The 57,671-nt window shown below is 67.0% G+C and carries 46 protein-coding genes and 1 riboswitch (2 of these 47 cut by a window edge); of the genes, 11 read left to right on the forward strand and 35 right to left on the reverse strand.

All coding sequences use genetic code 11. The features are described from left to right. The 9 genes from serA to JDV75_RS00635 all read right to left on the reverse strand — a co-directional run. On the reverse strand, nt 1-1,241 hold the 5' portion of the coding sequence (gene serA / locus JDV75_RS00595; RefSeq protein ID WP_198737328.1) for a phosphoglycerate dehydrogenase. The gene continues 355 nt to the left of window position 1, outside the view; 1,241 of the gene's 1,596 nt are visible here — the first part of the coding sequence; its start codon is at nt 1,239-1,241; its stop codon lies beyond the left edge, outside the window. A gap of 220 nt (nt 1,242-1,461) precedes the next feature. Further along, complete coding sequence (locus JDV75_RS00600; RefSeq protein ID WP_198737329.1) at nt 1,462-3,225, reverse strand: MBL fold metallo-hydrolase; 1,764 nt, start codon at nt 3,223-3,225, stop codon at nt 1,462-1,464. Nucleotides 3,226-3,314: 89 nt separating this feature from the next. Then, nucleotides 3,315-5,240: a GmrSD restriction endonuclease domain-containing protein gene (locus JDV75_RS00605; protein ID WP_198737330.1), complete on the reverse strand. Its 1,926-nt coding sequence runs from the start codon at nt 5,238-5,240 to the stop codon at nt 3,315-3,317. Between the two features lie 109 nt (nt 5,241-5,349). Continuing rightward, nucleotides 5,350-6,393, reverse strand: a complete 1,044-nt coding sequence (locus JDV75_RS00610; protein WP_198737331.1) for a cation diffusion facilitator family transporter — start codon at nt 6,391-6,393, stop codon at nt 5,350-5,352. Nucleotides 6,394-6,836: 443 nt separating this feature from the next. Further along, nucleotides 6,837-7,670 (reverse strand): phosphosulfolactate synthase, encoded by an 834-nt coding sequence (locus tag JDV75_RS00615; protein WP_198735696.1) that lies wholly within the window; start codon nt 7,668-7,670, stop codon nt 6,837-6,839. 29 nt (nt 7,671-7,699) lie between these two features. Further along, nucleotides 7,700-9,055, reverse strand: a complete 1,356-nt coding sequence (locus JDV75_RS00620) for an MmgE/PrpD family protein (RefSeq protein WP_198737643.1) — start codon at nt 9,053-9,055, stop codon at nt 7,700-7,702. 644 nt (nt 9,056-9,699) lie between these two features. Then, nucleotides 9,700-10,713 (reverse strand): ketol-acid reductoisomerase, encoded by a 1,014-nt coding sequence (ilvC, locus tag JDV75_RS00625; protein ID WP_198737332.1) that lies wholly within the window; start codon nt 10,711-10,713, stop codon nt 9,700-9,702. Between the two features lie 203 nt (nt 10,714-10,916). Then, nucleotides 10,917-11,441: an acetolactate synthase small subunit gene (gene ilvN, locus JDV75_RS00630; RefSeq protein ID WP_198737333.1), complete on the reverse strand. Its 525-nt coding sequence runs from the start codon at nt 11,439-11,441 to the stop codon at nt 10,917-10,919. Then, complete coding sequence (locus tag JDV75_RS00635; protein ID WP_198737334.1) at nt 11,441-13,327, reverse strand: acetolactate synthase large subunit; 1,887 nt, start codon at nt 13,325-13,327, stop codon at nt 11,441-11,443. Before JDV75_RS00635 ends, ilvN begins: the two co-directional genes overlap by 1 nt. Before the next feature lie 467 nt (nt 13,328-13,794). Here JDV75_RS00635 and JDV75_RS00640 point away from each other — a divergent pair, with 467 nt between their 5' ends. From JDV75_RS00640 to ilvD, 3 genes are all read left to right on the forward strand, one after another. Further along, a complete protein-coding gene (locus tag JDV75_RS00640) occupies nt 13,795-15,375 on the forward strand; it encodes a mechanosensitive ion channel family protein (protein ID WP_198737335.1) in 1,581 nt (526 codons plus the stop codon). Between the two features lie 45 nt (nt 15,376-15,420). Beyond that, entirely contained in the window at nt 15,421-16,134 is a 714-nt protein-coding gene (locus JDV75_RS00645; protein WP_198737336.1) for a PH domain-containing protein, read from the forward strand. Between the two features lie 65 nt (nt 16,135-16,199). After that, nucleotides 16,200-18,041, forward strand: a complete 1,842-nt coding sequence (ilvD, locus tag JDV75_RS00650; RefSeq protein WP_198737337.1) for a dihydroxy-acid dehydratase — start codon at nt 16,200-16,202, stop codon at nt 18,039-18,041. Between the two features lie 494 nt (nt 18,042-18,535). Here the strand turns inward: ilvD and JDV75_RS00655 are convergent, their stop codons facing one another. The 3 genes from JDV75_RS00655 to JDV75_RS00665 form a co-directional block, all read right to left on the reverse strand. Next, on the reverse strand, nt 18,536-19,465 hold the full coding sequence (locus JDV75_RS00655) for a DoxX family protein (RefSeq protein ID WP_198737338.1): 930 nt from the start codon (nt 19,463-19,465) through the stop codon (nt 18,536-18,538). A gap of 121 nt (nt 19,466-19,586) precedes the next feature. Next, entirely contained in the window at nt 19,587-20,342 is a 756-nt protein-coding gene (locus tag JDV75_RS00660; protein WP_248097010.1) for an HNH endonuclease family protein, read from the reverse strand. Nucleotides 20,343-20,384: 42 nt separating this feature from the next. After that, the gene (locus tag JDV75_RS00665; RefSeq protein WP_198737339.1) at nt 20,385-21,260 is read right to left on the reverse strand and encodes a LysR family transcriptional regulator ArgP; all 876 of its coding nucleotides are present in this window, start codon (nt 21,258-21,260) and stop codon (nt 20,385-20,387) included. A gap of 70 nt (nt 21,261-21,330) precedes the next feature. Here JDV75_RS00665 and JDV75_RS00670 point away from each other — a divergent pair, with 70 nt between their 5' ends. Further along, nucleotides 21,331-22,053 carry a LysE/ArgO family amino acid transporter gene (locus JDV75_RS00670; RefSeq protein ID WP_198737340.1) on the forward strand — a complete coding sequence of 241 codons (723 nt, stop codon included), beginning with the start codon at nt 21,331-21,333 and terminating at the stop codon, nt 22,051-22,053. 99 nt (nt 22,054-22,152) lie between these two features. On the opposite strand, the gene mgrA is transcribed toward JDV75_RS00670, so the two are convergent. Next, nucleotides 22,153-23,256, reverse strand: a complete 1,104-nt coding sequence (mgrA, locus tag JDV75_RS00675; RefSeq protein ID WP_198737341.1) for an L-glyceraldehyde 3-phosphate reductase — start codon at nt 23,254-23,256, stop codon at nt 22,153-22,155. Nucleotides 23,257-23,653: 397 nt separating this feature from the next. Between mgrA and JDV75_RS00680 the strand changes: the two genes are divergently transcribed. Next, nucleotides 23,654-26,116 carry a polysaccharide lyase 8 family protein gene (locus tag JDV75_RS00680; protein WP_198737342.1) on the forward strand — a complete coding sequence of 821 codons (2,463 nt, stop codon included), beginning with the start codon at nt 23,654-23,656 and terminating at the stop codon, nt 26,114-26,116. Nucleotides 26,117-26,211: 95 nt separating this feature from the next. Here JDV75_RS00680 and JDV75_RS00685 read toward each other — a convergent pair whose 3' ends face one another. The 10 genes from JDV75_RS00685 to JDV75_RS00730 all read right to left on the reverse strand — a co-directional run bounded on the left by JDV75_RS00685 (nt 26,212) and on the right by JDV75_RS00730 (nt 37,977). Then, nucleotides 26,212-27,507: a YkvI family membrane protein gene (locus tag JDV75_RS00685; RefSeq protein WP_198737343.1), complete on the reverse strand. Its 1,296-nt coding sequence runs from the start codon at nt 27,505-27,507 to the stop codon at nt 26,212-26,214. A 430-nt stretch (nt 27,508-27,937) separates the two neighbouring features. After that, on the reverse strand, nt 27,938-29,443 hold the full coding sequence (gene gatB, locus JDV75_RS00690) for an Asp-tRNA(Asn)/Glu-tRNA(Gln) amidotransferase subunit GatB (protein WP_198737344.1): 1,506 nt from the start codon (nt 29,441-29,443) through the stop codon (nt 27,938-27,940). 95 nt (nt 29,444-29,538) lie between these two features. Continuing rightward, nucleotides 29,539-30,081: a VanZ family protein gene (locus JDV75_RS00695; protein ID WP_198737345.1), complete on the reverse strand. Its 543-nt coding sequence runs from the start codon at nt 30,079-30,081 to the stop codon at nt 29,539-29,541. Between the two features lie 104 nt (nt 30,082-30,185). Then, nucleotides 30,186-31,217, reverse strand: a complete 1,032-nt coding sequence (locus JDV75_RS00700) for a 6-phosphofructokinase (RefSeq protein WP_198737346.1) — start codon at nt 31,215-31,217, stop codon at nt 30,186-30,188. Nucleotides 31,218-31,227: 10 nt separating this feature from the next. Then, complete coding sequence (locus tag JDV75_RS00705; RefSeq protein WP_248097008.1) at nt 31,228-32,646, reverse strand: DHA2 family efflux MFS transporter permease subunit; 1,419 nt, start codon at nt 32,644-32,646, stop codon at nt 31,228-31,230. A gap of 15 nt (nt 32,647-32,661) precedes the next feature. After that, the gene (locus JDV75_RS00710; RefSeq protein ID WP_198737347.1) at nt 32,662-33,954 is read right to left on the reverse strand and encodes an MFS transporter; all 1,293 of its coding nucleotides are present in this window, start codon (nt 33,952-33,954) and stop codon (nt 32,662-32,664) included. Then, nucleotides 33,951-34,706 carry a MerR family transcriptional regulator gene (locus tag JDV75_RS00715; protein WP_198737348.1) on the reverse strand — a complete coding sequence of 252 codons (756 nt, stop codon included), beginning with the start codon at nt 34,704-34,706 and terminating at the stop codon, nt 33,951-33,953. Before JDV75_RS00715 ends, JDV75_RS00710 begins: the two co-directional genes overlap by 4 nt. 307 nt (nt 34,707-35,013) lie before the next feature. After that, on the reverse strand, nt 35,014-36,132 hold the full coding sequence (locus JDV75_RS00720; RefSeq protein WP_198737349.1) for an ABC transporter substrate-binding protein: 1,119 nt from the start codon (nt 36,130-36,132) through the stop codon (nt 35,014-35,016). Between the two features lie 40 nt (nt 36,133-36,172). Continuing rightward, nucleotides 36,173-36,940 (reverse strand): ABC transporter ATP-binding protein, encoded by a 768-nt coding sequence (locus JDV75_RS00725; protein WP_198737350.1) that lies wholly within the window; start codon nt 36,938-36,940, stop codon nt 36,173-36,175. Beyond that, nucleotides 36,940-37,977, reverse strand: a complete 1,038-nt coding sequence (locus tag JDV75_RS00730) for a FecCD family ABC transporter permease (RefSeq protein WP_336244263.1) — start codon at nt 37,975-37,977, stop codon at nt 36,940-36,942. The genes JDV75_RS00725 and JDV75_RS00730 overlap by 1 nt, the downstream gene beginning before the upstream one ends. A gap of 114 nt (nt 37,978-38,091) precedes the next feature. Then, a riboswitch (cobalamin riboswitch) is annotated at nt 38,092-38,313 on the reverse strand. Nucleotides 38,314-38,401: 88 nt separating this feature from the next. Here JDV75_RS00730 and JDV75_RS00735 point away from each other — a divergent pair. After that, a complete protein-coding gene (locus tag JDV75_RS00735) occupies nt 38,402-38,722 on the forward strand; it encodes a hypothetical protein (protein ID WP_198737352.1) in 321 nt (106 codons plus the stop codon). Nucleotides 38,723-38,813: 91 nt separating this feature from the next. Here the strand turns inward: JDV75_RS00735 and gatA are convergent, their stop codons facing one another. Both gatA and gatC read right to left on the reverse strand, forming a co-directional pair. Further along, the gene (gatA, locus tag JDV75_RS00740) at nt 38,814-40,307 is read right to left on the reverse strand and encodes an Asp-tRNA(Asn)/Glu-tRNA(Gln) amidotransferase subunit GatA (RefSeq protein WP_198737353.1); all 1,494 of its coding nucleotides are present in this window, start codon (nt 40,305-40,307) and stop codon (nt 38,814-38,816) included. Next, on the reverse strand, nt 40,308-40,607 hold the full coding sequence (gatC, locus tag JDV75_RS00745) for an Asp-tRNA(Asn)/Glu-tRNA(Gln) amidotransferase subunit GatC (RefSeq protein ID WP_198737354.1): 300 nt from the start codon (nt 40,605-40,607) through the stop codon (nt 40,308-40,310). Nucleotides 40,608-41,190: 583 nt separating this feature from the next. On the opposite strand from gatC, the gene JDV75_RS00750 reads away from it, so the two are divergent. Further along, nucleotides 41,191-41,850, forward strand: a complete 660-nt coding sequence (locus JDV75_RS00750) for an ACT domain-containing protein (RefSeq protein ID WP_198735669.1) — start codon at nt 41,191-41,193, stop codon at nt 41,848-41,850. A gap of 31 nt (nt 41,851-41,881) precedes the next feature. Here the strand turns inward: JDV75_RS00750 and ligA are convergent, their stop codons facing one another. Next, nucleotides 41,882-43,966, reverse strand: a complete 2,085-nt coding sequence (gene ligA / locus JDV75_RS00755) for an NAD-dependent DNA ligase LigA (protein ID WP_198737646.1) — start codon at nt 43,964-43,966, stop codon at nt 41,882-41,884. 100 nt (nt 43,967-44,066) lie between these two features. Here ligA and JDV75_RS00760 point away from each other — a divergent pair, with 100 nt between their 5' ends. Further along, complete coding sequence (locus tag JDV75_RS00760) at nt 44,067-44,738, forward strand: 3'-5' exonuclease (protein ID WP_198737355.1); 672 nt, start codon at nt 44,067-44,069, stop codon at nt 44,736-44,738. Here JDV75_RS00760 and JDV75_RS00765 read toward each other — a convergent pair whose 3' ends face one another. Further along, nucleotides 44,739-45,140: a hypothetical protein gene (locus JDV75_RS00765; protein ID WP_198737356.1), complete on the reverse strand. Its 402-nt coding sequence runs from the start codon at nt 45,138-45,140 to the stop codon at nt 44,739-44,741. A 389-nt stretch (nt 45,141-45,529) separates the two neighbouring features. Here JDV75_RS00765 and JDV75_RS00770 point away from each other — a divergent pair, with 389 nt between their 5' ends. Beyond that, nucleotides 45,530-45,793 carry a LuxR C-terminal-related transcriptional regulator gene (locus JDV75_RS00770; protein ID WP_232958042.1) on the forward strand — a complete coding sequence of 88 codons (264 nt, stop codon included), beginning with the start codon at nt 45,530-45,532 and terminating at the stop codon, nt 45,791-45,793. On the opposite strand, the gene JDV75_RS00775 is transcribed toward JDV75_RS00770, so the two are convergent. The 8 genes from JDV75_RS00775 to JDV75_RS00810 all read right to left on the reverse strand — a co-directional run bounded on the left by JDV75_RS00775 (nt 45,790) and on the right by JDV75_RS00810 (nt 54,490). Then, nucleotides 45,790-46,821 carry a uroporphyrinogen decarboxylase/cobalamine-independent methonine synthase family protein gene (locus tag JDV75_RS00775; RefSeq protein WP_198737357.1) on the reverse strand — a complete coding sequence of 344 codons (1,032 nt, stop codon included), beginning with the start codon at nt 46,819-46,821 and terminating at the stop codon, nt 45,790-45,792. The genes JDV75_RS00770 and JDV75_RS00775 overlap by 4 nt on opposite strands. Further along, nucleotides 46,818-47,921, reverse strand: a complete 1,104-nt coding sequence (mnmA, locus tag JDV75_RS00780) for a tRNA 2-thiouridine(34) synthase MnmA (RefSeq protein ID WP_198737358.1) — start codon at nt 47,919-47,921, stop codon at nt 46,818-46,820. Before mnmA ends, JDV75_RS00775 begins: the two co-directional genes overlap by 4 nt. Before the next feature lie 118 nt (nt 47,922-48,039). Then, a complete protein-coding gene (locus tag JDV75_RS00785) occupies nt 48,040-49,194 on the reverse strand; it encodes a hypothetical protein (RefSeq protein WP_198737359.1) in 1,155 nt (384 codons plus the stop codon). A gap of 131 nt (nt 49,195-49,325) precedes the next feature. Continuing rightward, nucleotides 49,326-50,462, reverse strand: a complete 1,137-nt coding sequence (locus tag JDV75_RS00790; RefSeq protein ID WP_336244264.1) for a cysteine desulfurase family protein — start codon at nt 50,460-50,462, stop codon at nt 49,326-49,328. Between the two features lie 4 nt (nt 50,463-50,466). Continuing rightward, nucleotides 50,467-51,426, reverse strand: a complete 960-nt coding sequence (locus JDV75_RS00795) for an electron transfer flavoprotein subunit alpha/FixB family protein (RefSeq protein ID WP_198737360.1) — start codon at nt 51,424-51,426, stop codon at nt 50,467-50,469. Between the two features lie 50 nt (nt 51,427-51,476). Continuing rightward, nucleotides 51,477-52,292: an electron transfer flavoprotein subunit beta/FixA family protein gene (locus JDV75_RS00800; RefSeq protein ID WP_198737361.1), complete on the reverse strand. Its 816-nt coding sequence runs from the start codon at nt 52,290-52,292 to the stop codon at nt 51,477-51,479. 152 nt (nt 52,293-52,444) lie between these two features. Beyond that, nucleotides 52,445-53,632 carry a class I SAM-dependent methyltransferase gene (locus JDV75_RS00805; protein ID WP_198737362.1) on the reverse strand — a complete coding sequence of 396 codons (1,188 nt, stop codon included), beginning with the start codon at nt 53,630-53,632 and terminating at the stop codon, nt 52,445-52,447. Then, nucleotides 53,633-54,490 (reverse strand): ABC transporter ATP-binding protein, encoded by an 858-nt coding sequence (locus JDV75_RS00810; RefSeq protein ID WP_198737363.1) that lies wholly within the window; start codon nt 54,488-54,490, stop codon nt 53,633-53,635. 217 nt (nt 54,491-54,707) lie between these two features. On the opposite strand from JDV75_RS00810, the gene JDV75_RS00815 reads away from it, so the two are divergent. Both JDV75_RS00815 and JDV75_RS00820 read left to right on the forward strand, forming a co-directional pair. Then, nucleotides 54,708-55,454 carry an iron transporter gene (locus tag JDV75_RS00815; RefSeq protein WP_198737364.1) on the forward strand — a complete coding sequence of 249 codons (747 nt, stop codon included), beginning with the start codon at nt 54,708-54,710 and terminating at the stop codon, nt 55,452-55,454. A gap of 201 nt (nt 55,455-55,655) precedes the next feature. Continuing rightward, nucleotides 55,656-57,671, forward strand: partial view of a maltotransferase domain-containing protein gene (locus tag JDV75_RS00820; RefSeq protein WP_198737365.1) — the 5' portion only. Its footprint extends 18 nt past the window's final position; the window shows 2,016 of its 2,034 coding nt (coding positions 1-2,016); the start codon lies at nt 55,656-55,658; its stop codon lies off the right edge, out of view.

Raw genomic sequence — 57,671 nt, forward strand, 5'->3', positions numbered from 1 at the left:
GCGGAGCGGTGGCTGACGGCCTCGCTCTCGGTGTTGACGGTGACCTCGACGCCACGCTCCTCGGCGATGCGGGGGGCGTTGACGAAGGTGACCTGCTCGTCGATCATCGAGGAGAACAGTCCACGCATGGCGGACAGGCCGAGGGCGTCGACCTTCTCGGTGGACAGCTCGCCGCGTGCGGTGACCTCGAGGGCGACTGGGGCGGTGTCGAGGAGTTCGCCGGCGACGAGGCCGAGCTTGCGGGAGAGGTCGAGCCAGAGGGCGACCTCTTCACCGACGCGTCCGCCGGAGACGTTCACGGCGTCGGGGACGAACTCGCCGGCGAGCGCCTTGAGCACGCTGTCGGCGACGTCGGTGCCGGCGCGGTCCTGGGCCTCGACGGTCGAGGCACCCAGGTGCGGGGTGACCACGACCTCCTTGAGACCGAACAGGGGCGAGTCGGTGCAGGGCTCGGAGGAGTAGACGTCGAAGCCGGCGCCGCGGATCTGGCCGGAGGTGATGGCGTCGGCGAGTGCCTGCTCGTCGACGAGACCGCCGCGGGCGGCGTTGATGATGATCTGCCCCTTCTTGGCCTTGGCGAGCAGCTCGGCGTCGAACATGCCGGCGGTCTCCTTGGTCTTGGGGAGGTGGATCGTCACGAAGTCACTGCGGCCCATGAGGTCCTCGAGCTCGACGAGCTCGACGCCGAGCTGCGCGGCGCGCGCGGGGTTGGCGTAGGGGTCGTAGGCGATGACGGTGGTCTCGAACGCGGCGAGGCGCTGGGCGAAGAGCTGGCCGATGTGGCCGAAGCCGACGATGCCGACGGTCTTGCCGAAGATCTCGACGCCCTTGAAGGATGAGCGCTTCCACTCGCCGTCGCGCAGGGTGGCGTCGGCGGCGGGGATCTGGCGGGCGGTGGATAGCAGCAGCGAGATGGCGTGCTCGCAGGCGGAGTGGATGTTGGAGGTCGGGGCGTTGGCCACCATGACGCCGCGCTCGGTGGCGGCGGCGATGTCGACGTTGTCCAGGCCGACGCCGGCGCGGCCGACGATGGTCAGGTTCTTCGCCGCTTCGAGGACCTCACGGTCGACGGTGGTCGCGGAACGGACGAGCAGGGCGTCGGCGTCGCCGACTGCGGCGAGGAGCTCGGGTCGGTTGGGTCCGTCGACCCAGCGCACCTCCACGCCGTCGCCGAGGGCGTCGACGGTGGACTGTGCGAGCTTGTCTGCGATGAGTACTACCGGGCGGCCATTCTGGCTCACGTTCTTACTCCTGGAGTGCTGGTTGCGTCCGCGTCCGGGCAGGCACGACCGCGTCGGCCCGGGGCGGGTCCACGCCGGCAAAATGTGGCGTGCGACTGCGCTTCAGTCTAGACCGTGCTGTCCGTGTGTCCACCGCGGGTACCCGCGGTGGAACGTTTGGTGACACACAACACAGTTTCGCTCACCGGACCTGCGGCTTCGGTGCCTGCGAATCGGGCGTTCACTGGTAGCTGACGAACCAGGGGCGGGGGGTGATCTTCATCGTCTGCTCCGGGGTGAACATCGGGGTGTCCTCGTCGATGAAGTTCTTCCAGGCGATGAAGTAGCGGGGATCCAGATCCTGCCGGAGTGCGTCGAATGTGGCGAACTTGTCGGACGCGGTTCCGTGTCCGTCGGCGTGCAGGACGAACGCGAGTTCCGGGTGCTCGAGGTCGATGGTCTCGCGGTCGCGGATCATCTGGAGCTGGAACTGGTGCAGCACGAACGCCTTCTGCGGGAGGTTGTTGTTCGCGGTGAGCTCGGCCAGCCAGTCGGCGACCTCGTTGACCTCGTCCGCCTGGACGTGGCCCACCTGCTGCAACGGCACCTCGTCGGGGCCGAGTTTCCATTCGGCGTCCAGCGCCAGTCCGACGTTCGGGAGTTTCAGCAGGTCGGTGTAGATCTTCGCCTGGTCGATTAGCCGGGCGCGGCCGGGCTGGAGGTCGAGTACGGCGTAGCCGCCGGCGTCGGTGATGGCGTCGATGTAGGGCCGCAGCTCCTCCGGATCGGCCTCATTGGAGTAGTCGCCGTCAGGTCCGGGTGAGCCGGAAGCGACGGTGGCGATGATCTCGAAGGCGGGGATGACGGGTTCCCCGGACAGCGGCGCGTACTGCGCAACGAGTTCACTGAGGTGGGCGACGGACTCCCCGGGGGTCCGCTCCCCCATGATTCCCAGTGCTCCGCCGGAGGGGTGCCCGTAGTAGGCGATCATGCGCCGGCCGGGGAACACGAGCTGGCCGCCGCCGGGTTGCTCGGTGGTGGCCGTGGTGGCGAGCTCCGTGGTGCGGGTGAAGTGTTCCGCGCTGCCGAACAGCTGGCCGAGTGCGATGACAGGATCGCCGTCCAGGCCGCGGATCAGCTCGAGGGAGTGTTCGCTCACGCGGGGGTCGGCGTGGTCGAGGATCTCGACGTCCGCCCCGGCGGCCCGGGCGGTGGCCACGGCGGCGATCCCGGTGCCGGGGGCCGCGAGGACGAGGGGCATCCGTTCCTTGTCCCTGCCGCGGGTGGGCAATCGGTCGAGATTCTCACCGGACCGGGCCGGGGAATCCGTTTCCGTACCGTCCGGTGTCTCCGTGTCCGTCGGGTTCTCCGCGCCGGTGGCTGACCCAGCCGGGTCCTCGGCGGGGGCCGCGCCGAGCAGGTCCCCGGGTTTGAGTGCGCTGATCTGCCGGAGGAGTCCGGAGGCCGTGTTCTCCGGGGTGACGGGGTTCGGGGTCTTTCCGGTGAGCGCCTCGAAGGCGGCGTGGCTCCCATCGTCGGTGTGGATGGCGACCGTCTCGGGCAGCTCGACCGCGACACCGCCGACGGTGAGAACCTCACCTGCGCCGAGTCTCTCGATCTCGGCGGCCAGTTCCGGGCCGTTGGTCCCGGTGGCGGTGAGCACGGGCAGCCCGGCGGCGAGGGCGATACTGGTGGCCCTCTGCTGTGCTGCGGGTTCCGGGGTGGCGATGACGGCGGCCGGCGCATCGGTGAAGAACAGTTCACTGACCTCGATGCCGGAGTGGTCTGTGTCGGCCAGGACGCGTGGTTCGGTACCGAAACGTTCGGCGACGGGCTCCCGGCCCGGCGCCGGGGATGACTGTGCGTTGCCCTGCTGACCGGGTTCCTGATCGCCGGATCCGTCAGCGGAGCAGGCGACGAGCGCGGTTCCGGTGAGGACCGCGCCACAGAGGAGCGCGATCACACGTCGGCGGTTCGTGGTCAGGATGCTGCGGTCGTGATGCATGGGACTCAACCGTCTCTCTCATCGGATCAGTGCGGATGTCCCAAAATACTAGGAAACGACCCGATGCTGCTATCGTGCGGCCCCGCGTCTCAGGATTCGGCTACCTGCGGATCCTCATCCCGGGAGGTGTCGCTTTCCCCGGATTCCCCGGGGTGCGCTGCATCTTCGCCGTCACCGTCACCGTCATCGGTGGCACCGGCGTTGCCGGTGGTGACGAACGCGTCCGGACCTTCCTCTCCGCCGCCGAGGTTCGTCTCGTCGACGTCGTGGATGGCGTCCTTGCCCATCGCCTCCTCGATCATCTTGAGCAACCGGGTGCGTCGGTCGGCGAAGAAGTCGTCGGAGCAGGCGTTGCGGAGGACCCGCGGGTCGAGGAGGTGGCTCGCGAGGACGGTGTCGAACTCGGCGTCTTCCATGAGCGACTTCGACTGCACGCGGGCGAGGTAACGGGCCGGCTCGGCGCCGTCCATGACCATCTCGGTCCGGCGGCTCAGGGGTGAGCGGTTGAGCACGCTGTCGGCGAGCATCTGGTTGACCCCGGTCCGGCGGCAGTACTGCGGCGGGAAGATCGGGTGGAAGCCCTCCTCGTCCTCCACGAGGTTCTTGGCGTCGAACCGGTCGCCGGTGCGCCAGTCCCTGGCGCCGCGGCCCATGAGCAGGGCGTGGGTGCCCTTCCAGACGCCGGATTCCGGGCCGACGCTGAGCAGTCGGGACTCGACGAAGCGGGCGTCGCTGATGGAGGCGGGCTCGGGTACCTCGGGTTCCCCGTCGAGTGCGGCCCGCACCCAGGGGGTCACCTGGTTGACGTCCCTGCCGGTGCGGACGTTCACTGAGGCGGATCCGTAGAGTTCGCCGAATACACCGGACCAGAACCACCGGTTGAGCCGGTCGACGGCCGTACTGCAGCGGAACACCTCGGGGGTCTCACCGAGCAGGGACAGGATCACCGCGAGCGGGGTTATCTGCGCCGCGTACGGGATCCGGGTGGTGTCGGTTATGCACCGTGCCTCGAGGAACTCGGCCGCTGCGACGAAGGCGTCGACGGTGCGTTGTGCGGCGGGTGCGTAGTCCGCGAGGGTGAGCTGGAGGATGTCCTCGCGGTGCCCGCTCGCATGCCCTTTCTCCGCTGTGGTCAGGAGCGTGACCGCGGTGAAGAAGGCGGTGCGGTCGATGCCGTCGAGGACGGGGTGCTTCCGCAGCGCCTCCTCGATCTCCCGCCACGAGTCCGAGAGCCGGAAGTCGGGGTCCTCGCTGGCGAAGACGGCGGTGAGCAGGTCGACCACGTCCATCTGGAGGCCCGCCGAGTTGGCCTGGGAGAAGATCGATCCGACGCCGCCCTGGGCGGTCTCCCGGTCGAGCCGGATGATCGGGACGGAGTACCGCACGAGTGGCTTCGCGACGGTGTTGTTGAACCGCTTGACGCGCTCCCTGGTGACGGGGTCGGCGCCCTCGATGAAGTCGAAGAGCATGTCGGTGCCCTCGTCCTCGAGCAGCGCGGAGACGGGCACGAGGCCGTGGGCGCGGGCGATCTCCCGGTCCGGGATCCCGCCCGCGATCTTCGGGCCGTAGTGGGACTTGATCTCACCGTCCGCGTCGATGGAGAGCACCGCCTCGTCGGGCATGATGTCCTCGGAGACTGCCTTGTCCACGTCGACGTAGAACCGGCGTTGGATGCGCATGTTGCGGAAGTCGACGGTGTCGACGAGTCCGTCGCCGCGGAGGCAGTGGTAGAGCGTGGTGAGGCGCTGCTGTCCGTCGAGGATCAGCATGCCCGGGTTCCGCCCTGTGTCCGGCGCCCCGGAGAGTGGACGGGGCCGGAAACGCATCGGTTCGTTCCGGGTGTCCAACGCCATGAGGCAGCCGATCGGATAACCGCGCAGCACCGTCACGATCAGGGAGCGGATACGGTCGACGTTCCAGCTGTAGTCCCGTTGGAAGTCAGGTAGTTGAACGTCTCCGCGGTCTATGCGGGCGAACAGATCGGTGAGGTCGTAGCTCGGTGTGGTGAAACCCATGCCGCCGACTCTATCGGGCTTTGTCGACATGTGCGCTACCGGCGTGTGAAACCCCGGTGACGGAACCATGTCCGTCCCGGGGTCGGGGCGTGGAGCGGGGAACAGGGCGTCAGTCGTGGACGTGAGCCTCGTGATCGGCGTGGTGCGCAGATTCTATCTGGATCGTGGCGTGGGTGACGCCGAACTTCTCCAGGCTGTGGTTCGCGACGTCGAGGACGTCGCAGCCGGACTCGACCCGGTCCGGGTCGACGACGAGGTGGCAGGTGGCGATGAGCTCGCTGCCATCCATCGACCACACGTGGAGATCGTGGGCGGTCTCCACACCGGGGATCTCTTCCAGTGCAGCGCGGATCTCGTCGAGGTCGACGTGCCCGGGGACGCGTTCCATCAGCACCCGGGTGGCGTCGAGCAGCAGGCGCATGGACCGAGGCAGGATGATGGCGGCGATGATGACCGAGGCGATGGTGTCGGCGAGGATGAAACCGGTCGCCCGGACAATGAGGCCCGCGACGATCACGGCGACGGACCCGAGCATGTCGGACAGGACGTGGAGGTAGGCGCCGCGCATGTTCATGCTGTCGTGCTGGCGTCGGACGAGCAGGAGCGCGGAGCCTCCGTTGGCGACGAAGCCGATGACCGCGACGATGAGCATCATCGTCGTGTCGATGTGCCCGTGCCCACCGAGCCGCTTGATCGCCTCGACCACGATCCAGATGGAGATCGCCCCGACGGAGAGCGCATTGACGGCCGCCGCGATGACCTCGATACGGCGGTATCCGAAGGTGGCGGAGGCGGTGGCCGCCCGTCTGCCGATGATGATCGCCACCAGGGCGATGACCAGACCCGCCGAATCGGAGAGCATGTGGGCGGCGTCGGCGAGCAGCGCCAGGGAGCCGGACAGCAGACCGAAGATGACCTCCGCGAGGAAGATCGTCGTGGTCAGGACGATGACGCCGATCAGCGCCTTGAGGGATTTCGGTGCGTGGGCGTGCGCGTGCCCGCCATGACCGTGATCATGTCCGTGTCCGTGGTCGTGCCCGGCGTGATCCTCCCCCTGACCGTGGGCGTGGCCGTGGTCATGTACCCCGTGATCGTGCTCTGCGTGATCGTGTCCGTGATCGTGTTGTTCCCCGGTTTTCGTGGTCTCGCTCATGTGCTGAACACTAGTCCAGAACATCGCTTATTGAAACCTTATTGAAAACGTGTTGGCCTTAAGCTGCGGAGATATTCCTTATTTCCCAAGCTTTTTGGAGTGCGGAGAACCGTAAAACCATCCTCCACATGGGCAAAGAACTAAGTGTCGCCTTACCTGAAATGAATGCCGGTACCGTTATGCCCGCACGGAACAATACCCCCGGAAACACCCCCGATCAACGACCGTCTCCCGCGCAGCACCCCGGAAGAAACCTGATCGTCGACCCGCCCGTACAAGGCGGTCCGTCCCAGGACGAACGGTGGTTGCACCGTGGGGTGCGGTCACCTGTACCGGAGCACCCCGGGGCGGTGCCGGGCACCGACGGAAAACCCCCGCCGTTGCCGTGGAGCTACGCCACGGCGACGGCGGGGTCGTTGACCGCGCTACAGGAAATACACGGATCAGTGGGGGTTGATCACGCGCCCCCAGGTGGACTTGTTGCCCCAGATGTTCTGACGCAGACCCTCGAGCTGCAGAACCTGGGAATGGTCGACGAACAGGTTGCACTCGTTGCCGTAGTTCTTGACGTACCACTCGAACACGGGACCGTCGGCGGCCTCGAACATGACGTTCTCGAGGCCGAGACCGTTGATGATGGAGGCGGCGGCGCCGGTGTTCCACTCCCGGACGTTCTCGGTGATGCCCTCAGACTCAATCATGATGATCGACGCCCCGGCGTCGAGAGCGCGCTTACCGCGGTCGATGAGGTCCCCGATGTCCTTGGCCCCCTCCGCGGCGAGCTCGGCCTCGGAGGAGTCGCCGCCGGAGCCGATCTGGATACCCAGCTCGGGCTTGGCCTTCAGTCCGGCCTTGACGACCTTCTCCACCAGTCGCTCGAGACCTGAGGTCGGGAGCATGATGAAGCCCGTCGAGATCTCAATGACGTCGAAACCGACCTCCTTGGCCTCCTTGAGGTAGTGGTCGACGGCGTCGTCGCCGTAGCGCAGGACCGTCTCGATCCAGCCACCGGAGGAGACGTAGGCGTCATTCTCGTGGGCGATGTCGGAGAACTTCCGGACCTGCTCGGTGGGGCACAGCGCGAAGGAGCCGCCGGCCCACTTGATGCCGTCCACCCACTGGCCGGCCATGTCGAACACATCCTGGAGGTGGCGGGTGCCGAAGGTGTCGTAGTAGGGCGCGCGAACCTCGGTCATGCCGTAGGAGCGGGGCTTGGCGGGCCGCTTTGCGCGGGGAACGAAGTTGAAGGAGACGTCGAAGTCGATGGCGTTGGACATGGTGGTGCCTTTCTGTTGATGGTGCGGTATCAGGAGCGGGTCGTGGAGACCCGGGCCAGCAGGTCGGTCAGCTCGGAGATCTCGGCGACCTCATCGAGCCGGTGGACGGTCTCGCAGATCTCGGTGCGCAGGGCCTCGTCGGTGAAGGGCTCGGCGAGAGCGGTGAACTTCGCCACCGCGCCGTCCCAGTCGAGCGGCTGGGAGTGGAAGCCGTCGTAGGCGGATTCCACGGCGTGGTACTCGGTGCCGTCGTTCATGACGATGACGAGGTCGGCGGGCATCTCGTTCGGGAAGCGGTCAGAGAAATCGTCCGACGGCGTGATGGTGACCTTGCCCATGAGCGTCTGCACGTCGTCGGCGATGATGCGCTCCGCCTCGTACTGGGCGGGATTGAGCTCCCCGTCGAGGATCGTCACTGCGAGCATCCACGGCAGGGAGTGGTCGGCCTCCTCCTTAGTACGGATGGAGCGCTTGTCCCCCTCCTCGCCGCCGCCGATGATGGAGTAGGCGACGTCGAAGGTGGTCAGACGCACCTCCTTGATCTCGGCGGGATCGAAGTCGTGCTTTCCCTTGAGTTCCAGCGCCGCCTCGAGGGCGGACTGGGAGTGGATCTCGGCGTTGTACTTCTTGATGATGGTGCGGGTGACGGACTCAAGGTCCTCCTTCGACCAGTCGAGCTCGTAGTCGCCGGCGAGCGCCTTGAAGCCCTTGTTGCCCTCGAACACAGCCTCGGGACCGGTGATGCCCTTGCCTGCGAGAAGGGCGTAGAACATGCCCTCCTTGGAGGTGTGCGGGTAGGCCAGTCCCTTCCAGTGGGACAGGTTGCCGGTGCGAGTGACGCGTAGTGCCACGTTGGCGGTGGCGGTCATTGCGGCCGCGTTGGCGATGCCGTCGGCGTCCAGGCCGAGGGCGAGCGCGGCGGATGCGCCCGCAGCGAAGGCGCCCTGGGTGGTGTGGTCGAAGCCGAGGGCACGCACCGGTGCGACGTCGGAGAGCCGGGTGTGGATCTGGTAGGCGACGGCGAAGGCGGTGAGGAAGTCCCGCCCGGACGCGCCGGCGACCTCGGCCGCGGCGAGAACGGCACCCATGTTGTCAGAGGGGTGGTTGGTCTCCCCCTTGGCGAGGTAGGCGTCCATGAAATCGAGGTAGCGGGATGCCGCGGAGTTGTGGAAGGCGGCCAGGTCGGCGGCGGTCTTGCCGCCACCGATGAGGGTGGCCTGTCCATTGCCGCCGAGGTCATCGTTGAGCGAGCGGATCGCGACGAGAACGTCGGAGTCCAGCGCGCCGACGGCGACGCCGAGGGTGTCGAGAACGCGGATCTTCAGCTGCTCCAGCGCCTCCGGCGACATCTGCTCGAGCTTGGCGTTCGCGGCGAAGTCCGCCATCTGCTGAACTTCGGTGCGGTTCGTGGTCACGGGGTACGTACCTTTCTGGTGGGGCAGCCTCGGGCGGGCCGTCTTTGCGGTCCCGCACCCCACTCTGTCGGGAAGGCTACCCTTACAGTACGAGCGTTCTGTTTAGAGTCAACGGGCCCCCTTCGGGGTCGGCAGGCACCCGCCCCGGGGGACACACAGCAGCCCCGTCACGTGGCGCGCGGGGGTGCATTCACCGTCCACACTCCCCCGCCGCCCGGGCCGCGCCACCGACGCCCACCCCGCACACAGCGGAGAGCCTGCGTCCAGGCCGGACCATCGTCGCTGGACACACCTTCACAGCTTCCGCGTTCATCAACCGGACCGGACACCGTCCGCGGATCCGGGCCGGTTCGCCGGATCGGGGATGCAGCCGTGCGGAAGATGTCACTCCACGGACCCCCATCACCCCCGTCCGGCCCACTACACCACCACCAACGAGAGCGGAAATTCAATCCGGAAAATTACCCCCACAATCAACCCCGAACGGTTGTATCCGTGTCTGTCGGAGCCGGGTGGCGGGAGCACCACACGGCGAAAACGCCCGCCCCGCACCCGTTGATGACGGGGTGCGGGGCGGGCGTTTTCGCCGGCCCGTGGAGCCGGAATACCTGTGTCTAGGCGGTGGCGTCGAGCGGGTTCTTGACCCAGCTCATCAGGTCACGCAGCTTGACACCGGTCTTCTCGATCGGGTGCTCGGCGATCTTCGCGCGCATGCCCTCGAGCTCCTTGTTGCCGCCCTCGACATTGGCAAGGAGGCGCTTGACGAAGCTGCCGTCCTGGATGTCCGAGAGGACCTCCTTCATGCGCTCCTTGGTCCCTGCATCGATGATGCGGGGTCCAGCCACGTACCCACCGAACTCGGCGGTGTCGGAGATGGAGTAGTTCATGTTGGCGAGGCCGCCCTCCCAGATGAGGTCGACGATGAGCTTCATCTCGTGGAGCACCTCGAAGTAGGCCATCTCGGGGGCGTAACCGGCCTCGGTCAGAACCTCGAAGCCCTGCATCATCAGGGACTCGAGACCACCGCAGAGCACGACCTGCTCACCGAAGAGATCCGTCTCGGTCTCCTCGCGGAAGGTGGTCGGGATGACACCGGCGCGGGCACCTCCGATGGCCGCGGCGTAGGACAGCGCGAGGTCGTGACCTTCGCCCCGGGGGTCCTGGTCGACGGCGATGAGGCAGGGAACGCCCTTGCCGTCGACGAACTGACGGCGCACCAGGTGGCCGGGGCCCTTCGGGGCGACCATGGCGACGGTGATGCCGTCGGCCGGCTCGATGAGGTCGAAGTGGATGTTCAGTCCGTGACCGAAGAAGAGGGCGTTGCCGTCGACGAGGTTGGGCTCGATGTCGTCGGTGAAGATCTGGGCCTGGGAGGTGTCGGGGGCGAGCAGCATGATCACATCGGCCCACTCGGAGGCTTCGGCGTTCGACTTGACCTCGAAGCCGGCCTCACGGGCCTTCACCGCGGACTTGGAGCCGTCGCGGAGGCCGATGCAGACCTCGACACCCGAGTCCCGCAGACACTGCGCGTGGGCGTGTCCCTGGGAACCGTAACCGATGATCGCGACCTTGCGGTTCTGGATGATCGACAGGTCAGCGTCGTCGTCGTAGAGAACTTCAATTGCCATGGTGCTGTGTGTTCCTTTTCCTCGAATTGAGATGTATCGGTCGAAAAACGCATCGGATGCGATGTGTTCCAGCTTAGATGTTCATTCCCCGTGTGCAGCGGCGGGTGTGCCGGATGGGGCGGTTGAGCGCGGAACCTCGTGGACTGTGGAGGTACCGCATGGGGGCATACGGACGGGATCGACGTACGGACACCCCGTCGGGGTCAGCGTCCGCTGGCGGGGGCCATGGTCCTGGGGCCACGGCAGAGGGCGATCTCACCGGACTGGATCATCTCACGGATGCCGAACGGGGCGAGGACGTCGAGAAGCGCCTCGAGCTTCCCCGGGGTTCCGGTCGCCTCGATGACCACGGCGTCGGGAGAAACGTCGATGACTCGCGCCCGGAAGATGTTCGCGGCGTCGACGATCTGCGGCCGATTGCCGGCATCCGCGGAGACCTTGACCATCATCAGCGCCCTGGCAACGGTGCTCTCCTCCGGGAGACGGACGACCTTGAGCACGGGGATGAGCTTGTTGAGCTGTTTGGTGATCTGCTCAATCGTGTGCTCATCGCCCAGTTCCCCGTCGATGACGATGGTGATGCGGTTGATGCCGTCGACGTCGGTGATCGCGGAGACGATGGATGCGATCGGGTAGCCACGACGGGTGAACAGTCCCGCGATCCGCGAGACGATTCCATCGACGTCCTCGACGAGGACTGACAGGATGTAGCGGTTCTTCGGGAACATCAGTTCTTCTCCTCGGTGTGCTTGGCGGCGTCATTCGCGTTGCCCTCGATGGCCTTCTCGACGTCAGCCAGGGCAGTCGCCGCCGAGTCCTCGTCGAACAGCGGGCGCAGATCCTTGGCGTACTGGATGTCGGAGTTGGAGTGGCCGGCGGCGACCATGGGCCAGACCTGTGCATCTTCCCCGACGATGAAGTCGATGACGACGGGACGGTCGTTGATCTCTCGGGCTCGCCGGATGGCCGGGATAACGTCCTCCTCACGGGTGACACGGATCGCTTCACAGCCGAGGGCTTCGGCGAGTTTGACGAAGTCGGGCACGTACTCGCCCTGCTTCCGCAGTCGGGTGTTGGAGTAGCGCCCCCCGTAAAACAGTGTCTGCCACTGACGGACCATACCCAGGTTCCCGTTGTTGATCAGCGCGACCTTGATGGGGAAGCCCTCGACGGCACAGGTGACGAGCTCCTGGTTGGTCATCTGGAAACAGCCGTCGCCGTCGATCGCCCAGACCTCCTTGTCCGGCATACCGGCCTTCGCACCCATCGCCGCGGGTACGGCGTAACCCATCGTCCCGAGACCACCCGAGTTGAGCCAGGTACGGGGGTTCTCGTAGTCGATGAACTGAGCCGACCACATCTGGTGCTGACCGACGCCGGCACAGTAGATGGCATCCGGCCCGACCTCCCTGGACAGTGTGTTGATGACGTACTGGGGAAAGATCGTGCCGTCATCGTTGCCCGTCCAGCCACGCGGGAACCTGTCACGGAGCCCGTTCAGGTAGGAGACCCAACGGTCGATTGCCGGAGGATCCAGTTCAAGCTTGCGGTACATGGTCAGCAGAGCGTCCAGGACCTCCCGGGCGTCCCCGACGATCGGGACGTCGGCGTGGCGGATCTTCGAGATCTCGGCCGGGTCGATGTCGGCGTGTATGACCTTGGCGTCCGGGGCGAAGCTGTCGAGGTCGCCGGTCACCCGGTCGTCGAAGCGCGCACCGATGGTGATGAGCAGATCAGAGCGTTGCATGGTGGCAACCGCCGAGACGCTGCCGTGCATCCCCGGCATACCCATGTGCTGCGGGTGACTGTCAGGGAACGAACCCAGTCCCATGAGTGTGGTGACGACCGGTATTCCGGTGTATTCGGCGAAGGCGAGCAATTCAGCGTGCGCATCGGCCTTGATGACACCACCACCGATGTAGAGACAGGGGCGCTCGGAGGCGGCGATCATCCGGACCGCTTCCTCGATGCGGCGGTGGTGCGGGGTGGTGACGGGCTTGTATCCGGCGAGGGACATCTCGGGCGGCCAGACGAAGTCACACATGGCGTTCTGGACGTCCTTGGGGACGTCGATGAGAACGGGCCCAGGCCGACCGGTGGAGGCGAGATGGAAGGCCGCAGCCACGGCTGCGGGGATCCGGTTCGGGTCCGTGACCATGTAGTTGTGCTTGGTCACCGGCATCGTGATACCGCGGATATCCGCTTCCTGGAAGGCGTCGGTACCCAGCAGGGTGTGGCCGACCTGACCTGTGATGGCGACGACCGGGACCGAATCGAGGTGCGCGTCAGCGAGAGGCGTGACGAGGTTCGTCGCCCCGGGGCCGGAGGTGGCGATGCACACACCGACTTGACCGGACGCCTGGGCGTATCCCTCCGCGGCGTGACCCGCGCCCTGTTCGTGCCGGACGAGGACATGCCGGACCTTCTCCGATGAGTAGAGCGGATCGTACAGCGGCAGGATCGCACCGCCCGGAATGCCGAATACGACATCCACCCCGAGTTCCTCGAGTGAGCGGACGATCGCCTGCGCTCCGGTCATACGCTCGGGGGCGGACGGTTCTGCGTCCTTCGCCAGCATGGCGGGACTGGGATGATGACGAGCTGCCACGTTCACGACGTCGGGCTCCTTTTGGGATGGTCTCGGTGAAATACGATCAGGCGGGTACTGGCTTCGCCCCCGACACAGGGAGTGCCGGCGGTTGTTTTCGGGGGCAACAGGGGCGAGAATGAACAAAACCCCCGTTCACTCACCGTCTGTGCGGTGGTGCCGAGGGCGTTTGACTTCACGACTTGTACGGCCGCTACGGCAAACGCCGGCTGCTTACGGGTACAAGTCGAATGTTGGTCATGTCACGAGATGTTACACAGGCCCCGGTAGGTTACGGCAACTTACGCCACCCCATCCCATACCCCCGTCCACGTGGTGGGACGGGCCCCATTCCGGCGGAACGTCATATCGCCAGTGATTCGGAGCACAAACCCATTCCTTTCCGGTCGATGCCGCACCATGGCCCAGGGGTGAGAAATCACCCACCACTCCGACGCTGAAGCCACCCCGTCTACCGCGTTAACCTGTCTCCCATGCCGACTCTCCCCATCTCCTACATCCTGTCCAGTTGGTGGCAGTGGATCATCGATCCCGGTATCGAACTCTCCATCATCATCGTCCTCGCGTTCCTCGTCCCCAGGTTCGGCCGCCTCGCGATCCGGCTCATCACCCGCCGGCTCGACCCGACTGAACAGGAGTCGAAGCAACGCCTAGCGATCGTCGGGACAGCCGTCTACCTTGTCCAGCTGATCGCCTACTTCTTCCTCTCGATCGCGGCCCTCAAGCAACTCGGCGTACCGCTGGCCGGAGCAGCGATCCCAGCTACCGTGATCTCCGCGGCCGTCGGTCTCGGCGCACAGTCGATCATCGCCGACTTCCTGGCCGGCTTCTTCATCATCTCCGAGAAACAGTTCGGCGTCGGCGACTGGGTCCGCTTCCAGGGTCCCGGAATAGACGTCGAAGGAGACGTCATCCAGATCACCATGCGGGCCACCCGCGTGCGTACCCTGGCCGGGGAAACCGTGAATATCCCGAACTCCACCGCGCGGGTCTGCATCAACCACTCCAACTACTGGGCACGGGCCGTCGTCGTCATGCCAATCCCGCTGCTCGGTTCCGATTCGATCGAGGAAGCGGTGAAGCGCTCCACCGACGCTACACTCCGCGCGCTGGAACAACCGGACATCGCCAAGGACGTCACGGGTGAGCTCGACGTCCATCCCTCCGTGGGCGTCGAGGAGCCGAATACCGTCGGCATGCCCTGGATGGTGAACATGCGGTTCATCGTGCAGGTCAACCCGGCCCGCCAATGGGCCGTCGAACGTGCGATCCGGACGAAGATCATCGAGGAGTTCTGGAAGGAGTACGGCTCCGCCACGACCATCTCCGGCGCGGTTCGGAACACCCTCGACGCGGATGCTCCGCTGCTCGAGCGCGCGCTGACCAGAAGCCCTCTCATCGACGTCGACTATGACGCTGAAAGCGGCGAGCGGACCGGTGCCGGGGACATCACGGACAGCGGAGAGGGCCACACCCCGGTCAAAGGCTCCGGTGCCACAGGCGCAGAGGCGGGGAAACTCGCCACGGAATCCATCTCCGAACCGCGGGAACACAGGGCCGATTCCGAGAGCGACCGTTCCCGGTCCGATGTCTCCACCAAGGATCCGTCAGACACCAACCTGGATGACCCGAACGAGGTGAATCCTTCCGCGTCTGGAGCCCACCTCACGATCGATTCGACAGGATGGCGCAAGGTCATCTCCTTCGGAGACAGGGTGCGTCCATCCACGACGGGGCTCTGTCTCGCGCTGGTGGCACTGCTCTTCTTCAAGGGCTTCACCCTGGACCCTGCGGATGTCGCAGCCGAAACCGAGGACATCCTCCCCACGCCACCGACGGAGGTGACCTCGATCAGTCAGACGGCGACGCCGTCGAGACAGAACAGCGCCACCACTTCACCGAACCGGCGGGATACCCCAGTTCCCCGCCAACCACAGGAATCGGGGACGACCCCCGCGCCACCGACGACGTCCACGCTCCCGCAGCCCACCGAGACACCGGATTCCACGGGAAGGACTGGAGACCGTGGAACCCGGACCACGGTCAACCCCTGACCCCGAGGTGACTGCGGTACCGGCCATTCAATAGAATCAGCAGGTATGTCCTCCACGAGCCCCGATGCTGATCCAGACTCCGGCGACACCGCCGACGGAGCCAACGGAACAACCCCGGTCACCGCCACGGTGTTCCGGCCTGACCGGACACATCTCCTAGGTGCCTGCCTGATGCTCCTGACCAGCCTGCTCACGGTGGGAGCCGCGCCAAAGCTTCTGTTCTGGGTACTGCTGCTGCCCTTCGTCTACGCCTACTGGGTGCTGAAATCACGCACCACCATTGACGCGGACGGCATCACCGCCGTCAACGCGTTCTCGACCAATCGGAGCATCAGCTGGGAGGACTTGTCCGGGATTCGTTTTGGATCGGGTAGCTCGCACGCCCGCTCACACGACGGGCGGGAGTTCGCTCTACCCGGTGTATCGTTCAACAGCGTGCCTGATCTCGCCGCCTCCTCCGGCGGCCGAATCCCCGACGTCATCGCCGCTGGACGGGCCGCCTCGGACGACAAGGTCGTGGTGATGCGCCGCGACGGTCGCCAGATCGTCAAGACCCGGGAGGAGGCGGCCCGCGAGATCCTCGCCGCACAGGAGGAGATCGAGCAGGCGGAGAAGAAACGTGCCGCAGCGAAAAGACGCAGCGGCATGGAACCCGGCGGCTGGTACCGAACAGATGCCGAGGGCAACCCCATCACCCGGGAACTGGGAGAACCCGATCCCGGCGCCCCCGCCAGAGACAACCGATCCGAAGATTCCTGAAACACAGCCACCATTCCCTTTCCACGGACACCCTGACCAGCCCTGACAAGCAGAAGACAGCCCCCATGATCCCCTTACGCTCAAGAGTCACCACAGTCGGACGTAACGCCTCCGGTGCCCGCGCCCTCTGGCGCGCCACCGGAATGAAAGACAACGACTTCGGGAAGCCGATCGTCGCCATCGCGAACTCGTACACCCAGTTCGTCCCCGGCCACGTACACCTGAAGAACGTCGGCGACATCGTCGCAGAGGCCATCACCGCCGCGGGCGGTGTCCCGAAGGAGTTCAACACGATCGCCGTCGATGACGGCATCGCGATGGGCCACGGCGGCATGCTCTACTCCCTTCCCAGTCGCGAGATCATCGCGGACGCCGTCGAATACATGGTGAATGCCCACACCGCCGACGCCCTTGTGTGCATCTCCAACTGCGACAAGATCACTCCGGGCATGCTCAACACCGCCCTACGGCTGAACATCCCCACCGTTTTCGTCTCCGGAGGACCGATGGAGGCAGGCAAAGCCGTCGTCGTCGACGGCATCGCCCACGCTCCGACGGACCTCGTCACCGCCATTTCCGCGTCTGCGAACGAGGGTGTCGATGCACCGGGTCTCTCCCGGATCGAGGCATCCGCCTGCCCGACCTGCGGTTCCTGCTCCGGCATGTTCACCGCGAACTCCATGAACTGCCTCACCGAGGCACTCGGGCTCTCCTTGCCCGGTAACGGCTCTACACTCGCCACACACAGGGCCCGCAGGCAGCTCTTCACCCGAGCCGGCGAAACGATCGTCGAATTATGTCGGCGTTACTACGGCAATGAGGACACCTCCGTTCTGCCCCGGTCCATCGCAACCAAACACGCTTTCAACAACGCGATGGCGCTCGACATGGCCATGGGCGGCTCCACGAACACCGTGCTGCACATTCTCGCCGCGGCTCAGGAAGGTGAGGTGGACTTCGATCTCGCCGACATAGACGATCTCTCCCGGAAGGTGGGGTGTCTTTCGAAGGTGTCGCCCAACTCCGACTACCACATGGAAGATGTGCACCGGGCCGGCGGCATCCCCGCCATACTGGGAGAACTCCACCGGGGTGGGCTGCTCCACGACGACGTCCACTCGGTACACTCGCCAGATCTCCAATCCTGGTTGGACGCCTGGGATATCCGCGGCGGAAAAGCTACCACCGAGGCGATCGAGCTGTTCCACGCCGCGCCGGGCGGTGTGCGGACGACCGAACCGTTCTCCACTGAAAACCGCTGGGATTCCCTCGACACCGACGCGGTCAACGGATGCATCCATGACGTCGAACACGCACACACTGCCGACGGCGGTCTCGCGGTCCTGCGAGGCAACCTCGCCCCGGACGGCGCGATCATCAAGGCGGCAGGCATCGACGAGGAGCTGTGGCACTTCTCCGGGCCAGCCCGGGTAGTGGAATCACAGGAGGAGGCGGTCTCCGTGATCCTCAAGAGGGAGATCCAGCCCGGTGAGATCCTCATCGTCCGGTACGAGGGTCCCTCGGGTGGGCCGGGTATGCAGGAGATGCTGCACCCGACGGCCTTCCTGAAGGGATCGGGTCTGGGAAAGAAATGTGCCTTGATCACCGACGGTCGCTTCTCCGGCGGGTCCTCGGGTATCTCGGTCGGACACGTCTCCCCAGAAGCTGCGCACGGAGGACTCATAGGTCTGATCCGGGACGGCGACACCGTGACCATCGACATTCATCAGCGTCAACTCTCCCTCGACGTCGATGACGCCGAGATCGAGCGCCGTCGCGAGGAGATGAACGCTTCCGAGAGACCGTGGCAACCCGTGAACCGTCAGCGCACGGTGAGCAAGGCTCTGCGGGCCTACGCGAAGATGGCCACCTCAGCGGACAAGGGAGCTGTCCGGCAGGTCGACTGACGTCTCAGCACCCCGATGCACGGAAAGGTGGTCCCTCCCCTACGGGGAGGGACCACCTTCAGGTCTTTTCCGGGTACCGCTATCACAGTGTCGGGCCATCACCTGTCCCGACCACAGCTCGGTCGCGGTGGGCCCGTGCACCGCATCCCCTCCAGCCACTCCTGATCTCTGCCGGTGGATTCCTCGGGTACGACCGCTCGGGTGTGAACCCGACGGTCGTACCCGAGAACGGCATGATGAAAATCACGAGCCTCAGGGACATCGGTTGCGGCAGCCTGGGAACCCCACACCGCACAGTAAACGAAGGTGCCGACCACAGCTCTACTCCGAGAGCGTTATCCTCCGCCCCGGAACGCGGGGACAACGATCACGGTGACGCTGACACTGCCCGGCAACCCGTAGATGAGGACGCTGGACAGGTCCCCACAGCTCGGGACGCCTCCGCAGCTGGGCACCGGCTTTCTTCTAGCAGGTGTCGGTTCCCCGTGTCCGGATCACCCGTTGAACGGGTTGTCACCTCCGGTGACCAGCCACCAGAGGCCGATCGCGCAACCGATGCCGATCAGGGCGAACACGATGGAGCTCCACAACGGGCGACGTGCCCAGCTGCGGCCGAAGTCCAGCGATACACGTCCCGGCCCGGTGAGCTGGAGCCCGACGGCGATGACCGTCATCAGTGCACCGAAGCGGATGCCATCGCTCCACTCGACCGGGTTGACCGAGGTGTCGGAGATGTTGATCTGGTGAAGTGCGAGGAATGCGGTGGACACGGTGGCGAGCGCCGCCGCGAGCGGGGTGACCAGACCGAGAACCAGGAGAACACCTGCGGCGAGCTCGACGCCGGGAACCGCGATGGCGAGGATGCCGGCGAGGTCATAGCCCGAGAACTGTTCCTCGAGCCCCGAGATCCCACCGCCGTTACCGAGTCGGAAGAACACGGACACCGAGTGGAGGATGAGCGCCGCACCGAAGACGATCCGGATGAGGAACAGTCCGAAATCCATCGTGCCGCGTTTGGCGTCCGGTTCCTCCTGCTCGACAGGTTCTTCGGGGTAGCCTGTTTCGACGGGGGCGACCTGGGACGGAGCCTGCTGCACCGGTGCCGCGGCACCCGTCATCACGGGCATGGTTGTCGTGGGCTGTGCCGTGGCGAAGTCCGCGTCGGCGTAACCTTGTTCGGGCTGTGTGGAGCGCGGCTCCGGGCTGTGACCTGCAGCGGGGAACACCGCGGTCGCGGAGTCCTCCGTTCCGGCACCGACGGACTGCGGGGCGGCACGACCGGCCCGGTCGTACACGGTGTCGCGGGGGACCTCGGCCGCGGGAGTGCGGTCCGCGTCCGCCTGGGGCGCATAGGTGGGTATATCGTTGTCGTCAAAGTCTCCGGGCACTGCCCGGTCGGGACGGGGATCATTGTTGTCGTTCATACCTTGAACAGTATGTGAGCCGCAGCAGTTTTGTCCGTACCGGCCCCGGGCGCGTCGACATTTTGACTCGGAATCGTTACGACATCCACCGGCCGGGCGGATCCGGTAACGGTTCTACGGTTCAGTGGCAGGCCGAAAGCTGGGCCGCGAGGGCATCGTGTTCCGCAGGTGTGACCCACAGGTGGTAGCGGTGTTTGACGGTGATCTGCCGCTTGACGTACTCGCAGCGGAAATCGGGGTTCGGGGGCAGCCAGGTCGCTGCGTCGGCTGCACCTTTCTCCTGGTTTATCGGTCCAGAAACCGCCAGGAGGTTGTCGGGGTCGTTCGCGAATGCACGGCGCAGCTCCGGATCCAAGTCCTGCGCCCCCTTCATCCAAGCGTCCGCCAACGCGACTATGTGATCGACCTGAACGGCGTTGCTGGTGGCGGCCCCACGGACGAAGTCGATCTGCGTACCCGTGTAGTAGTCATTCAGCAGTCCCGACTCGACGACGCAGTCCCGGGTCCCCGGCCGGAACTCCACCCGGATGAGGTCCCGGGCGAGAATGTCGTTGCGGGTGTCGCAGCCGTTGTGCCCGAGTCCGATCTCGACATCGTCGCTCCAGCGCTGGCCGAAAGCCTCCCGGGCATAACCCGTCAGCGGCGCGCGCTCACGCACCGGCAGTTCGGCCAGCATGTCGCGGTAGAGCTGAGGTCCCGGCCAGGTGTCACCCGCGGGTTCTCCGGCAACTTCTCCGGGGGCACCGTCCCCATCCACCGTACGATCCTCGACGACACCCAACAGGACGGACACCAGAATGACCGCGCACGTCACCAGGAATACGGTGACGACCGCGACCGGGGTCAGGCCACGCCAGCGGGTTCTCGTGGTTCTCACAAGCCGCTACCGTAGCACTGGGCGCTGCCGATGGGGAGGTCACTAAACCGGTTCAAGGCTCTCTTTCGCAGCGGCGACAACAGCGTCAGTGAGCTTCTGCAGGAGGGGGGACTCGAGTCGCCAGTGCTGCCAGTAGAGCGGCACGATGGACACACGCTCGTCCAGCAGTACGAGTTCGCCCGAGTCCAGGCACTTCGCAGACTGGATCTCCGGGACGAGCCCCCACCCGAGCCCGGATCTGACCGCCTCGACGAACCCCTCGGATGAGGGAATCTGGGAGATACGTCGGTGTCTTGGTGGATGATCCACACGGCCCGTCAAGTCAGAGTCCTGGATTTTGTCATTTGGCCCGTACCGCAGCGCCGGCATCGCAGCCCAGTCGAGTCGCCCGTTGACGGTGTAGGCGTCCCGGAGGCGCGGGCTGGCGACTGCGCGGTATCGCATTATCCCGAGGGTGCTGACAGTGCACCCGGAAACCGGGGCATGTTCACGGGTCACCGCTCCGAGGCAGTCGCCCCTCCGGAGCAGCTTCAGTGAGTGCGCCTCGTCTTCGACGCGTAGCTGGAGGGTCGCGGAGTCCCAGGCAGCGACGTCCGCGAACACGGGAGTGAACCAGGTCGCGAGGGAATCGGCGTTGATCGCGACGCTCAAGGGTACCCGTGCGATCCGACCGCGAAGCTGCGCGTCGGTCTCGGCCTGCAGCAGGGCCATGCGGCGGGCGGCCTGCGCCAGGACCTCCCCCGCTGCGGTCGCGGTGGTCGGGTTCGTGCGCCGGATCAACACCCGTCCCGCCTGGGACTCAAGTGCCTTGATCCGCTGACTGACCGCCGACGGAGTCAGCGAGAGCGCGTCCGCGGCCCCCTCGAACGACCCTTCGTCGAGGACGGCGAGGAGGGTGGCCAGGTGAATCGGGTTCATGAAGCGATTCTAACGTACATTCAAAAACTTTAACTTTTCTTAATCGTCGGGTGGTGACACCATCAGTTGCATGAACATCGCACTCCACGGATTCCTCATGGGCCTGTCCCTGATCATCGCCATCGGACCGCAGAACACGCTGCTGCTCCGCCAGGGCATCCGCCGCACCGCGGTCGGGGCGGTCGTCGCAACGTGCCTGTTCTCCGAGTACATCTTCATCATCGGATCCACCGCCGGGGTCGCCGTCATCATCGACAAGGCACCGGTGGTCCTCGACGTGATGAAGTACCTGGGTTTCGTCTACCTCCTGTGGTTCGCGTTCACCTCGTTCCGGGACGCCTTCCGCCCCGGTGGGGGAACTTTCACCCGGGACAGCCGGGACCCCGAGATACCCACGGGTCCGTGTCCCGGAACACCGGGCGCCGATGACCCCGTAGGAACCGGCGGCGGCACGGTCGCCGTGGCGGAGCGGACCGCCCACGCCACCCGGACGGCATCGCAGCGGGTGTGGGTCAGGCCGGTGCTCGCGGCGCTGGCGATGACCTGGCTCAATCCCGCCGCCTACGTCGACATCGTGGTGATGCTCGGCGGCATCGCGAACCAGTACGGCGAGATCGGGCGCTGGTATTTCGCGGCCGGCGCACTCGCCGCGTCCACCGTGTGGATGCCGAGCATAGGCTATGGGGCGAAGAAACTCTCCGGCCCCCTCTCCCGGCCCGACGTGGCCCGTATCGTCAACATGGCCATCGGAATCGTGATGGTGGCGATCGCCTTCCGGCTACTGCTCAACTGACGCTCATCCCACCCACCCGTGGAGACGGTTACCGAAAGGTCCCGTCCGGTTCATCACCGGGCGGGACCTTTCGGGTTGGTCGGGGCCGTAGACCGGAGCCTACTTCTCCCGGGTCTTGGACTTCGTCGCCTGCGCCCAGATGTTGATTCCCGCGTCGGAGGCGATCTCGTCGATCGCGGCGAGCTCCGCACCGGTGAACGTCAGATTCTCCGCGGCATCGATGTTCTGGTCGAGCTGTTCGACGGAGGAGGCGCCGACGAGCGCCGAGGTGACCGTCTGCTCCCCGTACGGTCCCTGCTCCCGCAGAACCCAGGACACCGCCATCTGCGCGAGGGTCTGCCCCCGCTCCTGCGCGATGTCGTTCAGGCTCCGCATCATCTCGATGTTCTCATCGCTGAGCATGTCGCTCGACAGTGACTTGTGCGCGGCGGCCCGGGAATCATCCGGGACACCGTCGAGGTAACGGTCGGTGAGCAGGCCCTGCGCCAACGGAGAGAAGGCAATGGTTCCGACCCCGTTGTCGGCGGCCGCCTCAAGCAGGGTGTCGCCGTCGTCACCAGGTTCCTCCACCCACCGGTTCACGATGGAGTAGCTGGGCTGGTTGATCAACAGCGGGCACCCCTCCTCCGCCAGCATCTCGGCGGCCTCGGTGAGGAGTTCGGGTCCGTAGCTGGACACCCCGACGTAGAGCGCCTTACCGCTGGAGACGATGTCACGCAGGGCGTACACCGTCTCCTCCAGCGGGGTCTCCGGGTCGGGACGGTGGTGGTAGAAGATGTCGACGTAGTCGAGACCCATACGGTCCAGGGATTGATCGAGGGAGGCCATCAGGTACTTACGGGAACCGCCGAAACCATATGGTCCGGGCCACATGTCCCAGCCGGCCTTCGACGAGATGATCATCTCGTCCCGCAGGCCACGGAAGTCCCGGGCGAGGATCCGACCGAAGTTGACCTCCGCTGAGCCGTTCGGCGGACCATAGTTGTTGGCCAGATCGAAGTGGGTGACACCGCGGTCGAAGGCACGGTGGATGATGGCACGCTGTGTCTCGAGCGGCTTGTCATCGCCGAAGTTGTGCCACATCCCGAGGGAGACCACCGGGAGTTTCAGCCCCGAGTGCCCGACGGTCCGGTAGTGCACGCCGTCGTGGTAGCGGTTCGCGGCGGGCTGATAGGTGGGTTGTACATCCGGATTGAAAGGCATGCTCCCAGTGTGCCCGCGGTGCGGCCGCTTGTCGACACACAGCCCCGGCGGGAAGCCAACCCACAGCCCTGCGGGTGTGCTTTTCACCACACAAGATTCCCTCGGATCAGGACAGAGAGGGTGAACACCGGCCATTCGCTGAGCGCAGCGGGGGTTCCACCGTCCACATAGACCATACGGGGAAAGAAACGGATCCCCACTCCGGCCGTAACTGTGACACACGATGCATCTAACACTGTTCACCGGACCGCCTCACAATCTATCCTGGCGGAAACAGGGGCCTCGGCCCCCGGTTTCGACCATCCGGTATCCCGGACCCCCGGGAATCGGTCCATGTATGTCGTGCCACGGGAGAACAGCACCGTGCCACGACACACGAAGCAAATAAGGAGCATCCATGAATCTGAGCCGAAGAACATTCCTGAAGGCGTCCGCCACGGCGGGAGTTATCGCCGCGATGGGGAGTGTCTTCCGGGAGGCCGCCGCAGCCGAGATCCCGGAGCCGCTCTTCGATGAACTTCGCCAACGCTGGATCGACATCATAACCTCCAGGAACCTCTTCGATGCCGATGATCCAACGTTCACGCCCCTCCTCGCCGCGCTGGACCGCTCCGTCGACCGGACGCTGGGCGATCTCGCAACCGGTCCAGAGGCCGCGACCACTGTATTCAAGAGCAAGAACCTGGCCGCCGAGAAGTCCCCGGACATCACCTCCACCGCCCGAAGCATCCTCGCCCTGGCCAACGGCTGGTCCATCCCCGGCTCGAAGTACTTCGGAAGCGATGAGGTCCTGACCTCCGCGATCGCCGCTTTCGACAGCTTCCTGACGCTGCGGTACAACCCCGGCCAGTTCGAGTACGGCAACTGGTGGGACTGGGAGTCCGGTGCAGCCCGCGCCGTCGGCGACATCATGTGTCTTCTGGGCGACAAGCTGCCCACGGACGTCCTCACCAAGGCCGCCGCGGGAATCAACCACTTCATCCCGGATCCGACCGAGCAGGAGGTCAACAAGGGAGACGCCCGCAAGACATCCACCGGTGCCAACCGACTTGATCTCTGCCGCGCCGTGGCGTGCTCCGCGATCGCGGTCCGGGACGAGGAACGGCTCCGCGGCGCGCTGGACGGCCTGTCCGCGACCTGGCAGTACGTGGAGACGGGCGATGGTTTCTACCGGGACGGCTCCTTCGTTCAGCACACCCACATCCCGTACACCGGCGCATACGGCAACGTCCTGATCTCCGGCCTGTCGCTCATGTTCGACCTGGTCGCCGGCACCTCCTTCGACATCAGCGAGGACGGCAAGAACCGCGTCTACTACCTCGTGGACCAGGCCTACATCCCGATTATCGTCGACGGCCAGGCCATCGACGGTGTCCGAGGTCGATCCGTCTCCCGGAAGGTCGAACCCGGGTCCTCGCACGGGATCTCCATCCTCACCTCGATCATCCGGCTCGCGGAACGGGCCCCGGCCGAATACGCGGATCGCTGGCGTGGCCTCTGCTCGGGTTGGCTCCACCGCAACACCTACAACGATTTCACCGACACGAGCAGCATGTCCCAGCTCGCCCTGGTGAACCGTGCGAAGAGCTTCCCCGCGGCCCCGGCTCTGGCCGAGCCCAAGATGTTCCCCTCCATGGACCGTCTGGTCCACCGCAGCGCGAACTGGACCGTCGCGGTGTCGATGTGCTCGAAGCGGATCTCCTGGTACGAATACGGAAACCAGGAGAACGAGCTCGGCTCACGGACCGGAAGCGGCATGCGCTACCTCATGCTCCCGGAGAACATGGGCCAGTACGAGGATGGCTTCTGGTGCACCGTCGACTACTCGGCGCCGACCGGAACAACGGTCGACCACCGGGAGCTCCGGCGCGGCGTCGGCGATTCCTGGGGCGTGGACACCCCGCAGAACGAGTGGACCGGTGGCCTGACCAGCGGGCCGCTCAGCCTCGCCGGCATGCACCTGATCGGTCCCGATCTCAACGGTCTGGAGGCCCGACGTCTGTGGTTCGGAACGCCGGATTCAGTCGTGGAGCTCGTGGGCGGTGTCACGGCACCGGACAGCCCGGCGCTGACGGTCGTCGAGCACCGGAACATGGGCGAGAACGGCAAACCGGTGCTCACCGTCGACGGAAACCGGGTCACCGGAGAAGCGACGGTCAAGGATCCGAAGTGGGCGCACCTGGACGGCGTCGCCGGCTACGTGTTCCTCACGCCGGGTACCGTGCGGGCGAGCATCGACGACCGCACCAACACCTGGCTGAACGTCAATCCGTTCCGGACCGGCTACCCGGGCGCCGCTGACCCGGTCACCCGCACCTGGGCCACCATCCAGTTCGACCACGTCGGCGACTCCGAGAAGGCGGGCGGCTGGATCCTGCTCCCCAGGGCCAGCGCCGAGGAGACCCGCCGAATCGCGGACGCACTGAACGGCTCCGCAGCGGCAGCCAAGATCGAGCAGAACGATGAGCAGGCCCAGGTCGTTCAGGTGGGCGACTCCACGGGCTTCGCGGTCTGGAAGCCCGGTACCTACGCCACCTGGGAGTTCGCGCAGCCCGCCGTCGTCCTGGCCGAGTACGCCGCCGACGAGCTGACCGTCACCGCGGCCGACCCGACCCAGGAAGCGGCACAGGTCACGATCAAGGTTCCGGGGGAATGGCCGGTGTCCACGGGTGAGGGTGTCACCGTGACGGCGACCCCCGAGGTGACCACTCTCGTCGTGGACACCTCGGGCCTCGAGGGCGCATCCCGCAGGGTTGTCCTCCGCAGGAAGGGAACACCGCCTTCCGGTGATTCGTCATCCGCAGGGAGCGTGAGCTCCTGGTTGGGAGGCACCGGCAGCAGCTCGTTCTTCTCGTCGTAGGGAACGAGGCCTGACGGCCACACACCAGAGGCCCCGCTTCTACGGGTGACACGTAGAAGCGGGGCCTCATCTCACGGCACTCCCGGGAGAACGGATCAGTTGACGCGCGAGGAACCGCGTCCGGAGGATTTACCGTCAGTGGAGAAATCGACCGATTCATCCTCATTGAGCTGACGCTCGACCTTCTCCCGGACGGTCGCGGCCATCTCCTCCTCATCGATGTTGGATGCCTTCAGTCGACGGGTCAACTCCCGCTGGTGGCCCGCGGTGAACTTCCGCGACGGATCCAGTTTCCGGGTGACCAGTTCGCGGATCCGCTGACGGCGCTTGACCTCGTTGACGATCATCCCGCGGTCCCGCACCCAGGCGTAGACGAGAACGAACATGAGCGCCACACCGACGTATCCCAGCAGCGGATAGAGGTAGGTGACCAGAGTACGGAAGCCGAGGAAGCTGAGGACGAAGCCGATCAGCACGACGATGACGAAGGTGGAGTTGAAGTTCTGCGGCTTGCCCACGGTCAGGCGCCGGGTCAGCGCGTAGAACATGCCGAGGGCGGAGTTGAAGATCATGCCGTAGATCGCGACCGACATGAGGGTGCCCATGATCGGGTGCATGAGCCCCACGAGCGTCAGCATCGGCATCGCATCATCCTTGAGCATGTCCACCTTGAGGAACAGCGAGGACGCGACGAGGCAGAGCATCAGGCCGAAGATGCCGCCACCGAGGAGACCACCGATGCCGGCGATCCGGGCGTTGAGGTAGTAGCCGCCGATGACGATCGACATGGAGACGACGACGATCAGGGAGAAACCGAGGTAGTTCAGGGCGCCGACCCAGACGTTCGGCAGGGTGGTGCGGATCGTCGAAGCCGATTCCTCCAGGTGGGACCAGTCATCGGGAGCGGTCGCGAAGGCGTAGATCGCGGCGATGACGATGAAGAGGATGATGCCCGGGGTGATGGCACCGATGATGTTGCTCACCTTGTCCACGTCGAGGCGACCGAGCACCAGTACGAGGACGAGCAGGATGATGGAACCGACCCAGACGGGCAAGCCGAACTGCTGGTCGAGGTTCGCGCCGGCACCGGCAAACATGACCATACCGAGGGAGAAGATGGTCAGCATCACCGAGCCGTCGAGGAATCTCGCGGCGACGGGGTGCGCCACCTGGTCGAAGACGGCGGTGTGCTCGGTGGCCTGGTAGTAGCTGCCGAGCTGGAGGATGACCAGTCCGACGATGCACATCATCAGCGCGACGAAAACGGCTCCCCAGAGACCGGCATGACCGAACACGACGAAGAACTGGAGCACCTCCTGCCCGGATGCGAATCCGGCGCCGACGCTCAGGCCGACGAAGGCCATCGCGATTGCCATTACTCGTTTCAACATGTTGGGGGTCTCCCTCTCCGGAGAATCGTCGAACATTGTTTTGCGGATCCACTCCCGTTGCCGGGGGATCACCACGGGAGATTCTAACGAGGTCGCGGCCGATAACCCGCATTGATCGGATCTGTGGCGCGGATTCTCTTCCGTGAAAGTCCATTCGGAGAACCAAACCAGCCAATGCGTTGTTGCTGCACAGAACCGGTCGGAAATGCCCGTACAGGCATGAGGAAAGGCGGCGAGCTCCCCGCTCAAACGATCAACCCTCTTCAGGGGAGGTGGGCGGCCCAGTATTCCCCGACCCGGACCGACAGGTGCCGCACCTTCGCTGTGGCCGGTACCGGGGGCGGGCCTGTCCGCCACGGACCCCGGGAACGCGAAACCGGTGGCGCGGAATCATCCCGCACCACCGGCGGTACACGCGCTCAGCGTGAGATCAGCGGCACTTCTCCGCGATCAGCTTGTTCACCAGGGCGGGGTCGGCCTTGCCGCGGGTCGCCTTCATGACCGCACCGACGATGGCACCGCCCGCCTTGGCGTTCCCACCCCGGATCTTCTCCACGATGTCCGGGTTGGCGGCGAGCGCCTCGTCGACGGCCTTCTCGATGGCCCCGTCATCGCGGACCACCTCGAGGCCACGGGCGGCGACGACCTCATCGACGTCGCCCTCACCGGCGAGGACGCCGTCGACGGCCTGGCGGGCGAGCTTGTTGGTCAGCTTCCCCTCCTTGACCAGGGCGGCGACGTGGGCGACCTGCGCAGGGGTGATGTCGAGCTGCTCGAGCTCGGCGCCCGACTCGTTGGCCTTCTGGGTGAGGTAGGACACCCACCAGGAGCGCGCCTCCGCGGGGGTCGCGCCCTCCTCGACGGTGGCGATGATGAGATCGAGCGCGCCGGCGTTGACGAGATCGCGCATCTCCGCGTCGGAGAGGTTCCATTCCTCGCGGATCCGGGCCTTGCGCACCCAGGGCAGCTCGGGCAGGGTCGCCCGGATCTCCTCGACCCACTCGCGCGGGGCGATCACCGGCGGGAGGTCCGGGTCGTTGAAGTAGCGGTACTCCTCGGCGGTCTCCTTGATGCGTCCGGCCGTCGTCGATCCGTCCGTCTCGTGGTAGTGCCGGGTCTCCTGGCGGATCGATCCGCCGTCGGTGATGACGCGTGCCTGGCGCTGCATCTCGTAGCGCACGGCCTGTTCGACGGACTTCAGGGAGTTGATGTTCTTGGTCTCGGTGCGGGTGCCGAACTCGGTCTGCCCGATGGGCCGGAGGGAGAGGTTAGAGTCGACGCGCATGGAGCCCTGGTCCATCCGGGCGTCCGACACACCGAGTGCCTTGACCAGATCGCGGAGGGCGCTGACGTAGGCCCGGGCGACCTCCGGGGCACGCTCACCGGCTCCCTCGATCGGCTTGGTCACGATCTCGATGAGCGGCACGCCGGCGCGGTTGCAGTCGACCAGGGAGGACGTGGCGCCCTGGATGCGGCCCTCAGCGCCACCGAGGTGGGTGAGCTTGCCGGTGTCCTCCTCCATGTGTGCCCGCTCGATCTCGACGCGCCACGTGGTTCCGTCGTCGAGGACGACGTCGAGGTATCCGTCGTACGCGATGGGCTCATCGTACTGGGAGATCTGGTAGTTCTTCGGCTGGTCCGGGTAGAAGTAGTTCTTCCGGGCGAAGCGAGAGGACTCCGCGATCGAGCAGTTCAGGGCGAGGCCGATCTTGATCGCCCACTCGACACCCCTGGCGTTGACGACGGGCAGTGCACCCGGCAGCCCGAGGCTGACGGGATCGACGTTCGAGTTCGGGGCGGAACCGAAGTTCGCGGAGGACGCCGAGAACATCTTGGTCTCGGTCGCCAGCTCGACGTGCACCTCGAGTCCCATCACCGGGTCGAAGCGCGTGAGTACCTCATCGAAATCCATCAGATCATTTACCGGAGCAGTCATGTCCGACAGTCTAACGGCTCACGGGCGGGGTCCGCGCGTCCACTCCCGACTTCGAGTCCGACCGACGGCACGGGAACATCCGGACCGCCGGCGACTCAGATCCGCCCGGGGGTCGGTCCGAGCGCGAGCAGGAAGAAGATGATCAGCACGAACACCACGGAGACACCGATGATCAGTCCGTCCCGGTGCGGACTGTACCGGTCGGCGAACCATGCACCGGTCGCAGCTCCGGCGGTGTTGAGCATGAGGTCGTCGACATCCGAGTACCCGACGGCGAAGATGAACTGGAGCGTCTCGATGAGGAGACTCAGACCGAGACCGGTCAGCGCGGTCCGTCTGATCCGGTCGGCCCGATCCCGGAGCAGGAGGCACACCAGTGCACCGAAAGGAAGAAACAGGGCGATGTTTCCGGCGATGTTGAGGGGCGGGCCGTACCAGACATGGGCGGTGAACAACTCACCGAAGGGGATCAGCCGGATGTCGCGGGTCCGGTGTGCCGCGGTGGACCAGAGACCCGCGATGACGAAGATGAACTTGAACAGGGTCAGTACCGTGATGACGGCGATGTTGAGCGCCAGTGCGACCACGATGTGGCGGCGTTCGACCGGCAGACTCTCTGTGGGGGTCACGGTAGGCATGGGGCCACAGTGTAGCCACCGCACCTGGACGGTCCCTGTGAATCAGCGGCGCCCCGGCGGGACGGTGTTCCCTCCGGGGCGGCGATGAGGATGTTGGCGGTGTCTCAGCCAAACAGCGCCTGAGCGGTGCGGTAGCGTCCCTCCGGAACCCGCTTCAGCGTTCCGACGGCCTCCTCGAGGTCGATGAGGTTGATATGCTCACCCTTGAGGGCGACGACCTTGCCGAAGTCGCCGGTGTGGCAGGCACGTGCGGCGTGCACACCGTAGCGGGTCGCCAGAACCCTGTCGTAGGCGGTCGGGGTTCCGCCGCGCTGGATGTGTCCGAGCACCGTGGTACGGACGTCGTGTCCGGCGCGGGCCTGGATCTCGTCGGCGATCTGCTGTCCCATGCCGGTGAAGATCTCGTGGCCGAACTGGTCCACTCCCCCGGACTTGAGCTCCATGGTGCCCTCCTTGGGCATGGCACCCTCGGCGACGACGACGATGCCGTACTTCTCGCCCATCTGGAAGCGACGCTCCATCGCCTTGCAGATCTCGGCGATGTCGAAGGGCTGCTCGGGGATCACGATGTAGTGGGCACCGCCGGCCATGCCGGCGTGAAGTGCGATCCATCCGACGTGGCGACCCATGACCTCGACGATCATGACACGGTTGTGGGACTCGGCGGTGGTGTGCAGCCGGTCGATCGCGTCCGTGGCCACGGACACGGCGGTGTCGAATCCGAAGGTGTAGTCGGTTCCGTTGACGTCATTGTCGATGGTCTTGGGGACACCGACGACCGGGATCCCGTTGTCGGAGAGCCACTTGGCGCCCTTCAGGGTGCCCTCGCCGCCGATCGGGATGAGGGCGTCGATCCCGGCGTCGGCGAGATTCGCCTTGATCTGGTCGAGCCCGTTCTTGAACCGGTCCGGGTGCAGTCGACCCGTACCGAGGATCGTCCCGCCCCGGAGAAGGATCCGGTCGATGGATTCATCATCGTAGAGCTGAACACGGCGGTCCTCCATGAGACCAACCCAACCGTCCTGGTAACCGACGACAGTTGAGCCGTAGTCAGAACTAGCGGTGCGGACGATACCGCGGATGACAGCGTTGAGGCCGGGGCAGTCGCCGCCGGAGGTCAGTGTCGCAATTCGCATGTGACCCATCCTAGTCTGCCGAGCGGACGGATGCCCGTTCGGAAGACGACCTGAAGAAGGAAACGGACACAAAACCAAGGAAAAGTACGCACGCGGTGATGATGACGGCGTTGCCCATGGCGTTGCCGATCGACGTTCGCACAGCTCCGATCTGCATCGCGGCACCGACGGCTGCGGCACCGATGACCGATCCGACCTGACGTGTGGTGTTGTACACACCCGACGCCGCCCCGAGCCGCTGCGGCGGCAGGTCGCGCATCGCGGTCGCGGAATTCGGCGACCAGATGAATCCGTGCCCGACACCCATGAGCAGAACCGGAACGAGAATCCACCAGACGGACACCCCGTCCCGCATCACTGCCGCCAGCATCCCGACCGCCGCGGTCATCGCACCGAAGCCGACCATCGACAGGATCCGGGGATGGACGCGATCGGCCATCCGGCCGACGAAGGGCGAGAGGAAACCGGAGATCACGGCCGTGGGCACCAGCATGAGCCCGGATTTCTCCGCGCTCATCCCGAGCCCGTCCTGGAGGTAGATCATCATGGGCAGGGCGATGGACGCGACGGCGAAGCCCATCGTCGCGATGGAGAACGCCCCGATGGAGAAGTTCCGGTTCCGGAAGATACCGAGCGGGATCAGGGGATCCGACCCCTTCTCCCCCGCCGTGTGCTGCCGGTGCAGGAACAGGGCGAGCGACACCAGGCCCCCGGCGAACACGAACCAGATCCACGTCGGCCAGTGCAGCTTCGGTCCCTGCTGCATCGCGTAGACCACGCCGAACACGGCGAGCAGGGAGAGCAGGACGCTGAGCCCGTCCACCCGGCGCGTGACCGTGGGCATGGACGGCACCCACTTCGCCACCATCACCAGGCTCAGCACACCGAAGGGAATGTTGATGAAGAAGATCCACTGCCAGCCGAGGGTGCCGGTGATCAGGCCCCCGAGCAGCGGTCCGGCGAGCGAGGCGAACCCGGCGACGGCACCCCAGATGCCCATCGCGGCGCCCCGGCGTTCCCGGGCGAAGATCCGGTTGATCACGCTCATCGTCTGCGGGGTGAGGATCGACGCGCCAAGCCCCTGGACGGCGCGCGCGGCGATCAGCCACTCGATGCTCGGCGCGAGTCCGCAGGCCAGTGAGGAGAGGGTGAAGATGACCATGCCGACGAGATAGACGTTGCGTTGCCCGTACCGGTCACCGAGACGCCCGGTGACCAGCAGCGGGACCGCGAACGTGATGAGGTAGATCGAGGTCACCCAGACGACGGCGTTGAGTGAGGCGCCGAGTTCGGTCTGGAACTGGGGCGTCGCCACGGCCACGACCGTCTGGTCGAGGAGGATCATGAAGAACCCGATGCACAGTGCGGCGAGGGCACGCCAGGCCTGTTTCTCGGGCAGGACGGGGGATGCGGGTCGGGTGTCGGTCACCGGCCCATCCTACGACTACAGCTGTTCCGCGTCCTCCGCTGTCGCTGCCCCCCGGTCGTTTCCGGTCCCGGGCCCCGGGTCGACCTCAGGCTGTGCCGGTGGCACGGTCCGGACTCCGCGGATCCCGGACCAGACGCCGAAGGGGAGGAAACTGAGACCGATGCCGAGGGCCGTGCGGTAGATGCCGAAGGCGGCTATCAGTGGTGCGGTCGCGGTGAGCCCGACCGGCTGACTGAGGCTTCCGGCCGCGGTGAACAGCGACAGCGTCCGCCCGCGCACCCGGTCGGGGACGGTCTCGGTGATCAGGACGAGGTGCAGTGGGCCGAAGAGCCCGGCTCCTATTCCGGCGAGCACCATACCGGTGAACACGAGCGGATCGTTTCCGAGTCCGCCCAGGAAGAGGAAAGCCAGGGTGAACAGGCCGACGGTGGTCGCCCAGAGCGTCCGTCGGCGCCGGGTGCCGAGCACGGTGGCAAGCCCGCCACCGACGACGAATCCGACGGCGTAGGTGGCGAGCACGGCCCCCATCACGGCCGGTGCGTCGACGGACTGGTAGTGGGCGGGCAGCAGGATCACCAGGTACGGGACGACGAGCATGGTGGACACCAGTTCCATGATGAGCAGAAGACGCACGATGGGGTGGGTGAGGAGGTCGCGCCACTGGCGAACGACGCTCATGTCGGGGACATCCGGGTCCGTGTCCCCCGCGTAGCCGCCGGTGTGCGCCACCCGCACGGTGGTGGTCAACGCTGCGGCGGCGAGCGAACAGCCCGCGGTGATCCACAGCACCGTGATCACCGGCTGCACCGCCATCAGTACGCCTCCGAGTGCGGGCCCGATCAGCGCGGCGACACCCACGAGTGTCTGCATGATCCCGGCGAGTCTGTCCCGGGACACCCCGGACGTGGCCGAGACGTCGCCGAGCAGGGACTGTCTGGCGGCCATTCCAGGCACGTCACCGACGACACCGAACACGGCGAGCCCGATGAACCAGGCGAGCGTCAGTTCCAGGGAGGCGTCGACGGCGATGAGAGCGACGATGGACAGTCCGCTGATCACGTCCGAGATCACGCTCATGGGTTTGCGCCCGAGGGTGTCGATCAGCTGACCCCCGATGAAGGACACGATCAGCCCGGCGACCGCGGTGACCGCGACGACGGTTCCCGCGGCGGCGGGGTCCCCGGTGCGTTCGAGGATCAGCCACGGCCAGGCGATCAGCGCGATGGAGTTGCCGAACTGCGAGAGCCCCGCGGAGGAGAGGTACAGCCACGCGGAGGCGCGGTGCCGCGCCGGGGTTCCGGTCGTCATCGTGCGACCTCCGTGCCCGTGAGCTGTCCGACCAGTTCGTTGAATCGGATGAGGGCCGGAGGGATGTCCTCCATGACGGAGTCGATCACCACCGATGCGGGGAATTCTCCCCTCCGGAGTTCCTCCTCGTCGAGCCGTCGGATGTAGTCGGCCACCCGGCGGGCGGTCTCCACCACGAGAGGATCGTCCGGCTCCACCGTCCACAGGTGGCTGACGTCGCGCAGCAGCACCCGGTACTCCGCGGACTCGAGGGCCTCGGTCGCCCACCGGACGCCGTCGTCGAACGTGTCCGGGAACACCGTCCGGTAGACCACCCACACCCGGCCGAGTGCACGGATGAACTCCTCGGCGACCCCGATCTCCCGCCACCGGCGGAACAGCGCCGCGTTCCCGTCGGACAGCCCGACGAGTTCCGGGGATTTCAGCCCGGCGAGATGTCTGCGCTGGCCGGAGATCACCTTCGCCTCCTCCGCGAGACGCTCGGCCACCCGTGACCGGACCCGGGTGAAGACCCCGGTGTCCACCTCGGAGACGCCGACGGGGAGCACCTCGAGGATGTCCGTCAACGTGAATCCCGCCTCGGCGAGGGACCTGACCCGGGCGAGCCGTACGGCGTCGGACGGGGCGTAAATCCGTCGCCCCGCACTGTCCCGGCCGGCGGGCGGCATGAGCCCGATGTCGTGGTAGTGCCGGATCGTCCGCACCGAGACCCCCGCGAAGGCAGCGAGTTCGCTGATTGTCAGCATCGTCATGGGCCCGAGCCTAGGCGCTGCCGTTGCGGCAGCCGCAAGTGTCCGTCGCCCCCTCCAAGCTGGCGGTCCCCGCAGGACCACCGTACGGACGGTGGACGGGCCCGGCCGGGCGGGAGTGATCCTGATGTCGCCCGATCAGGCCGTGAACGCCGGGACCGCACACCCCGCCGTCGGGAACACCGACGCGATCGACCGCGCGGTGGCCGGGTCCGGTGTGCGGATCAACCGCCCACCGCCGGCCGGTATCGTTCCCGGCCGCCCCGTGGACGACGCGACATACGAACCTTCCGTCCGCGGGACGGTGTCCCTAGCTGAAGTACTCCTGGCCCGGGACGGACGCCGGCAGCTTCAGCTCGGGGACGATGTCGGACGCGGGGACGAGCTCGAGGTGCTCCAGGCCCTTTCGGACGTGCTCGGCGGCGTCGATGTTCAGCGGGCCCGCGGTCCACATCGCGTAGGGCAGGTTGATGAACCTGTTCTCCTTGACGGCCGGCAGGTCGCGGGTCACCGGGTTGGTGCGCAGCAGCTCGATCTTCTCGTCGAGTTCCTGTCCCGGGTACTCGACGAAGACGAATGCGTCGGGTGCGGAATCAGCGAGCTTCTCCCAGCTGACCTGGACCCAGGTGTCCTCGACGTCGTGTGCCCCGTTCTCGGCGCCGGCGGCGTCGAGGATCGACTCCGGGGCGCCGAAACGCCCGGAGGTGAACACGGCGTCCGTGCCGGAGTCGAAGAGGAATACCACGGGGCGGCTCTCGGGCTGCGGGGCGTCCTCCAGTGCCTTCAGGCGTTCGTTCTGGTCCCGGATCACGGACTGGGCGGTGTCCGGGTCCCCGACGATTGTGCCGATGTTGGCGAGGTCGGTCTCCACGGAGGTCCACGGGTCCACGATCCCGCGGGCGTCGGTGCCCTCCTGGCGGCACGCCTCGGTGAGGATGTAGGTGCCGATGCCCCGGTCGGCGAGGGAGTCGGGGGTGATGTTCTTCTCGTCCGACAGGCCGTAGCTCCAGCCGGCGACGTAGATGTCCGGCTGTTCGGCGACGATCTGCTCGAGCGAGGGGTACTTCTCGGCGACGTCCTTCAGTCCGTCGACGACGTCGGCTCCGTACTTGGCGGCGAGGATGTCACGGTCGCGCTGCACGGAGCTGACCTCGGCGATCCTGTCCCGGCCGCCGGCGGACAGGACGGTGGCGATGATGTTGCCGTCGTTGACGAAGAGCTTTTCGGTGGCGTCATAGGTGACCTCGGTGCCGCAGTTCTCCACGGTCACCGGTCCCTCTGCCGCTCCGGTGCCGGCCGCCGCCGTGGCTTTCGCGTCGCCCGCTGTCGTACCGGTTGAGTCGGTCGTGCCGGAGTCTCCTCCGGAGCATCCGGCGAGCAGGGTTGAGGTGGCCAGTACGGCGATGAGCGCCCTGGTCGTGTTCTTCATGGTGTTCTCCTTGGTTGGATGGTGGGTGGTATTCGGACGGTCAGAGGGTGTCGACGATCAGGTGCGGGTTGCGCGCCTGATCCAGGTCCGCGATGAGGGCCCCGACGTCGAAGGCCGTCCGCATCCGCTCCGGGGTGAGCACCTGCCCGGACGGACCGGCGGCGAGGACGCCGTCCCCGTGCAGCAGGACGACGCTGTCGAAGTACACCATCGCGAGATCGAGGTCATGGACGGTGGCGATCACCGTCCGGCCCGTCGATCGCAGCACCCCGAGAAGGTGCAGTTGATGGTGGACGTCGAGGTGGTTGGTCGGCTCGTCGAGCAGGATCACCGGGGTCTCCTGGGCCAGGCCCCGGGCGAGAAGGACGCGTCGGCGCTGCCCTCCCGACAGCTGGTCGCACGGGCGGTCGATCTCGGTTTCCATTCCGACGAGCGCGAGGCTGTCGTGGACGATCTCGTTCTCGCAGCGGCCGCCGAACTCCCAGGGTCTCCGGTGCGGCAGCCTGCCGAGGGCCACCGTCTCGCCGACCGTGAGATCCCCGGGCGGGGTCTCCTCCTGTCCGACGAACGTGACCAGCTTCGCCCGTTTCCGGGGTGGAAGCCGGTGGACGTTCCGACCGTCGATCTGGACCTCGCCGGAGTGGGGGCGGGTGATTCCGGCCAGGCACCGCAGCAGCGTCGATTTCCCGACGCCGTTGACGCCGACGATGGCTGTCATGGTGCCCGGCTCTGCTGCCCAGGTGACGTTCCGCAGGATCGTCGTACGCCCGATGCCGCAGTCCAGCGCGTGGATCTTCATCTCCGACATCAGCTGTGCCCCTCGTAGCGGTACCTGTTGCGCCCCATGAGCAGCAGGAACAGTGGTGCTCCGAGAACTCCGGTGACGACGCCGAGCGGTATCTCCTGCGGTGCCGCCGCCACCCGGGACAGCACGTCGACCCAGAGGAGGAACACCGCCCCGGTCGCGGCGGCGATGGGCAGCAGCCGGATGTGCAGGGAACCGACCATGAGCCGGGCCAGATGCGGGATGACCAGACCGACGAAGCCGATTCCCCCGGAGACCGCGACCATCGCCCCGACCAGGAGCGCCTGGATGAAGAACAGCGCCTGACGGAGCAACCCGACCCGCACCCCGAGCGCGGCGGCGGTGTCGGGGCCCGCGGCGAGCGCGTCGAGCCGGGAGGACAGCGACATGAGGATCACGACCCCCATGACCACGACACCGAGGGGCAGGACCACTCGGTCCCACTGGGCGCCGGCGACGGAACCGAGCATCCAGAACATCACCGACTGTGCGGCCCTGGATTCCGGGGAGCGGAACACGAGGAAGCTCGCGATCGCGGAGAACGCCGACGACAGCACCACGCCGGACAGAATCAGCCGCAGGGGCGTGATGCCGCCCTGGATCACGGTGACGGCGTACACCGTGGCCGTCGCCCCGAGCGCCCCGACGAGTGCACCGCCGGAGAGCGCCCACACGCCGAAGGAGCTGAACATCCCGAGGGTGATCACCGCGGTGGCCCCGACGCTCGCGCCCGCGGACACACCAAGCAGGTAGGGATCGGCGAGGGGGTTGCGCACGAGAGTCTGCATGGCGACCCCCGAGACCGCGAGCCCGGCGCCGACGATCAGGGCGAGCAGCCCCCGGGGCGCGCGGAGCTGCCAGACGATGGCGTCGACGGCGGGATCGGGACCGACTCCGCCGCCGAGATGCGCGCGGACCACGGTCCACACCTCGTCACGGCTGTACTCGACGGACCCGAAGGTCAGGGAGATGACGAAGCTGGCCGCACCGACCGCGATGAGGATCAGGAACAGCAGGGGGGTTCTCACACGTCGGAACACTCGGCGCCCTCTCCGGGGCGCGTGGGACAGTTGTGACGGAAGGAAGTCACGCTGACGCTCCTCGCCCGGAATTACCCGGGCCATCTGGGTGCACCGGATCGCGCGGCACGGACCTCTGAACTAGCTGAGCCGGCAGGTATTCGGACTCGAGGATCACCGTCCCACGAAGCCGGCCTTCCCGGCGGCATCAACCGCCAGTGACCCCGACACCCCTGGGGGGCGGTCGGTCACACTCCGTGGACTTCTCTCTCACCGCTGCGCGCCAGTCCCGGATTCACACCGGGTTCCCTCTTCATTCGCGGGCACTGCTGCCCGACCGGCTCACTGGAAGAATCCCTGAAATCTTAACAGGGGGTGGCCGGTGACCGCAGCAGATTCACTCACATCTCCCCCGCGCGAGTGCGCACGTTCTAAGGTGGTGGGCATGGACATGACACTGAAGAAGGCCGAAGACGTCAACACAGCAGCCGTGGTCACCACCGGGCTCATCGGTGGGTGGATCACCGCCCGCGAGACCGGGATCCGACCCCTCGGTGGGGTGCTGCTCGGCGCCGCGGGCGTCTGGGCGGCCCGTAGCTGGGCCGCGAAGAAGGGGCCCGCCACGGCCACCGCCCTGACCGCCCTCTACGTCGGGGCGTTCGGCGCCTCACATCCCCTGGCGAAGAAGATGGGCTCCTGGCCCGCCGTCCTCACCGTCACCGGCGCAACAGCCGCCACCGCGTACCTGGCGAGCGACCGCGACTAGGCCCACCAACCGCTGGCACGCTGAGAGGGGCGGGTACCCGGATCCGGGTACCCGCCCCTCTCTCTTTTCGCGCGGACGGTCTGAGGGAGCCTCAGCCCCGACCGGCCTCGAACGCTGCGCCGACCCGGTAGAGGCGGTCATCGGCGAACGCCGGGGCCATGATCTGCAGACCGACGGGTAGCCCGGTGTCCGCGGCGAGACCCGAGGGCAGCGACATACCGCACACACCGGCGAGGTTCAGCGGCAGCGTGCACAGGTCGAAGTTGTACATCGCCATCGGGTCGGAGACCTTCTCCCCCAGCTTGAACGCCGTGGTCGGCGTCGTCGGGGAGATCATCACGTCGCACCGCTCGTAGGCGCGGGTGAAGTCCCGGGCGATGAGTGAGCGCACCCGCTGCGCCTGCAGGTAGTAGGCGTCGTAGTAGCCGACGGACAGGGCGTAGGTGCCGAGCAGGATCCGGCGCTTGACCTCGGGGCCGAACCCGGCGGCGCGGGACAGCGACATGACCTCCTCGGCGGAACGCTGGCCGTCATCCCCCTCGCGGAGGCCGTAACGCATGCCGTCGAAACGGGCGAGGTTGGAGGACACCTCGCACGGGAGAATCAGGTAGTAGGCTCCGAGTGCCTCGTCGAAGTGCGGGCAGTCAACCTCGACGATCTCCGCGCCCTGGCTCTTCAGCTGTTCGACGGCGGCGTGGAAGGAGTCGAGGACACCGGTCTGGAATCCCTCGCGGTCGAACTGCTTGACCAGACCGATCTTCACGCCACTCAGATCACCGGAGGCCCCGGCACGGGCGGCGCCGACGACATCGGCGACGGGACGGTTGACGCTCGTCGCGTCGAAGGGGTCGTGGCCGGCGATGACCTCGTGCAGCAGCGCGGTATCGAGGACGGTGCGGGCCGTCGGGCCGCCCTGGTCGAGGGAGGAGGCGCAGGCGACGAGCCCGTAGCGGGACACGGTGCCGTAGGTGGGCTTCACGCCGACGGTGTCGGTGAGCGCGGCCGGCTGTCGGATGGAACCGCCGGTGTCGGTGCCGATGGCGAGCGGAGCCTCACCGGAGGCCAGGGCTGCGGCGCTGCCGCCGCCGGAACCACCGGCGGTGCGCTCCAGATCCCAGGGGTTGCGGGTCGGGCCGTATGCCGAGTTCTCGGTGGACGAGCCCATGGCGAACTCGTCCATGTTGGTCTTGCCCAGGATCGGGATGCCCGCGGCACGGATCCGCCCCGTGACCGTGGCGTCGTAGGGGCTCATGTAGCCCTCGAGCATCTTAGAACCGCAGGTGGTGGGGGCGTCGGTCGTGGTGAAAACGTCCTTCAGCGCGAGCGGGACACCGGCCAGTGCGGACACCGGCTTCTCGCCCGCGTCCAGGGCACGGTCCACCTCGGCGGCGGCGGCCAACGCCGCCTCCTCACCGACGTGCAGGAAGGCGTGGATGTCCCCGTCGACGGCATTGATGCGGTCGAGGTGCGCGCGGGTGACCTCGACGGAGGTGACCTCACGGGAGCGGATCTTCCCGGCGAGCTCGGCGGCGGTCAGCCTGGTCAGTTCATCGCCCGAGGCGGTGTAGCGCAGATCGGTGGTCATCTAGTCTTCCTCCCCGAGGATGTGCGGAACCTGGAAACGCTGTTCTTCGACGGCGGGCGCCTGGTCGAGCGCCTGCTCGGCGGAGAGGGTCGGCAGTACGACGTCCTCGCGCATCGGGGTCTGGATGGCGTGGGGGTGGCTCATCGGCTCGACGTCCGAGGCGTCGACGCTCCGGACCGCGCTGACGTTGGCGATGATGTCGTCGATCTGGTCGACGAAGGCGTCGAGCTCTTCGTCTGTGAGGGCCAACCGGGACAGTTTGCCGAGGTGTGCCACCTCTTCACGGGAAATCTGGGACACGTCTGTGCTTCCTCTTTTCACGTCTTCGTCACGTCGGAGCGCACCCTCCCGTGATTCCGGCGGCATCGAGGGGCCGCGCGGGACAGGGACCGGTACGTCCGTTGCTTTGTGTGCCCACCACTCTAACGCACGGACCCGAGAGGTCCTCCGCCCAGCCTGCGGGAACCGGCCGGGACGGACGGGTGCCTGCCCGGATCTCCGCCACCGCCCCACCTGGATACCGGTTCCCGGATGGTCCGGACGGCGGCATCGACGGTTGGGTCATGCGGTTTCACGTACCCTGGCGGAGCATGGGAGCACGGACCCGGACCGGTGCCCACCGAAAGCAGTCGGGAATTCGTCGAACGCCCGGGACACCGTCGCGGTGACCGGGGGAAACGCTGGTGGACATGCGCTCGCGCCACTCACGTGCCAATTCCCCCGGGAACTTCGGTGGGGCCGTGGGCGTTGTCCCTTTGAACCGGTGCCCGCCCTCCGGGCCGCGCACCGCTCCGGCTGTGCCGGGTACCCTTCCAGCTGGGGCCCACCCCGGTCACACTCCACGGAAGAACGACGACAACCCGCGAAAGGTCACCTGCTGACGATGTCCTACCTCCTCCGCGTGCTCCTGCCCGACGTCCCGGGAAGCCTCGGCCAACTGGCGGAGGCGCTCGGCCTGGTGGAGGGGAACATCCAGTCCGTCGACGTCGTATCGACGTTCCCGGACGGCACCGCGATGGACGACATCGTCGTCTCCCTTCCCCCGACGCTGCTCCCGGATTCGCTGATCAGCGCAGCCGAACAGGTGGACGGCGTCCAGGTCGACTCCATCCGCCCGTTCTCCGGGACAGTCGACCGGCGCGGTCAGATCGAGATGCTCGCGCTGGTGGCCCGACACCGCCGGAACATCAACCGGGCCATGACCGAGCTGGTCACCGTTCTCCCCCGCACGATGACGTCCGGGTGGGGTGTCGTCGTCGACACGGAACCCCGACTCAACCGGATCGCCGCGTCGCAGGCGGCGCCGGAGGACGACGGCTCGAACCCCCAGACGACGATCGGGACAGCCCGCGTCCTCGACCCTGACCGGGACACCTGGATCCCGGATTCCTGGGCTCTGCTGGACTCGGCGCTCGCCGCCACCCCGATCCGTGGTACGAGCCTGGCACTCGTCGTCGGACGCCCCGGTGGACCCGACTTCCTCGCCAGCGAGGTCGAGCACCTGGGGCATCTAGGCGACATCATCGGCTCGATCCTCAAGTAATCCCCCGGGTGGACGCGCCGGTGGCGGCGGCTCAGTCGCCGGCCGCCACCGCCTCCACCCCGCCCGCGAGAAGCAGGTCGAAGCCCGCCTCGTCGAGGATCGTCAGACCAAGCTCCCGAGCCTTCGTCTCCTTGGATCCGGCGTTCTCCCCGACGACCACGAAATCGGTCTTCCTCGACACCGAACCGGAGGCTTTTCCGCCCCGGGAGATGATCGCCTCCTTCGCGCTGTCGCGGGTGTGGTTCTCGAGCGACCCAGTGACGACCACGGTCAACCCGGCCAGGGTCTGCTCGGGGAGATCCTCGACGGAATCCTCCATGGTTACCCCGGCTTCCGCCCAGGCGTCGACGATCGCGCGGTGCCAGTCGACCTCGAACCAGTCGAGGAAGCTCCGGGCGATGACCTCGCCAACTCCCTCGGTCTCGGCGAGCTCGGTGACATCCGAGGAACGCATCGCCTCCAGGGACCGGAACCTGGACGCGAGTGCCCGCGCGGCGGTGGGACCTACGTGCCTGATGGACAGTGCGACGAGCACGCGCCACAGCTCGACCCGTTCCGCGGCCTGCCGCAGGTTCTTCAGCAGCTTCTGTCCCTGGGCGTTCACCTTCCCGGTCTTCGTCGTGTAGACCGACGATCGGGCCAGTGATTCCTCGGTGAGCGCGAAGAGCCCGGCCTCGTCGGTGAGGATCCCGCTGCGGATGAGGTCGATCGCCCCCTTCTCCCCGAGTGCCTCGATGTCGAAGGCGCCACGACCCGCGAGATAGGTCAGGCGTGCGGACAGTTGGCCGGGACAGCTGCGGGAGTTGGGGCAGCGCCAGTCGGCGTCCTCGGCGCGGGTCGGGGCGAGCCGGGTCCCGCACTCGGGGCAGAGTGTGGGGAACACGAACGTACGTTCCGTGCCGTCGCGTTTCTCCACGACCGGGCCCAGAACCTCGGGAATGACCTCCCCGGCCTTGCGGATGACGACTGTGTCGCCGATCAGCACGCCCTTGCGGCGCACCTCCGTCTGATTGTGCAGGGTCGCCATCGAGACGGTGGATCCGGCGACGAGGACGGGTTCCATCACCGCGAAGGGCGTGACCCGGCCGGTGCGGCCGACGCCGACCTGGATGTCCACCAGCCGGGTGGTGACCTCCTCGGGCGGATACTTGTAGGCGATGGCCCAGCGGGGTGCGCGCGATGTCGAGCCGAGGGCACGTTGGGCCGCGAGATCGTCGACCTTGATCACCACCCCGTCCATCTCGTGGGTCGCGTCATGGCGGTGTTCCGCCCAGTACCGGACCCGCTCGTGGACCTCGGCGACGGACCCGACGGCCCTCGTGTACGGCGAGACCGGCAGCCCCCAGTCCGCGAGCGCGAGGTACGCGTCATACTGCGACCGCGGGGTGAATCCCTCGACCGCGCCGATTCCGTGGCAGATCATCCGCAGGCGACGCTTGCGCACGTCCGCGGTGTTCTTCTGGCGCAGGGAACCCGCGGCCGCGTTCCGGGGGTTGGCGAAGGGTTTGCCGCCGTCGGCTATCCGACGGGCGTTGACCTCGGCGAAGTCCTCGACCGCGATGAATACCTCACCCCGGACCTCGAGCAGATCGGGGACCGGGTGGTCAGCGGTCGTGGTCAGCACGTGCGGGATGTCGTCGATGACCCGGGCGTTGGCGGTGATGTCCTCACCGATCCGCCCGTCGCCGCGGGTGGCGGCCCGTTCGAGGTGTCCGTTCCGGTAGACGAGGTCGATGGAGAGTCCGTCGATCTTGAGCTCGGTGAGGTACCTGGCGGCGGGTGTGCGGGTGAGCCAGTCGTCAAGTTCGCCGGTGTCGAAGACGTTGTCGAGACTCAGCATCCGCTCCGGGTGCTCGACGTTGGCGAAGCTCGAGGTCTCGGCGACCGGTGCCCCGACCTCCATGGTGGGGCTGTCCGGCACCGCGAGTTCCGGATGCTCGGACTCGAGTTGCTGCAGCTCCCGGAAGATCGCGTCGAAATCCGCGTCCGGGATGGACGGTTGGCCGTTGTAGTAGAGGTCCCGGTGGTGGCGGATCTTATCCGCGAGTTCGGACCACCGCCTGCGGAGTCCGGCGTCGTCACCACCCGCCGTGGATCCGGTCCCTTCTTCGGGAATGCTGTCGCTCTGAGTCACGGGTGCCAGTCTAACGGCCCGCGGGACGCGGCCTGTCGCCCCGTCGGACACGGATCGCCGGTGTGTTGTCTAGGGTTGTGGCATGACGAACTTCGATCCCTCCGCGATGCTCTCCTTCGACCTGGAGACCACATCGGCGAACCCCATCGAGGCCCGCATCGTCACCTCGGCGATGGTGCGCATCGAGGGCGGGAACGTCGACCCCGTCGAGCTGCTGGCTGATCCCGGGGTGGAGATTCCCGCGCAGGCCGCCGAGATCCACGGAATCACCACCGAGTACGCCCGCGAGCACGGTCGCCCGCACGACGAGGTCCTCGCGGAGACCGTGGAACGCATCCGCAGGGGTTGGTCGGAGGGGCTGACCCTGATCGTGTTCAACGCCGCCTACGACCTGACGGTACTGCGGAAACTCACCGGAGACTTCACGGTCACCGGAACGGTGTTCGACCCTTATGTGATCGACCGCGCGAAGGATCCCTACCGGAAGGGCCGCCGGACACTCGGATCCCTCTGCGAGCACTACAAGGTCCGCCTGGACAACGCGCACGAGGCCACGTCCGATGCGGTCGCCGCGGCTCGCGTGGCGTGGGTGCAGGCGCGCAAATGGCCCGAGCTGGTGTCCATGGACGCCGACGAGCTCATGGAGAACCAGGCGGTCTGGCACCACAACTCACAGACCAGCCTGAAGCGCTACTTCGAGGGCCGCGGTCGCGACGCCTCGGACATCAACACCTCGTGGCCGATGCGGGGCTGATCAGATCCGGGTCCCGATGTGGAGGGTGTCCCAGACACCTGCGACAAGCGCACCCGCACCGGCCGAACCGAGCGCGGGTGCGTCGACGACAGCGCCGCATTCCCGGGCACGGGCCACAGCGGCATCGGAGATCCTGCGGGCGTCCGCCTCGGGATACCGGAACATCCGCGCGTACATGTCGTAGGTTCCGTGCCGGAGCAGGTCGGTGGTCACCCAGCCGGTGAACATCGCGTCCGCCCGCATCTGACCGCAATCCGTTCCCCCGAGATGCGCGACGGCATCGTCGGCGGTCCGGTGCCCGTGTGCGGGCATCGGGTCTGCTGTGGCGGTACCCGCCGCGAGTGGGACTCCGGTCAGGATGGTGGCTGCTGCGATCGCTGCGACGCTGCGGAGAGTTCTCATGTTCTTCCTCTTCTGTTGCGGGGTCCGGGTACGGGTGGACGGTTCCTCCAGTCTAGGGCCAGGCTCATTCACCGGCCACGCGACCTTCGCGCGGCGGACGGGGGTGGGAGAGGGTGTTTTCATGATCCGGAACCAACCCCCGATTCCGATGGATCGAAGACGACACCATCTTCTCCCCCGGAAATACCATTGCGGAAACAAAACTATCCTGCCTGCCGATTTCCGGTTCCTACGGGACGCGACCGCCTCCCCGACGAAGCCACCGTGGTTCCTTCCCCTGGGAATTGATGGGTTGGAACCCCGCCGTCGGGGTGTCACGATCAGTGCCGGGCAGCATCACTGCTCCCGGCCCACACGTCGACCAGCTCGGTGAAAAAGAAGGATCCATCATGACCCAGATCTTGGATTCAACCCCCGATACCATGCGTTCCGCGCCCCGGCTGACCCGGAGGGAGGTCGAGGTGGCCCGAACCTGGTTCAGGTCCAGTTCCAAGGCCGTCGCAGCAGGGGTCCTGACCATCCGCGAGGACACCGTCCGCAGCCACGTCACCAATATCCGGAACAAGTACCATGCACTCGGGCGAGACGCCGGAACCAAGTCCGCCATGCGGGCGCGGATGCTCGAGGACGGTTTCCTGGAGGAGACCCACTAGAGGTCGCCGGCGTCCCGGACGAGCATCCCGGCTACGATCCGAGATGCGGCGAGAGCACGGACCGCGACGTCTCCGGGCACAGCGGCCAGGCCCGCCCGGGGATGGACGTCGACCATCGAGGTGAGCTGGTTCCGGTGCAGTCCCAGTTCATCCCAGAGACGGGCGATCCGTACCGCAATGTCCCGCGAGTGCTCGTTCAGATCCCCGGACGCCAGCACTGCTGCCGGGTAGACGGGTACGGCCCCCAGCCCCACACGGGTCCCCTCGGACACGGCGGTCCCGAGACCGTCGAGCTGCTCGGCGCCCGTGACGTGCCGCGGATCAAGGAGAACGGTGTCCGCACGGCAGGTACCCACGACATCCCAGATCGGTGGCGCCGTCGTGAGGTTGAGCAGGACCTCCGGCACGCCGGCGTCCCGCAGTTCTCCGTTGAGCGCGCGCAACCGTTCCGCGGCCTCCGGGACGGGAACGGCGCGAATCGTCTCGTAGTCGGATGTTCCGGACAGACCTCCCCGACACACGGTGGCGAGCAGGGGCTCGTCCACCTGTACCACGACAGCCGAGCCGAACCGACGTTGAACCTCGGCGACGTGGTCGAGCGTTCCGTGGATCAGGGCACCGGTGAGGTCTTTCAGGGCGCCCCGGTCGGTGATCGCCCGGTGCCCGTCGGGAAGTTCGATCGCGGCGGCGAGCGTCCAGGGTCCCGTCACCTGGATTTTCAACGTCCCGATTCCGGTCCCCCAGACATCCCCGCAGGTGTCGAGATCAGCCTCGATGAGGTCCCTCGAACGCCGCGTGAGCAGTTGCGGCCTGGCGCACAGGCGCCAGGCCCTCGGCCCCGGTTCCACCTGCAGCCCCTCAAAGAGCGCCGCGGTGCGTCCGACCGGATCGGACCCCACTCCCCGGCCCGGTAGTTCGGGAAACGCCGGGAGCTGCCCGGTCTCCCCCAGCACGATCTCGGCCGCGGCCGCCATGTCCGTACCGGGCATCGGGCCGAGACCGAATCCACGAGCACGGTCGCCGGTCATCCGGCCGACTCCGTCCCACAGATCGTGCCGGAGCCAATGACGATGTCCCCGCCCGGGTCCGGGAGGTAGAGCACGGCGGCCTGCCCACGGGCGACACCGGAGAGCGGGTCGCAGAGCGCGAGTTCCATCTTGTCGCCGTCGGTGTCGACACGGGCCCGGCACGGCACAACCCCGCCGTGGGCGCGGACCTGCACCTCACAGTCGAACTCACCGGCCATGCCGGGATGGAGGACCTTCAGCCGGTCCGCGTGGATCACCGACACCGCGAGTTTCTCCCGCGGCCCGACGGTGACCATCCCGGTGGCGGCGTCGATGTCGGTGACGTACCTGGGCCGTCCGTCGGCGGCCGGCTCCCCGAGCCGCAGGCCCTTGCGCTGGCCGATGGTGAACGCGTGGACGCCGTCGTGGTCACGGAGCTCGCGTCCCGTCTCGTCGACGACCATGCCGGGGCGCAGACCGATGTGGCGGCCGAGGAAAGCCTGGGTGTCGCCGTCGGGGATGAAGCAGATGTCGTAGGAGTCAGGTTTCTTCGCCACCGCGAAGCCCATCGCCGCGGCTTCGGCACGGATCTCGGGCTTGACGGTGTCCCCCACCGGGAACATGCAGCGGCTGATCTCGCCGGCACCGAGTACCCCGAGAACGTAGGACTGATCCTTGTTCGGGTCGACCGCGCGCCGCAGGTAGCCGTCTCCACCGTCACACGGCTGCGTGAGACGGGCGTAGTGCCCGGTAGCGACAGCGTCGAATCCGAGCGCCACACCCCGCTCCAGCAGTGCGGTGAACTTGATCTTCTCGTTGCACCGGAGGCAGGGGTTCGGGGTTTCCCCGTGGGCGTAGGAGTCGATGAAGTCGTCGATGACCTCGGCGCGGAACCGCTCGGAGAAGTCCCACACGTAGAAGGGGATGCCGAGCGCGTCACACACCCGCCGGGCGTCCGCGGAATCCTCCAACGAGCAGCAACCGCGGGCGGAATCGCGGACGGTCTGCGGGTCCAGGGAGAGCGCGAGGTGAACCCCGGTGACGTCGTGCCCGGCGGCCTTCGCCCGGGCTGCGGCGACGGCGGAATCAACGCCGCCGCTCATCGCCGCAAGTACTCGCATGGTCGCTGTCCTCCCGTGTCTCCCTGTTCCCGTTCACGGCCCGGCACCACGCTGACCGCGCGGTGAGCCGTGCCCCAGGGTAGCGGGCCGTGGGGGGATCATCCCAACCGGGTGAAACTCACCGCCCGCAGGACAGTTCCGTCTCTCCCGGAACCGTCGCGGCCAGCAACGTCATGTCTGCGGGGAGGGTGACCGGTCCGAGGTCCCGGGTGCACGTGGTGTCGTCGGGATCGAACGCGGTCGCGGAGAACGACCCCGTCGATGGGTCACCGTCCCAGGTGACGACGAACGGAGCGACATCACCGCCGCCCGTGACCGTCGCACCGGTGATGCCGACGGGGCCCGAATCGGCGCTGTGGAAACGGGGTTCCGGGGTGAAGGTATAGCTCTCTACGATCCCATCGGCGCTGATGCGGTGGATCGAGCCGTCGGCCGTGGTGCCCTCGGAGGTGTCTTTACCCCGTGCCTCGGACGCGGGCCGGAAGGTGCTGACCGTGGCACGGGTGGCCGCACCTTCTTCAACGGTCACCGCCGTACCGTCGCCGGACACCCAACTGGCCGTATCGCCGCAGCCTGCACGGCCCCACACCGGGGCGGGGCTGGCGGGGAGCACCTCCGAACGGATGTCCGCCGGACCTGAGGCCGTGATGCGGGAGACGGCCACATCCCTGCCGAGCTCCCCGCCGTCGAAGCTCGGTGCCGGGGAGGCGGCCTCCAGCCAGGAGACGTGCCCGTCGGCGCACTGTGTCAGGCCCACCGGCACGGAGTTCGAGATGGTGCTGAAGGTCGTCCCGTCCGTGGACACGGTGACGATGAGGTGCCGGTCCGGGTGCTGGCCGTCGCCGACGGCATAGGCGAAGGCGGCGGTGTCCCCGTCCGCAGAACCGACGGCATGTGTGACGAAGCCGGTGGAGTCGCCTTCGGCGTGGGCGATCTGCTTCAGATCGGCGGCGAAGACGGTGGCTCCGGATGAGTCGGCGACGGCGACGGCCCCGTCCGCCAGGCGGACGATCCCGGGACTGACCGATCCCGGGGCGGAGGTGAGGACGGTGACGGTGCCGTCGGTGGCGACGTCCATCGTCTCGGTCGAACCGTCATTTCCGGCGACGACGAACAACCGGGAATCTCCGGGGGACGGAGACACCGTCGTCGGTGTCTCAGCCGGCTGGGCGGTGTCGGTCGGCCCCGTGGAACACGCGGTGGCGAAACTCAGGGGCAAGACCACCGCGGTGAAAGAGCGGATGAGCGCATGCCGGTCGTTCAGGGCTGACAACGTTGTTCTCCGTTCATCGAGGACCGTGGAACGGGTCCATGCTACAGCTCCCCGGCGGTGGTGATCCCGCGACCGGGAGGAGCAGCGCCACCGTCGGGATACGCCCACTGCCCGGGCTGCGGTCCGACCACTCAGGCCATCCCCGCGAGCCTCGCCCGGGCGACCACGTCGGCGATGACCTCGAGAACCTTGTCGACGTCGGAGTCCGTGCTCGTGGGACCGAGTGTGAAACGCACGGCCCCGCGGGCGTCGTGCTCGCTGACACCCATCGCGAGCAGCACGTCGCTGGCACGGTTCACACCGGCGGAACAGGCGGAACCGGTGGAACAGGCGATGCCCGCGTTGTCGAGCAGCATGATGAGGCTGTCCCCCTCCGCACCGGGGAAAGACAGGTGCAGGTGCCCCGGAAGCCGTTCGACCTCCGCGCCGTGGACCAGGACATCGTCGACGCGGTCCAGAATCCCGGCCTGGAGCCGGTCGCGCAGTTCGGTGATACGGGTGGTGGCCCCGCTCAATTCGGAGACAGCCTCGGTGAGGGCCTCGGCCGTGGCGACGGCACCGGCCACATTGGCGGTTCCGGGTCGGATGCCTCGTTCCTGTCCACCGCCGAACAACACCGGTACCGGCGCGGGTGAGCGTCTGGCGATGAGCAGCCCGACCCCGCGCGGCCCGCCGAACTTGTGTGCCCCCGCGGCGAGTGTTGTCGCACCGAGGGCAGCGAAGTCCACGGGCAGGTGCCCGACGACCTGCGTCGCGTCCACGTGCACCGGGGTCCCGGCGGCGGCTGCGCGGGTGCAGATCTCGGCGACGGGTTGGATCGCACCGGTTTCGTTGTTGGCCCACATGCACGTGGCCAGCGACGCCCGTGTGTCCAGCCGCGAGTCGGGGACGACCACGCCATCGGGTCCCACGGGGAGCAGGTCGGGATCGGCGCCTTCCCCGGCCAGTGCCTTGACCGTCTCCGCGACGGCCGGGTGTTCGATCGGGGTGGAGATGATCCTTCCCCGACCCGCGGCACGCCAGAGCCCCTGGACGGCGATGTTGCAGCTCTCGGTACCTGAACCGGTGAAGATGACCTCTATCGGCTCACAGTCGAGGGCGTGGGCTATCCGTTCCCGGGCTTCCTCGAGGGCCGCCCGGGCGAGACGCCCGGACGCGTACTGGCCGCCGGGGTTGAGCAGTCGCGCGGTATCAGCCCACGCAGCCACGGCGCACGGGCGGATCGGGGCGGTGGCGGCGTGGTCGAGGTAGTGCAGCGATTCCGGCACGGAACTATCCCTGCCTGCGGCGCTTGATCTCCTCGGTGAGTGCCGGGGCGATGCTGAACAGGTCCCCCACGACGCCGAGATCGGCGATCTCGAACAGGGGCGCGTCCTCGTCGTTGTTGACGACGACGATGGTCTTGGAGGTCTGCATGCCGGCCTTGTGCTGGATGGCGCCGGAGATGCCGAGACCGATGTAGAGGTCAGGTGCGACGGACACACCGGTCTGGCCGATCTGGTACTGGCCGCCGTACCAGTCGTGGTCGATGGCGTCACGGGTGGCACCGACGGCTCCGCCGAACGCGTCGGCGAGTGGTTCGACGATGTCGGTGAACCCCTCGGCGGACCCGACACCGCGGCCACCGGCCACGACGATCTTCGCCTGTGCGAGGGCGGGTCGCTCGCCGCGTTCAGCGGGGGTGAATCCGGTGACACGGACGTCCTTCTCCCCTGCGCCGGGCAGTTCGAGAGTGACGAGTTCCCCGGCCCCGGGACGGGATTCCGCGTCGACGGCTCCGGCGCGCACGGCGTAGATGGGGCACTCGCCGCCGACGGCGGCGGTGACGGAGATCGTGTCACCGAAGATGGACTGCTGTGCGGTGCGGTCGGCGTTCACCCCGACGACGTCGCACAGGACCCCGGAACCCAGGCGTACGGCGAGGCGGGCGGCGATCTCGTCACCGGCGGGTGACGAGGGAACGAGGACGGGGGCGGGGTTCGAGGACGCGAGGATGGACAGGGCATCGACCGCGGGGAGGACGAGCCGCTCGCCGACGTCCGCGCCCTCGGCGGCGACGATCTGGTCGGCACCCGCCGCGGCCAGGGCCTCGGCCAGCGGAGCCGCGGTTCCCGGGGCTCCGACGACGACGGCGCTGACGGCCCCGAATGCGCGGGCGGCGGTGATCAGTTCTGCGGTGACTTCGTCGAGCGCGCCGTCGGTGTGCTCGACCAGTACGTATGCGTGGGACATTGCGGGTTCTACTCCTGGGGTTGCGTGGATCTGCGGGGCGGGACGTGCGACTAGATGAGGTTGCGGGACTCGAGGAAGTCGGCGATGGCGACGGCGGCCTGGCCGTTGTCGCGGATGATCTCACCCTGGCTGCGCTCGGGGCGTTCGGCGGCGGCCGTGACCGCGGTCGCGGCGTGGGCTCCCCCGACCTGTTCCGCGGTGACGGCGGTGTCCGCCAGGGACAGGCGCGTGATCTGGGCCTTCTTCGCGGCCATGATGCCCTTGAAGTTGGGGAACCGGGGACGGTCGGCCTGGTCGGTGACCGAGATGACCGCGGGGAGGGTGGCGGCGAGCTCGAACTCACCCCGCGGGGTCTCCCGGACACCCGTGACGGTCCCCTCCGCGGCGCTGACGGTGGCGCTGCGCAGGTGGGTCAGCGCGGGGATGGTGCGGTACTCGGAGAGGATCCCGGCCATCCCGCCCATCAGTCCGTCCGAGGAGCGGTTTCCGGTGACGATGAGCTTGAGGTCGTCGAGCCCCAGCGCGGACATCGCCGCATCGATACCGCAGGTGAGCGACCACGCGGTTCCGGGCAGATCCGAACCGGCGATTCCCTCATCCGACAGCAGCACGGCGTCATCGACGCCCATGGCGAGTGCCTTGCGCAGTGCCTCCTCCGCCCGACCGGTTCCCGCGGTGAGGGCGACGACCCGCCATCCCGCGTCGGCGTCCGTCTCACGGATCTTCAGCGCCTGTTCGACGGCGTACTCGTTGATCTCATCGATGACCTCGTCGACGTTGTCGCGGTCGAGGGTGAAGTCCTCGGCCAGCTTCTTCTGCGACCAGGTGTCGGGGACGTGCTTGACCAGTACCACGATCGTGGGCATGCGGTGTGGGCCTTCCTTGTTTTTCAGGTGTATCGGATTTCGTGGTCACCCGTGCATCGTCTCTCCGGTCAGAGCGGCGAGATCACGGGTCCCAGGCTGGCCGCCAGTCTAGCCGCCGTGGAGGCTCCCGTCGCCACCGGGCGAACAACCTGTCAGGTACGGTCAACGCCGTCGGTACGGGGTCCGCAGACCAGGGCGACACCGGCCGAACCGATCCGGGTCACCACGACCGCCATGGGTCGTTCACCGGCGGGTTTGAGGTTTCGGCGGAGTCGGTCCGGATCGATGTCCACGCCCCGCACGAGTATCTCCAGAGACCCGCACCCATGTTTCCGGAGAGCGGCCTTCAGTTTCTTCAGCGGTACCTGTTCGATGAATGGAAATCCGGTCCGGCCCTCCGGTATCAGGTCTCCGGTGAGGTGGGCGATCCGGTCGTCGAGCATCCACAGCCCCTCACGCAGCGCGTAGTGACGGACGAGTCCCGCCCGGACGACGGCACCGTCGGGGTCGATGATGTACCGGCCGGGTGGACCGGCGAGGCTCTCCCCGTCACCGTCCCCGGAGAGGTCGGTGATCCGATCGATGTGTGGGTGCTCTCCCGGTGACGTGGAGATGAGCACGGCTTCGCGGTGCTCCCCTTCCCCGAGGGCCGGAGAATACAGACATGCCTCCTTGACCCCACCGTCGACGCTGACGACGCTGACCGGCCCGTCCCATCCGCTGAAGTCCAACCCGGGTGCGCACTTCACCGCCACGGGGGTCCCTGCGTGCGCGGCGATCAGGTCGGGCAACGGTGGGAGCAGCTGATCGGGGCGGGTGATACGGCGACCTCCCGCCCGGCGTGCGGGGTCGGCCACGACGGCGTCGACGGCTCCCGGGCGCAGGGGCGGGGCGAGGGCGTCCGCGACCGCGACCGCCGAACCGGTGTTGACCCGGGCCATCCGGGCCCGGACGGGATCGAGGTCGGATCCGGTGACGGTGAGTCCCGCGTCGGCCAGCGGCCGTAGTTCGGTACCGATGGAGCAGGTCACGTCATGCACCCGCGCCCCGGCCCCCAGGTTTTTTGCGATCCTCCGAGCCCGGACGGCGGCGACGACCGGAGGGGTCGCCTGCTGGGCGGATTCACCGCACATGAGCCAGTCGGAGGGAAGCTTGCCGGTGGTCGAACGGCGCGCGGCGACGAGTTCGGTGACGGCGCGGGCGTGTTCGCCGAAGTGCCTGCGCAGCACCTCGGTGTCGGCGATGAGGCTGCTGCGGGTGAGCGCGAGTTCCGCGGTGGCGTCCGCTATCTCCGGGCGGTGGGACCGGAGGAAGTCGACCTCCTGGAGCGTGTACGACATCTACTTCCGGTGGCTCCCCCGCCCGGCGCGGGGTGCACGTCGGGCGAAGTACCGGCCGTCGATGCGGTCGAGCTGGATCGGCTGGTGGAACGCGCGTGTGAGGTTCCCGCTCGTGAGGACGTCGTCGATGAGGCCCTGTGCGACCACCGTCCCTTCGTCCAGGAGCATAGCGTGGGTGAAGCCGGCGGGGATCTCCTCGACGTGGTGGGTGATCATCACGATAGCCGGGGCGTCGGGATCGAGCGCGAGTTCACCCAGGTGCCCGACGAGGTCCTCGCGCCCGCCCAGATCCAGACCGGCCCCGGGTTCGTCGAGGAGCAGGAGCTCCGGGTTGGTCATGAGTGCCCGGGCGATGAGCACACGCTTGCGCTCCCCCTCCGAGAGGGTCCCCCACGTGCGCCCCTGCAGGTGGTACGCACCCACCTGCTCGAGGATGGTGCGCGCCTGCTCGAGGTCGCGCTCGTCGTACTCCTCGCGCCACCTGCCGAGGATCGCGTAGCCCGCGGAGACCACGAGGTCCCCGACCTCCTCGGCAGGAGGGATGCGGTTGCCGAGGGCCGCGGACGACACCCCGATCATGGCGCGGAGGTCGCGCATGTCGGTGCGCCCGATGCGCTCACCCATGATGAAGGCGACTCCCTCGGAGGGGTACTCCTCGGCCGCCGCCATCCGGAGGAGTGTCGTCTTCCCGGCGCCGTTCGGTCCGATGATCACCCACCGCTCGTCGAGTTCCACCTGCCAGGTGACGTGCCCGACGAGTGTGGCCCCGTCGCGGATGAAGGACACGTCGCGGAAGTCGATGAGCAGGTCCAGATCGGTTTCGGTCTCATTCACAGTCACCCCTCCATCATGGACCATCCGGAACCGGTTCGGCGTCTGCCACGTCCGGGGTGGAAACCGTACACCCCTTTGACTCGAAGGTGAGCCAAACCTATCATCAACCCTGTTCGGGCGGTCCCTTTTCAGGGATCTGGTCCCGATTTCCATGGTTCCTCCGAGCCGGGTCGCCTGAGACACCTCGCCTCCCTCTGTCCCGACCGGGACCACCATCCACCATTTTCCACAGGGAGAAGACATGAACAAGCACCTGATGAGGAAGGCTGCGGCCATCGCCGTCGCCGCCGCCACGATCACAACCACACTGACAGCCTGCAGTTCGGACGACACAGGGGGGTCCACCGGAGAATCCACCACCGCACCCGCCACGGCGACCTCCGGGCAGTCCGGTGAACAGACCGCGGACCCCCGCCTGGAGGCCTCCGTGTGCGGCACCCCGGAGGACGACGGTGAGAACCACGAGATCCCGATCGGTTCCACGACCGCTGGCCCCTTCGACATCGATGCGGCGTACTTCCAGCCCGCCTACATGAACAACAACGGCGACAGCATGCCCTCGTACAGGGACTCGATCGCCCACATCGAAGCGGATGTCAAGACCAACGAGAAGGGCGAGGACTACGGTTGGGCCGTCGGTGAGACCCCTGCGGATCTCAGGATCAGTTACACGATCACGGACGCGGCCGGCAAGGAGGTCGTGTCAGGCAAGTTCATGGAGATGAACGCGGTCGACGGCTCACACTACGGAACGAACATCCCCCGGACCGCCGAATCCAAGGGCCTGGTCGGGACGCTCGACGACCCGGCGCACCTCACCCTGACACTCAAGGTGGAGGCCCCGGAGAACTATCCGCTGCACATCGACCGCAGGACCGGTGTCAAGGAGCACGAATGGTTCAAGCCGATCACCGTCACGATGGAGATGCTCTACACCGGCGAACAGCTCAAGTGCATCGTGGATGATCCGGTCGCGGACAACTCCTAGATCCTCCCCCGTTCACGCGCAGCCCCGGGCACCCGACAAGGTGTCCGGGGCTGCGCGTGAACGGGACGGGAATCAGGCGGGTGCATCAGGGAGCGCTCCACTAGACTCGGTCGTGTACGGGTGGATCAACCGCGGTACCCGTCGATCCACCGTCCACCGGCCGCAGCCGGTGCGATCCGGACAACCATGAATGAGGAAACTGTGACGAATCGCCTTGGCCTAGATGATGTCCGCCCCGTGATCTCCGGGGGTCGCCACCCCACGAAGGCCGTGGTCGGTGAGGTGGTGCCGATCTCCGGGTTGGCATGGCGCGAGGGACACGACGCCCTCTCCGCGACCCTCAACGTCCGCGGTCCCGAGACCTCCCCCGGTTTTCGGCGCACCGTCCGCATCCCGATGCACACCAGCCCGCACGACCAGGACCAGGTCAACGCCGTCATCGTCCCGGACGCCCCGGGGATGTGGACCTTCCGCATCGACGTCTGGTCGGACCCGGTCGCCACCTGGCGGCACGCGGTGACCTCCAAGATCGACGCCGGCCAGACCCGCGCTGAACTGGCGAATGATCTCGAGATCGGTGCGCGCCTGTTCCTCCGTGCCGCGGAGGGAGCACCGAAGAAGCGGCGTCCCGAATTCGCGTCCGTGGTCGACAGTCTACGTCGCGAGGACCTCTCCCCCGCCGAGGCCGTGGCCCCAGCCTTCGAGGGTGACTTCGTCGACCTCCTGGACAAGCATCCGCTCCGCGAACTGCTGACCCGCGGCATCACCCGTAAGATCAAGGTCGAACGCCCGAAGGCGCTGTTCAGCTCCTGGTACGAGTTCTTCCCCCGGTCGACAGGTGGAGTCGACGAGGAGGGACGTCCGGTGCACGGTACGTTCGCCACCGCGGCCGCCGAGCTCGACCGTGTCGCGGGGATGGGCTTCGACACCGTCTACTTCCCGCCGATCCATCCCATCGGTGAGATCAACCGCAAGGGACGCAACAACACCCTGACCCCCACCCCTGAGGACGTCGGCTCACCGTGGGCCATCGGATCCACCGTGGGTGGCCACGACGCCGTACACCCCGCGCTGGGAACCATCGCCGACTTCGACACACTGGTGTCCCGCGCGGAGGAACTCGGTCTGGAGGTCGCCCTCGACCTCGCGCTGCAGTGCGCCCCGGATCACCCCTGGGCCGCCGAGCACCCCGAGTGGTTCACGGTGCTGCCCGACGGCACGATCGCCTACGCCGAGAATCCCCCGAAGAAGTACCAGGACATCTACCCCCTGAACTTCGACAACGACCCCGAGGGGCTCTACCGGGAGATACTCCGCGTCGTGCTGTTCTGGGTGGGCCACGGCGTCACCACGTTCCGCGTGGACAACCCGCACACCAAGCCCGCCAACTTCTGGGAATGGCTCATCAACGCCGTCCATGAGAAGCACCCGGAGGTGATCTTCCTCGCCGAGGCCTTCACCCGTCGGCCCCGCCTGTACGGTCTGGCGAAGGCGGGATTCAGCCAGTCCTACACCTACTTCACCTGGCAGACCACGAAGCGGGAACTGACCGAGTTCGGTGAGGAGCTCTCCCGGATGGCGGACGTCTGCCGTCCGAACCTCTTCGTCAACACCCCGGACATCCTGCACGCCTCGCTGCAGTACGGCGGGCGCGGAATGTTCGCGCTGAGGGCCGTCCTCGCGGCAACGATGTCCCCGTTGTGGGGCGTCTACTCCGGGTACGAGCTCTACGAGCACCGGGCTCTCAAGCCCGGCAGCGAGGAGTACCTGGACAGCGAGAAGTTCGAGCTCCGTCCCAGGGACTACGCCGCCGCGGAAGAATCCGGCGACTCACTCTCGGTGTTCATCAGGACCCTCAACCGGGTCCGCCGGGAGCACCCCGCCCTGCAGCAGCTCCGGATCCTCGACTTCCACGCCACCGACTCCGACCAGATCATCGCCTACTCGAAGGTCGATCCGGTCTCCGGCGACGCGGTCCTCGTGGTGGTCAACCTCGACCCCTACAACGCGGTGGAGACGACGGTGCACCTCGACCTCGAACGGCTGGGCCTCGAACCGGGCGCGATGTTCGACGTCCACGATGAGATCAGCGGTGCCGACTACCTCTGGGGCGAGCACAATTACGTCCGTCTCGAGCCGTGGAACAACGTCGCGCATCTCCTCGTCCTGCCCACGGTGAAACCCGAACTCCGCGAGCAGCTCGCCTGGCGTCGGATC

Origin of the sequence: Corynebacterium meridianum, assembly GCF_016342265.1 — a bacterium.
Lineage (GTDB): Bacteria > Actinomycetota > Actinomycetes > Mycobacteriales > Mycobacteriaceae > Corynebacterium > Corynebacterium meridianum.

Excerpts from the sequence above, each read along its gene's own strand:
- JDV75_RS00800 (WP_198737361.1), bottom strand. The coding sequence starts at position 52,292 with ATGCCCACGATCGTGGTACTGGTCAAGCACGTCCCCGACACCTGGTCG.
- JDV75_RS00715 (WP_198737348.1), bottom strand. The coding sequence starts at position 34,706 with ATGACGATGCTGACAATCAGCGAACTCGCTGCCTTCGCGGGGGTCTCG.
- JDV75_RS00760 (WP_198737355.1), top strand. The coding sequence starts at position 44,067 with ATGACGAACTTCGATCCCTCCGCGATGCTCTCCTTCGACCTGGAGACC.
- ilvC (WP_198737332.1), bottom strand. The coding sequence starts at position 10,713 with ATGGCAATTGAAGTTCTCTACGACGACGACGCTGACCTGTCGATCATC.
- JDV75_RS00665 (WP_198737339.1), bottom strand. The coding sequence starts at position 21,260 with ATGAACCCGATTCACCTGGCCACCCTCCTCGCCGTCCTCGACGAAGGG.
- mgrA (WP_198737341.1), bottom strand. The coding sequence starts at position 23,256 with ATGCCTTTCAATCCGGATGTACAACCCACCTATCAGCCCGCCGCGAAC.
- gatA (WP_198737353.1), bottom strand. The coding sequence starts at position 40,307 with ATGACCACCGATCTGCGCTACACCGCCTCGGGCGATGAACTGACCAGG.
- JDV75_RS00685 (WP_198737343.1), bottom strand. The coding sequence starts at position 27,507 with ATGTTGAAACGAGTAATGGCAATCGCGATGGCCTTCGTCGGCCTGAGC.
- JDV75_RS00710 (WP_198737347.1), bottom strand. The coding sequence starts at position 33,954 with ATGACGACCGGAACCCCGGCGCGGCACCGCGCCTCCGCGTGGCTGTAC.
- ilvD (WP_198737337.1), top strand. The coding sequence starts at position 16,200 with ATGATCCCCTTACGCTCAAGAGTCACCACAGTCGGACGTAACGCCTCC.
- JDV75_RS00750 (WP_198735669.1), top strand. The coding sequence starts at position 41,191 with ATGTCCTACCTCCTCCGCGTGCTCCTGCCCGACGTCCCGGGAAGCCTC.
- JDV75_RS00770 (WP_232958042.1), top strand. The coding sequence starts at position 45,530 with ATGACCCAGATCTTGGATTCAACCCCCGATACCATGCGTTCCGCGCCC.
- JDV75_RS00680 (WP_198737342.1), top strand. The coding sequence starts at position 23,654 with ATGAATCTGAGCCGAAGAACATTCCTGAAGGCGTCCGCCACGGCGGGA.
- mnmA (WP_198737358.1), bottom strand. The coding sequence starts at position 47,921 with ATGCGAGTACTTGCGGCGATGAGCGGCGGCGTTGATTCCGCCGTCGCC.
- JDV75_RS00605 (WP_198737330.1), bottom strand. The coding sequence starts at position 5,240 with ATGGGTTTCACCACACCGAGCTACGACCTCACCGATCTGTTCGCCCGC.
- JDV75_RS00695 (WP_198737345.1), bottom strand. The coding sequence starts at position 30,081 with ATGCCTACCGTGACCCCCACAGAGAGTCTGCCGGTCGAACGCCGCCAC.
- JDV75_RS00610 (WP_198737331.1), bottom strand. The coding sequence starts at position 6,393 with ATGAGCGAGACCACGAAAACCGGGGAACAACACGATCACGGACACGAT.
- JDV75_RS00670 (WP_198737340.1), top strand. The coding sequence starts at position 21,331 with ATGAACATCGCACTCCACGGATTCCTCATGGGCCTGTCCCTGATCATC.
- JDV75_RS00720 (WP_198737349.1), bottom strand. The coding sequence starts at position 36,132 with ATGAAGAACACGACCAGGGCGCTCATCGCCGTACTGGCCACCTCAACC.
- JDV75_RS00775 (WP_198737357.1), bottom strand. The coding sequence starts at position 46,821 with ATGACCGGCGACCGTGCTCGTGGATTCGGTCTCGGCCCGATGCCCGGT.
- JDV75_RS00805 (WP_198737362.1), bottom strand. The coding sequence starts at position 53,632 with ATGTCGTACACGCTCCAGGAGGTCGACTTCCTCCGGTCCCACCGCCCG.
- JDV75_RS00645 (WP_198737336.1), top strand. The coding sequence starts at position 15,421 with ATGTCCTCCACGAGCCCCGATGCTGATCCAGACTCCGGCGACACCGCC.
- JDV75_RS00700 (WP_198737346.1), bottom strand. The coding sequence starts at position 31,217 with ATGCGAATTGCGACACTGACCTCCGGCGGCGACTGCCCCGGCCTCAAC.
- ilvN (WP_198737333.1), bottom strand. The coding sequence starts at position 11,441 with ATGTTCCCGAAGAACCGCTACATCCTGTCAGTCCTCGTCGAGGACGTC.
- JDV75_RS00615 (WP_198735696.1), bottom strand. The coding sequence starts at position 7,670 with ATGTCCAACGCCATCGACTTCGACGTCTCCTTCAACTTCGTTCCCCGC.
- gatB (WP_198737344.1), bottom strand. The coding sequence starts at position 29,443 with ATGACTGCTCCGGTAAATGATCTGATGGATTTCGATGAGGTACTCACG.
- JDV75_RS00795 (WP_198737360.1), bottom strand. The coding sequence starts at position 51,426 with ATGTCCCACGCATACGTACTGGTCGAGCACACCGACGGCGCGCTCGAC.
- JDV75_RS00725 (WP_198737350.1), bottom strand. The coding sequence starts at position 36,940 with ATGTCGGAGATGAAGATCCACGCGCTGGACTGCGGCATCGGGCGTACG.
- JDV75_RS00655 (WP_198737338.1), bottom strand. The coding sequence starts at position 19,465 with ATGAACGACAACAATGATCCCCGTCCCGACCGGGCAGTGCCCGGAGAC.
- JDV75_RS00810 (WP_198737363.1), bottom strand. The coding sequence starts at position 54,490 with ATGGTCCATGATGGAGGGGTGACTGTGAATGAGACCGAAACCGATCTG.
- JDV75_RS00815 (WP_198737364.1), top strand. The coding sequence starts at position 54,708 with ATGAACAAGCACCTGATGAGGAAGGCTGCGGCCATCGCCGTCGCCGCC.
- JDV75_RS00765 (WP_198737356.1), bottom strand. The coding sequence starts at position 45,140 with ATGAGAACTCTCCGCAGCGTCGCAGCGATCGCAGCAGCCACCATCCTG.
- JDV75_RS00600 (WP_198737329.1), bottom strand. The coding sequence starts at position 3,225 with ATGCATCACGACCGCAGCATCCTGACCACGAACCGCCGACGTGTGATC.
- JDV75_RS00620 (WP_198737643.1), bottom strand. The coding sequence starts at position 9,055 with ATGGCGGACTTCGCCGCGAACGCCAAGCTCGAGCAGATGTCGCCGGAG.
- JDV75_RS00640 (WP_198737335.1), top strand. The coding sequence starts at position 13,795 with ATGCCGACTCTCCCCATCTCCTACATCCTGTCCAGTTGGTGGCAGTGG.
- JDV75_RS00735 (WP_198737352.1), top strand. The coding sequence starts at position 38,402 with ATGGACATGACACTGAAGAAGGCCGAAGACGTCAACACAGCAGCCGTG.